The following is a 54339-nucleotide window of genomic DNA, read 5'->3' as shown; positions in this document are numbered from 1 at the left end:
GCTGCAGCTGTTCTTGCCCAGATCGATCCCGAGAACCGATACGTCCATGACCTTGGCTCCTTCCTCAAACGACCCGCTGTCGTGCGATAACAACGGTTCGGTTTAGGGGCGGGCCATCCATAAAGGGGGGCGTTTCCACGCCAGCACTGACGGCAGCGACGCCCTTGCCATGCGTCTCACGGAATGATGGGGATGCGGCTGTCACCAGCGTACGATACTCTATAAAGCGGAAAGCGCGAAACGCTCATTAACCGACCTCAAACTATGGCCCTCGCCCGCCTATGATGGCGGCGCCACGCGCAAAAAAAGGCCCCGGTTTTCGCCGGGGCCTCGATCCGATCGCGAGGGAAGAGCGATCGAAAGTTTAGAAGGTGCCGCGCAGACCGATCAGGAACTGACGGCCGGGCTTGTACTGGTTGAACGTCGCGTTCTCGAACTGGAAGTAGGAGCGCAGCGTCGCATTGGTGAAGTTGGCGACGTTGACGGTCAGCTGCGGCGCACCGGCAATCCCGAAGATCTTGTCGAGGTCGAAGGCCGACGAGAAGTCGTAGGTGGTATAGTCGGTGCCGAACAGCGCCGCGTTGGGGATGCCGTTCTGCGCCGCACCGCTGTTCTGAGCACCCTGACGCGAGGTCGTGGCGACGCGCAGCATGACGCCGTTCTTCTCGTAATAGCCGGTGATGTTGTAGGTGAAGGGCGCCACGCCGAACGCAACGGCGGGGCCGTCGCTGCGCTGGTCGACGATCGTTGCGTTGGCGTTGAAGCCGAAGCCGGTGATGCCGATCGCGCGGGTCAGGAAGTCGAGCGGCTGAACCCACTGGAATTCCAGGCCGTTGATGGTCAGCTTGTTGGGTACGTTGACCTGTGACGTGACCTGCACCTGGGCCGCACCAGGCCCACCGCGCGCGTTGATCGCGATCTGCTGCGTCGGGTTCAGCGTATCATAGGTGATGCCATACTGCGCCAGGTTCGAGAAGGGCACCGTGCTGATCGCGGTGGTGGTGAATCCTTCCAGCGACTTGCGGAACGCGTTGAAGCTGATCACGCCCTCACGGCCGGTATAATATTCGAAGCCCAGGTCGAGATTGGTCGACAGATAGGGCGCCAGCGCCGGGTTGCCGATCGAGGCCTGGTCGGCCGAGGGCGCGCCGAAGTTGATGCCCGGCAGCTGTGCCGAGGGATCGGGCCGGGTCATGGTGCGCGAACCCGCGACGCGGACCACGGCATGCTCGCCGATATCATAGGCGAAGGTCGCGGCGGGCAGCCATTCGGAATAGACGTTGCGCGTCTCGGCGATGTTGATGATGCTCGGGTAACGGCTGCCATCGGGCAACGATGCGCCGGAAGCGGTGGTGTTGCGGGGATCGGGCAGCGAGACGCGGCCCGAGATCGTCTGGATCGTGTTGACGTAGCGCAGGCCGACATTGAAGCGCAGCGTGTTGCCGCCCAGTTCCTGCGCGCCGTTGACGGTCGCGAAGGCCGACTTCACGACCTCGCGGATGAAACCTGCGCTGGCGCCGGTGTTCGCGCCGCCATTCTCGGGCGCGTTGTCGTGGAAGAACTGGTAGTTGCTGGCCTTGGCAAAGGCGGGCCAATTGACCGTCACGAAACCGGCGGGTCCCGGCGACAGATAGCTGGGGGCCGCGCTGTTGGGGATCAGCGAGCCACCATAGCTGACCGGGCCGCTCATGCCCGAGCTGAAGCCCGTGCCATACCCCGGATAGGTCGGATAGCCCGCAGGGGCTGCGCCCGGCGCGTTCAGGCCTTCGCAGGGCGGCTGCGAGTTGGGCGAGGGGACGGCGACGTTCGGGTTGTTGCCGCACACGGCGTTCTGCCAGAACTGGCTGTTGTCGAAGCCCCGGATGCGGCGCGACGTGTCGTCATAAGCGCCGCCGACCTTCAGGTTCAGCGCGGTGTCGCCCCAGGTCAGGTCGCCGCGAAGGCCCTTGTTGATGTTCAGGCGACGCTCGTCCTGCAGGTTGACGCGGCTGCCCGCATACCAGCCGAAATTCTTAGGATCGTTCAGGTCCAGCGCGCTGGTGATCGTCGGGATGCCGCCATTGTTCGAGAAGGTGACGGTGTTGCCGACGCCCAGCGGCGTCGTCATGCCGACGGTCGGACTTTCGCGGTGGAAGGTCGACCGGGCGTAATTGCCCTGGAAGTTCAGCTTCAGCTTGTCGTTGATCTGCCACTCGGCACCCGGATTGACGCTCCAGAGGCGCGTCGTCTCGGTATAGGGGCGGAATTCGTTGAAGAACTGGGCATTGGCAAAGGTGCCGCCCGTGACGGTGCAGCCCGCGCTCCAATCCGACTTGTCGAAGGTGAGGTTGGTCGGGATGATCGCGCCGTTGCGGACGATCCAGGCCATGTTCTCACGGGTCAGCTCGTTCTTCTTGAAGCCGTACAGGCCGTCGACATAGAAATGCAGCTCGTCGGTCGGGCGATATTCGGCGCTCAGGATCGCATTGATGCGGTCACGCGGACCGCGAATGCTGGTCACGCGGCCCAGGCGCGGCAGCAGGCCGTTGTCGATCTGCTGGATGGTCGCGCCCGGATTGTTGGCGAGCAGGAAGTTGCGGTCGATCACCGTGCCGGGGATCAGGCCCGCGCCCGCGCCGTTGGGAACGGTGGACGGGATCGTCCAGTTGCCGCCACCGGTGCCGGTGTTGCAAACGGTCGTCGTACCGCATTGTGCGGCGGTCAACTGCGGGTTGGTATAGCCGATCGTCTCGAAACCGCGCGTGTCGGTGAACAGGCGCTGCGCCGAGACGCCCGCCAGCACGCCGAACGTTTCGTTGCGCCAGCTACCGATCAGCGAGCCACGCGCACCGATCCGGTCTTCCGGCGTCTGCTTCGACCCCTGGATGTTATAGGCGAGGAAGGGGCCGCTGCGATCGAACGGGCGGGCAGAGCGCAGGTCGATATTACCCGCCGCGCCGCCTTCCAGCAGGTCGGCGGTGTAGCTCTTGTTCACGGTCAGCTTGGTGAACAGGTCGGTCGGGAAGAAGCTGAGGTCGACGGAGCGGTCGGTGCCCTGCGCGTCGGTCGAACCCGACGAGGCGACCGCGATCGGTGCGCCGTTCAGCGTGACGTTGGTGAAGTTCGATCCCAGGCCGCGAATGGCGACGTTGGTGCCTTCGCCGGTCACGTCGCGGGTGATGGTGACGCCCGGAATGCGATTGAAGGATTCCGCGATGTTGGTGTCTGGAAACTTGCCGATATCCTCGGCAAAGATCGAGTCGGTGAAGCCGGTCGCCGCGCGCTTGGCATTGGTCGACTTGGCAAGGCTCGAGCGATAGCCGGTGACGACGATGTCTTCGGACGGCGTGCCCGGGGTCTGATCGGTTCGCGGTGCGGGCGGCACGGAGGGGCCGTTATCCTGGCCGTCATTAAGTATCTGCCCTTGCGGGGCGGGAACCGCCTGCGCCCAGGCCGTCGAAGCGCTCATCGCGCCAACGGCCGTGGCGCAAAGCAGGGCGATGCGGCTGAGGCGGATGGTGGGCACGGATTTCATGTCAGGTCCTCTCTTGCGGCCCGCTGTCGTTCGTTGCGACATGCGGATTGATTTCGTTGGATCGGGTCGGTGTCGGATCAGGGTGCCGGTGGCGCGCGATGATGGCTGGGAACACGCGTCTCGCGGTCTGCCGATGCGTCGGCCATGACGATGCCGTTAACCATGCTATCCCCTCCAACCGTCTGATGCGGCGTATGCTGATAGCGCTATCGTTCTGCCCTATTGGTCCACAAGTCAATGAAAATTGGTTAGGCCGCAACGGGTTCGTGACGAACTATGGCTGTTCTGCCACAGCCGGGCCGTATCAAGATGAAACGAGAGCGCTAAGTCCAGGCGCCGGCCGAAAGTCGTTTATCTTGCTACAATCGATTTACAGATCGGCAAGCAGACCGGCACCGGCCCGACCAAAGCTTATAATTCTGGTTTTGCCGGTGAGGAATAGCGGTCGGTCGCGGCCATGACAGGCCACGACCATTAACCGTCTTATGAAGTGTGCCCCGGCGCGTAGGGAAAGCGCTGCGCCTTGTACCAGGCCAGATCATGGTCGGGCGCCCGCACCCCGGCGGGCAGCGGGCGATGATTGACCGACATCCAATAGGCCAGGCTCGCATCGCGCCACCACCGGGCCTCGCGTTCCTGAACGGCGAGATAGGTTGCCGTCTTCTGCCACCGCTCGGCATCGATCTTCGGGCGCAGACTTTCCCATTGGCGCTGCATCTGCACGACATAGGCGACGCCGCGATCATAATGGGCGACGAGATCCTCCCAGAGGGTGCGGCCATCCTTCATCCGGCGGTCCCACGGCAGGTGATGGAACCAGAGGAGCATGGATTCAGGCGTCGTCTCCGGCTTGGCAAAGGCCTTGGCCACCGGCCCCGCATATTGGCCGACCGCGTTGCTGCCCGAGGCGGTGCGGTCGAAGCCGATCCCGTTGGCATCGGCGCGGTGATAATAGGTCGGGTTCCATTCCGGCCGGGCCAGTTCGGATACCCATGGTCCCGGCCCGTAATGATGACCCGTCGCCATCAGATGCGCGAGGCCCAGCGCGCCGGTATAATCGACCACCGCTTCCCGGCTTCCCATCATCATCGCGGTGACGGTATCGATGACCTGGGCGTCGGTGCTGAAGGTCTGCGCGGCCCAGGCGCGCGCAATATCCTCCGCCGAGAGATCGGGGTCCCAGGCCAGACGCCCAAAGGCGTACCAGTTCGCCTGATTGAAGGTCGATCCGCTCCAGTCGCGATCGCGCCCGATGTTGGCGACGCCCGCCATGCCGGACAGCGTGTGATGTTCGGCCTGACCGTCGACGACATCGGCCACCGTCTCACCCGGCCTGCGTCCTGTCTTGGAATCCAGCACCTCGGTGAACAGCGGGCCGAGATAGGCGAGGTGGGTCGCAAAGCCCAGATATTCCTTGGTGATCTGGAACTCGATCATCAGCGGCGTGCGTGGCATCGCGCCGAACAACGGGTGGAACGGCTCGCGCGGCTGGAAGTCGATCGCGCCGTTCTTCACCTGTACCAGCACGTTGTCGGCAAACTTGCCGTCGAGCGGCTTGAACTCGGTATAGGCCTGTTTCGCGCGGTCTTCGGGGTCGGTTTCGGCATAGACGAAGGCGCGCCACATCACGATGCCGCCATGGGGCTTGACCGCAGCGGCCAGCATGTTCGCGCCGTCCGCATGAGACGCGCCATAGTCGCGCGGGCCGGGCTGGCCCTCGCTGTTGGCCTTGACCAGGAAGCCACCGAAATCGGGGATGGTGCGATAGATTTCATCGGCCTTTGCTTTCCACCACGCCGCCACCGCCGGATCGCGCGGATCGGCGGTCTTCAGGCCGCCCAGCTCGATCGGCGCGGAAAATTTGACCGACAGATAGACCTTGATGCCCCAGGGGCGGAACACGTCTGCCAGCGCCGCCGCCTTGGCGATATAGGGCGCGGTCAGGCTGTCGGCCTTCGCGTTCACGTTGTTCAGGACGGTGCCGTTGATCCCGATCGAGGCATTGGCGCGGGCATAGTCAGTATAGCGCGGGTCCTTGAAGTCAGGCAGCGTCCACCAGTCCCATAGCGACTGCCCCGCATAGCCGCGCTCGACGGTTTCATCGAGATTGTCCCAATGGTTGAGCACGCGCAGCTTGACCTTGGGCGCCGAACGCAGCGCGACGCCGTTCGCCTTGCCGCCGGTAGCGAGGTGGCGGATCAGCGCGAACGCACCATAGAATGCGCCGCGATCGCTGTTGCCCGCGACCAGCAGGACGTTCTGCCCGTCCAGCGTGACGCTACGGACGAGATAGCCTTCGTCACCCAACCCCTCGAACGGCAGACGCAGCGAACGGAGGGCGGGGTCGGCCGCCGTCGCGACCATGACGGGCGGCGTGCCGGAAGGCAGCGCGCGGCGCAGCTCGGAGGCAGCCAGATCGAGCGTCGCTGACACCCCCGACACCCTGACATTTACCTGTCCGACCGATGGCGCGACGCTGCGCAGCCATAGCGCATAACCGTCCTCTGCCGCCGCCGGACATGGCAGTGCGACCAAGGACAGGGACAGCGCGGTGGTCCATGCGCGAATCCGTTTCATGCCATACTCTCCCGATATGTCGACGATTGACAAGCCGACGCTTGGCCCGCACGTTACCGCTATCAGACCAATTGGCAAGTCGGGTTGGACCGGCTGCCTGACAGGAGGGGCCTGAATGACCCGGTGGCAAGACCCGATCCGCCATGCCGCATCGTGCGGCCATCCTTCTGTCGCGTTCGTGTTCGCCTGAAGGACGTTTCCATGCCCAAGATCGTTTCCGCCCGCCTGATCGTTACCTCACCGGGGCGCAACTTCGTCACGCTGAAGATCGAGTGCGACGACGGCACCACCGGCCTTGGCGATGCCACGCTCAACGGACGCGAGATGGCCGTCGCCAGCTATCTGCAGGACCATGTTATCCCCTGCCTGATCGGACGCGAGGCGCACCGGATAGAGGATATCTGGCAGTATCTCTACAAGGGCGCATACTGGCGACGGGGGCCGGTGACGATGACCGCGATCGCGGCGGTCGACATGGCGCTGTGGGACATCAAGGGCAAGGTCGCCGGACTGCCTGTCTATCAGCTGCTGGGGGGGGCCGCGCGTGAAGGCTGCATGGTCTACTGCCATGCCAATGGCACGACGATCGAGGACACGATCGCCACCGCGATCCGGCACCGCGACGAGGGCTATCGCGCGATCCGCCTGCAATGCGGCGTGCCGGGCCTCGCCTCCACCTATGGCGTCGCCAAGGCGGGGCAGCGCTACGAACCCGCCGATGCCGACCTGCCGACCGAAAGCGTCTGGTCGACCGAGAAATATCTGCGCGTTGTTCCCGAACTTTTCGCCGCCGCGCGTGAGGCGCTGGGCTGGGACGTCCATCTGCTCCACGATGTCCATCACCGCCTGACCCCGATCGAGGCGGCGCGGCTGGGCAAGGATCTGGAGCCGTATCGCCCCTTCTGGATCGAGGATGCGACCCCCGCCGAGGATCAGGATGCCTTCCGCCTGATCCGCCAGCATACGACGACACCGCTGGCGGTGGGCGAGATCTTCAATTCAATCTGGGATGCCAAGCATCTGATCGAGAACCGACTGATCGACTATATCCGCGCCACCGTCGTCCATGCGGGCGGGCTGACCCATTTGCGGCAGATCGCGTCGCTGGCGGACCTGTATCAGGTGCGCACCGGCTGCCACGGCGCGACCGACCTGTCACCCGTCACCATGGCGGCGGCGCTGCATTTCGGGCTGTCGATCCCCAATTTCGGCATTCAGGAGCATATGCCGCACACCGATGAGACGGATGCGGTCTTCCCGCATCAATACCGTTTGGAGGACGGCATGATGCACCCCGGCGACGCGCCCGGCCTGGGCGTCGAGATCGACGAGGCGCTGGCCGAGACGTATCCGTACAGGCGTGCCTATCTGCCGGTGAACCGTCTGGAGGACGGGACGCTGTGGAGTTGGTAAAGAGGGTGGATTCGGTGAGATGAGCGATCTGACCCAAGCCGCCGCCACCGCGCCAGACACCGTGGCCCAGGCCGTGCCGCCCCCGCGCGGGCGGGTGCGCTGGGTCATCTGCGGTCTGCTCTTCGCCGCCGTGGTGCTGAGTTACATCGACCGGCTGGTGCTGGGCGTGCTCAAGCCGCAGCTGACCGCACTCTATGGCTGGACCAACAGCGGTTACGGCGACATCACCGGTTATTTCCAGGTGGCCTATGGCCTGGGTTTCCTGCTGTTCGGCTGGCTGATCGACCGGATCGGACCGCGTGCGGGTTATATGCTGGCAATGGGCGCGTGGACGGTCGGGCATTTCGCGCAGACACTCGTCACCTCGACGACCGGTTTCGCGCTCGCCCGCATCCCGCTGGCGCTGGGGGAGGCGGGCACCTTCCCATCGGCACTGGCGGCCGCTTCGCAATGGTTTCCCAAAAAGGAACGCGCGATGGCGATCGGCATCTTCAATGCCGGGGCCAATGTCGGCGCGGTGGTGACGCCGCTGCTGATCGGGTTCCTGATCGCCGATCTGGTGCTCGATTGGCGCTGGGCCTTCATCGTCACCGGGCTGTTCAACCTCGTCTGGCTGACCGCGTGGTGGCGGCTCTATCACCCGCCGCACAGCCATCCGCGCATCACATCCGAGGAGCGTGCCTGGATCGAGGCAGAACCGGTCGAGACGACGGGGCGCGCTGGCTTCCTGACCGTTTTGCGGCACCGCGAATCCTGGTCCTACATGACCGGGCGCTTCCTGATCGATCCGGTCTGGTGGACCTTTTTGTTCTGGCTGCCGGATTTCTTCCACAGCCGTTACGGCTATGATCTGAAGAATTTCGGGCCGCCACTGGTCGCCATCTATATCATGGCCGACGTCGGTGCGATCGTCGGCGGCTGGTATTCGTCACGGCTGTTGAAGCGTGGTGTCGAGACGGGCCGCGCGCGCAAGCGGGCGATGCTCGCCTGCGCGCTGTTCGCCCTGCCGGTAATGTTCGCCGCGCAGGCGAGCAGCATCTGGATCGCAGTGGCGATGATCGGACTGGCCTGCGCCGCGCATCAGGGCTTTTCGACCAACCTCTTCGCGCTGCCCGGCGATCAGTTCCCCCGCTATGCGCAAGGGACATTGATCGGCCTGGGCGGTTTTGCCGGGGCGGCGGGCGGCTTCATCGCGTCCAAGGCGCTGGGGGCATTGCTCGACCGGGTGGGGAGCTATCAGCCCTTCTTCATCGCGTGCGGCGTCGCCTATCTCGTCGCGCTGCTGGTCTTCCATATTCTCAACCCGCGTTACCGCGATGTGCGGATCGGGGGCGTGTAACATTTCATGTCCCGGTCCCGGCGGCGGATATACGGCCGGATCGGGTGGTTTCTCGCTCACGCAGCCGGGAGCCAGCATGAACAGGATCGCCTTCGCCCATCTTCTCCTCGCCTCGACCATAGTCGCAGGCGGGGCCTCTGCCCAGTCGACATCGCAGGTCGTCGGCCTGCCACCACAGCCCGAGCCCTATGAAACGGAGTCGGTGGTCAACCATCCCAAGACCATCGGTTGGCCGGAAGGGCGCAAGCCCGTCGCACCGCGCGGCTATGAGGTGGTGAAGTTCGCCGGCGGTCTCGATTATCCACGCCAGGCGCTGTTGCTGCCCAATGGAGATGTGATCGTCGCGGAGGCGCGGACCAAGCCCAAGCTCGACGCCGATCCCGAGGTTCAGCGCGGACAGGCGCTCTCCAAGACCACCGGCTTCAGTGCCAACCGCCTGACCCTGCTCCGTGATGCGGATCGGGACGGAGTGGCGGAACAACGCTTCGTGCTGCGCGAGGGGCTGAACCAACCGTTCGGGATGCAATATGTCGGTGGGCGGCTCTATGTCGCGAACACCGACGGCGTGGTGAGCTTTCCGTTCCAGCCCGGCCAGACGACGATCACCGCTATGCCAAAGCCGCTGATCGCGCTGCCTGCCGGAGGTTATAACAACCACTGGACCCGCAACCTGCTGCTCAGCCCGGATGGCCGCACGCTCTATGTCTCGGTCGGCTCGGCCTCCAATGTCGGCGAGTTTGGTATGGACGAGGAAAAGCGCCGCGCCGCGATTCTCGCGGTCGATCTGGCGAGCGGGCTGGAGCGGCTCTACGCCTCGGGCCTGCGCAATCCGGTCGGCATGGCCTGGGCACCCGGCGGGGTGTTGTGGACGGCGGTAAACGAACGGGACGAGATTGGCGACGACATCTCGCCCGACTATCTGGTCGGGGTGAAGGAGGGCGGCTTCTATGGCTGGCCGTACAGCTATTATGGCAAGCAGGACCCCCGCCATGCGAATGAACGCCGTGACCTGCTGGCGACGACGTTGATGCCCGATGTGGCGGTCGGTGCCCATGCCGCCGCGCTGGGTCTCGCGTTCGACAAGGGGAATGCGGGGCAAACCGCCTATGTCGCGCGACATGGTTCGTGGAACCGGTCCAGCTTCAGCGGCTATGACGTGCTGGCCGTGCCATTTGCAGGCGGCCGCCCGACCGCCGCGCCGCAGCCCTTCCTGACCGGCTTCGTCGCCGATGCCAAGAAGGGCGAAGTCTATGGTCGTCCGGTCAGTATCCAGACCCGCGCGGACGGGGCGATCTTTGTACTCGACGATGCGGGCGATACGGTCTGGCTGGTCCGTCGGAGTTCGTGAGGCGCGATCAGGGTGCGGTGATGGCGGCGATCGCGTTCGCCATCGCCGGGGCCGCCGGTCCCGCCCGGGGCCAGTCGATCCCGTTCGCCGATACCGAGGATGCCACCCTGTCGGAGATCGATGTGAAGGATGGGGGCAGGGACTGGCATCCGGTCGTAACGCTCGACATCCGCAACGGCGATTATGCGCGCGGTGCGCTGGACGATGACGATGCCGCGCTTGACCGGGTTCCGGTGCATATGGCCTTTGGCGGCGCATTGGTGCTTCGGCGCAGAGGAGACGGTAACGGCGATCTGTTCGTCATCGGACAAAGCTCCAACGGTTTTCACGCCCCTCGTTCGGACGAGAGGGTCAAGCCGCGCGCCTGGTACGAGAGTAACAATCTGCTTGGGCTCGCCTGGCGTCCGGCGAAAGGGCTGACGACGGCTGCGACCTATACGCTCAAGACCAGCCCCAACAGGGTCGCCTCCACGACGCACGAAGCGAGCGTAAGCATCCTCTACACGGCGGATCGCGGGCTGGGGCGTTTGAAGCCGCGCGCCGCGATCACCCGCCGGACGCAGGGCGAGGGTGGTTTCTATACGATTGCCGGGATCAACCCGTCTTTCGAGTTCCTCAACCGGGAGAATGGGCCATCGCTCGGCGTGCCGGTAATGGTCGGCGTCGGTTGGAACGGCTTCTACGCGGAGGGCAGCGGCACGCGCCTCTACGGCAGCGGCGGGCTTACGCTGTCTCAGCCCATCAATCTTGGTGGGAGCACCGCGACCTTGCAGGCCGACATCGTCGCGCTGGTCCGGGACGAGCGGCTGCGTCGCCTCGACATGCCGGGCGGGACGACGGCGGCAGTGGTTCCGCATGCCACCATCTCACTGACCATGGCCTGGTGACGCCTTCCGACCGAAACGGGAGCCGACTTCATTTCGATGCGTTTACGACCTGATATATGGGAGTGACGAACGGTTATGCGGACGGGATCGGTATTGGCGCTGGGACTGCTGCTGTCGGCCTGTGGCGGTCAGGTCGCAACGGATCAGAATGCCACGTCTTCGACAAACGAGGAATCCGGCCCCGCTCAGTGGAGCGACCGCACGCGCGGACAGCTGCGTCAGGCGATCGACGGGCGGGCGGCGCATGGTCTGGACCATATGACGTTCGACGTGTCGGGCAGCGATGAGGCCAAGACCACCGAACAGGCTCTCCGCTTCGCCACGGCCCTGGCGCGGGGCGCGACCGATCCGACCAAGCTCTACGATGTCTATACCGTGCCGCGCCCGTCGCCCGATCTGAAGGCCGGGCTGGCGGCGGCGCTGCGGGGCGGAGATCTTACCAAATGGCTGAACAGCCTGGCGCCGCAGGACGGCAATTACAAGCGACTGTCCGACGCCTATCTGAAGCTTCGCCAGCAGCCGCAGGACGCCGACGTCAAGATCGCAGGCACCGGCGAGCCGATCAAGCCCGGCGCGGCCGATCCGCGCCTGCCCGTCATCCTGCGCGAGCTGGTCGTCCTCGATTATCTGGCGCCCAACGCGGCCCAAGAGACCAGCTATAGCCCGACCATCGTCGATGCGGTCCGCAGGATGCAGGCCGATTACGGCATGAAGCCCGATGGCATCATCGGCAGTGAGGCGCTGGCCATCCTCAACATGTCGAACGCCGACCGGGCGCGCGCCATCGCCGTTGCGATGGAACGGCTGCGCTGGCTGGAGCGGACACCGCCCGCCACGCGCATCGACGTCAACATCGCCGCCGCCCGCCTGACCTATTGGCGGGACGGCAAGATCGTCGACAGCCGCAAGGTCGTGGTCGGCGAGCCGGATACCGAGACGCCGCAATTGGGGTCGCCCATCTATCGCCTCGTGGCCAACCCGACCTGGACCGTACCGCGCTCGATCCAGCAGAAGGATCTGGCCAAGAAGGGGGCCGGTTATCTGAAGGCCAACAACATGGTCTGGAAGGATGGCTGGATCGTCCAGCAGCCCGGCCCCAAGAATTCGCTCGGGCTGGTCAAGTTCGACATGCTGAACGATCATGCCATCTATCTGCACGATACGCCTGCCAAGGCGTTGTTCGGCATGGTCCAGCGTCAGCGGAGCCATGGTTGCGTCCGCGTCGACGACGCGCTGGGTTTTGCCGAGATGCTGGCCAAGGACGAAGGCGTGTCCGACGAGTGGCACAAGGCACGTGAGACGGGCAAGGAGAGCTCCGTGAAGCTGCAGCGCCAGATTCCCGTCCGGCTGCTCTATCAGACAGTGTTGTTCGACGATGGCGGAGAGCCGATCGTGCGCAACGATCCCTATGGCTGGGACGACCGGGTCGGTGCGGCATTGGGCTTCAAGGCGGGTAAGGCGCTCCGGGTCATGACCGGCGCGGCGGATGTCGGGCCGTAACGGCCCGGCGGGCTAGCCCCTCAACATCCGGAGGTTGGACAGGAAGTTGGCGATTTCGCGGCGGCGCAACCGTTCCTCCGCGAACTCGCCATCGACCCCCAGTCGCCAGCGCAGTGCCCGGTCATCGGGTGCTTCGTAAAGCGCGTCGAGATCGTCGCTCCACGCTTTGACATCCTCTTCGCGATCGGCCAGCCCCGCCTCGACCAGATCACCGGCCTGAGCGGCAATGGCCAGCGCAATCTCGCGGAGCGCCAGCTCGGGATGATATTGCACGCCCCAGAAGACGCCGCGGTCGAAACGGATTTCCGCCGCCTGCACCCATGTCACGGCATTGCTGGCAAGCAGCGTCGCGCCGGGCGGCAGTTCCTCCACCTCGTCGCCATGGATGGCGGGCGCGTCCCAGCTGGATGGCCGACCTGCAAGCAGTGGATGGCTGCGCCCCGCATCGGTCGGCGTGATGCGGCGGGCGATACCTGCCTCCATCCGCTCGGGCATCTTGCGTACCTGTCCGCCCGCGGCCGCAACCGCGATCTGCAATCCGGCGCAGGAGCCGAAAGAGGGTATGCCTGCCGCGAATACACGGCGCATGAAGTCGATCTGACGCCGGACCTCCGGGCTGTCATCATAGACGTGCATCGGCGAGCCGGTGAGGAACACCCCATCGAACGCCGCCAATTTGTCGTTCGAAAAACCGGAGGCTGCATCGTCGGCCGGGGACACGATCGTCGTTTTGATGCCCGGCTGCATTTGTTCCAGCGTCGCGGCGTAGGTCTCGCCTGAGCTTTTGCCGGTACGGCGGCGGCGGGCTTCGCGTTCCTCAGGCAATTCGCTTTGCGCGATCAGATAATGCGGCATGTCATGCTTTCGATGATGAGCCGCGACAACGCGTGCCCGCGCCGGATGGTTCGCCTCTACATCACTGATATTACCGGAAAATGCTTCTGTCTGTCGCCAGTAAGATCGTCTGGTGGCCAGCGGCGAACGCATTTGCCGCCGCCTGACTAATGCGACCGCTTTGCAATTGCATGAATTTTGCCTATGAGCCCCTTACAACAAAGGGGGTGGCGGGCATGAATATGGGTTGCCGGCTTATGGCGATGACCTCAATCGCGCTTTATCCGGCGGCGGGTCTCGCCTCGGATATGCCGCAGGCGCAGGGGGCGGGCGATGCCTTGCCGCTGACCCCGTCCTTCTCCCCGACGCGCCAGTATCCTTCGGGCGCGGGCGGACCGTTACGCTTGGCTGGGATGTGAGGTTCTGACGATGAAATGGCTCGATCTGCTTCATCGCTGGACCGGCGGTGTCATCGGTCTGGTCCTGGGTCTGCTGGGGCTGACGGGATGTCTGCTCGTCTGGAAGATCGCGCTGATCTCGGTGCCGGGCAAGGCGCTACCGCTGGTCCGCGATCCGGCCGCGGTCGCGGCGGCGGTTCAGCGCATGCTGCCCCAGCCAAAAGGCGGCGAGAGCGTGGTATTCGCCGATAACGGGTTTGCGCTGCACCAGCTGCGGCTTGCCCATGGGGCAGGGGCCTATGCCGATCAGGGTGGTCGGATCGTCGAGCGCTGGAGCAGCCAGTGGGAGCGCTCCGAGCTGTGGCTGTTCGATTTTCACCACCACCTGTTCGCCAGCGATATCGGCGAGACGGTGATCGGCATTGCCGGGCTGTGTGGGCTGTTCTTCGTGGTGTCGGGCACGATCCTGTGGTGGCGGACCCGCCGGACCTTCAAATGGCGGATGCTTCCCAAGCGGTTAAGCCGCCCCGCGATCGTCATGCATCACCGCGATCTGGGCATCGTCGTCGCGCCGCTCCTGCTGCTTTCAAGCATCACGGGTGCCGCGATGGTTTTTCGTCCGGTGGCGATGATCGTCGTCGCTCCGTTTGGCTCACCCGCCAAGGCACTGGCGGCATTGCGGCCGGGCAAGGTGCATGGCGGACCGTTGGCGGCCAGCCCGCCCTGGCGGGCGATGCTGACGGCGGCGAGCCAGCGTTTCCCCGACGCCGTGCCCCGTATCCTGTCCATGCCGCGCAAGCCAGGTGACCCGATCACGCTGCGGATGCGCCGGGCGGACGAATGGTTGCCCAATGGGCGAACGACCCTGACCTTCGACGCGGCCACGGGCCGTCTGTTGACCAGTCGTGACGCGATGGCGATGCCGCAAGCCGCCCGCGTCTATAGCATGCTTTACCCGCTTCATGCCGGACGTGTCGGCGGGGTGGCGTGGAAGCTGCTGATGACCGTCAGCGGCCTGGCGCTGACCCTGCTGGGATCGCTGGCGGTGTGGACCTTCTGGTTCCGGCGACCACGCCGCCCTATCCGGCCGTCCCGCGTTTAGCCCCGGGCTATGGCTTTCGCAGGGCAGAGGCCAGGGCGATACCTGCCGCCAGTTGAAGCAGGCCATATGCCCGGCGGCGCAGTGGATTATTGGTGAAGGGGCGGACGAGCATATCGACCGCCGACACGTCCGATCGCCAGAGTTCGACATGCCGCTTCGGTTGCAACAGGCCGAGCAAGCCATCGCCGATCATGAAAACGGCAGCCATCTCGCCGCTGCGGCGCAAGCCGATCTGCAGGTTGGTCCGGTCGTTCATGGCCGCTCTCCCAAAGTTCCCCAACGCGCACGCGGGGGCTATGGTCGCATGGCGGTCAGCCTGCGGTCGAATTCAGGCGGCGGCGCGTTCTTCTTCGATGATGGCCCGTGCCAGGACCGCGCACTGGCCGCATTTGGGCTGGCGACCGAGCGCCTGATACATTTGGCACGGGGTCATGGAACCGGCGCGAGCCGCATCGCGGACCTGGGATTCCCGAATGGCATTGCAGACGCAGACGACCAAGGCGCTCTCCATCGATTACGCCCTTGCTCTAGCGCTAATGAGAGTGGATCGCAAGCATATTGCGAGGCGTTTGCAGAAAAATTATCCTCCCCGGCCGATCACGCCGCGACTTGCCAGCCGCCATATTCGCTCCAGCGGCCCGTACCGGAAACGGGCAAGCCAGGGCTTTGACCAGAATAGCATCAGGCCCCACATCAGGGGCGCAAGGACATAGAGTTCGGCCCTGCTCCAGCGGGCGAATTGCCCCAGGCCGTGGCCGTAAAAGACCGCCGTCATCAGTACGCTGGTCGCGATATAGTTGGTAAAGGCCATCCGTCCCGCCGCCGCAATCCGGACCGTCCACCAGCCGCCGGGGTGCATCAGCAACAGTATCAACGCTGCATATCCGATCGTGCCGATCAGCCGGAAGGGTACGTTCAGGAACAACTCGACCAGCGCAACGGCGCGAACGTCATAACCGCTTGCCATGACGCCCCATGCCATGGCGGCATAGGCGAGGATGGTCGGGCCAAGGCCCAACACGGCCCAGCGACGATAGGCGGCGCGCGGCCAGTCTCCCGACAGGAAGCCCGATTTGAAGGCGGCCATGCCCAGCAGCATGGCGCTGAGCGTGTCGGGACCGATCTGAACGAGGTCGATCAACGGATTGCCATTATTCTCCAGCCGAAAGGCTGTCGCCATGGCCCAGGACCCGCGCATCGCCGCGATCTCCGGGGCGAGGCTGACAGCAGGGGGCGTGCCGAACGCCCGTTGATAGCTGTCCCATAACGCCGCCATCTGTGGCGTGTCCCGAGCAGCCGAAGCGAACAACCCCAGGCAATCGAGGAAACCGAACGCCATGGACAGTCCCGCAAAGGCCAGAGCGGTCCAGCACAACGCTCTGGGCGTCAGGCCCACAAAGGCGAGTGCGACGATCCCGACCAGTGCGTAATGCGCCAGGATATCGCCGGTCCAGATAAATGTCAGGTGGATCAGGCCCAGGACGAACAGGACCGCCATCCGCCGGAGGTGGAACGACGCTCCGTTCCACCCTGCCGCATCCGCCCGCTGGATGACCAGAAGGGTCGATGCTCCGAACAGGAGCGAGAACAGCCCCCGCATCCGTCCGTTGACGAAGGTTTCGGTCAGGAACCACGTGCCGATATCGATCGGCCGCTGCCCGCCCCAGGCCATCGGGTTGGAATAGGCCGGGTCGGGCAATGCGAAGCCGGGCAGGTTGGCGAGCAGGATCGCCATCACCGCCACCCCGCGCAGCACGTCCAGAGACAATAGGCGCTCGCCCGGGGCGGGTAACGTCAGGGTGGGGGCAGGACCATCGGCCAAAGGGTAGCTCCGTCTATCCCGCCGGGGCTTAGCCTGACATGTCTGGGATGCAACCGTCCGGGGAAGCGAAGCATTGCGATGGCATGGGATTATCGCCTCGCCTGACCGGACGTGCCGCTGCGCGCGCGCATCACTCGCCCGCCGCGTCGGCGCTCCTGCGGAAGATCGAGCCGCTGTTCGCCGGGCGGGAGGTGACCGGCGGGCCGCTGTTGCTTGCGACGATCCTGGCGCTGGTGATGGCCAACAGCCCATGGGCGGGTGGCTTCGAGCGCTTCTGGGACACGCCCGTCACCATCGGCTTCGGAGGGCGCGAGGTGTCGCACGGCCTGGCCGAATGGATCGACCACGCGCTGCTGCCGCTGTTTTTCGTGATCGTCGGTGCCGACGTGAAGCGGGAAATCGCGGTGGGGCCATTGGCGCATTGGCGCAGCGCGGCGCTTCCCCTTTCGGGGGCCTTGGGCGGGATGCTGGTGCCGGTGGGACTTTACTTGGCGGTCGCCGGGGGAACACCGGCGCAGCCCGGTTGGGGTGCGGTCATTACCACCGACACGGCTTTCGGCCTCGCGCTGATCGCGGTCTTTGCGAACCGGCTGCCGGCAGGCTTGCGTGCGACGATGCTGGCGTTCGCGGCGGTGGACGATGTCGGCGGACTGCTGGTCATCGCCTTCGCCTATAGTGGCGCGATCGATCCATGGGGGCTGGTCGTCGCGGCCGCTGGGCTGGGGGGCATCATGGGGCTACGCCGGATCGGCTGGGTGTCGTCGGTGCCCTATGTGCTGCTTGCGCTGCTCGTGTGGGGCGGCGTGCTGGAGTCCGGCATCCATGCGACGATCGCCGGGGTTCTGATCGGCCTGACCGTCCCGGTCCAGCCCCGGCTGGAGCCGCACGACTTCGCGCAGCGCGTACAGCGGCGGGTCGACGAGTTTCGTAACGCGCACGACGCAGCCGAGGATGCCCATGACGACGAGGAAGAGGATCGGCACCGCGAGCGCGCCGAAGAACGGCTGGGCTATCTGCACGAGATGGCGTCGGCCACGCGCGAGGCGAGCAGCCGGTTGATCGAGGTGCTGACGCCGTGGGTCAACTATGTCGTCCTGCCGCTGTTCGCGCTGTCGAACGTGCGCATCCATATTTCGGGGGATTTGCTGTCGATGATCGGCGGCCCACTGGTCATGGGCGTGGTGCTGGGCCTGGTGGTCGGCAAGCCGCTGGGTTTCCTGGCATTCACTTGGGTGGCAAGTGCGACGGGTCTGGCGCAGCGGCCCGATCAGGTGACATGGCCGATGGTGGCAGGCGTTGGCGCTTTGGCCGGGATCGGCTTTACGATCTCCCTGTTCATCGCGGGGCTGGCATTCGGCGATGGCGCGATGCGCGATGCGGCGTCGCTGGGTGTGCTGTTGGCCTCGATGCTGGCGGCGGCGATCGGCTACGCGATCCTTCGCCACTGCGCGGAGCCCCGGCACGCGGCCGAGGCTCCGTCATAGGGTCAGGCGAGGGCGGCGTCCGCGCCCATCAGCGCGGGAAAAAAGCCCTCATGCGCGCGACGCAGGTCGTCGAGCGCCACCACGAAGTCGCCGTCCTCGCGCTCGAAGATCAGGCGCGTGCCCGCCGTGCGGCCGATCCGCTCGACCTCGACGCCCGCCTGATGCGCGTTCGCCAGGAAGTCCATCAGCGCGGTGTCCTCGACCGTGGCGATGTACAGGCCCTGATCCTCGGCGAAGAGCTGGCGGCAGGCCTCGCCCTGCTCGGGGAACTGGATCAGTGCGCCGATATTGCCGGCCAGCGCCATCTCGGCGACCGTCACCGCGATGCCGCCGTCCGAAACGTCATGCACGGCGGTCAGATGCCCGGCGGTGATCGCGTCGCGCACCAGGTCGCCGGTGCGACGCTCTGCATCCAGATCGATCGATGGGGGCGGGCCAGCCTCGCGGCCTTCGATCCCATGCACTTCGCGCAGCCACAGCGACTGGCCGATTTCGCCCTTCGGCGTGCCGATCAGGACGATGACGTCACCAGTGCCCTTGAACGCGATGGTCGCCGACTTGGACCAGTCCGCCATCAGGCCGACGCCGCCAATCGCCGGGGTCGGCAGGATCGCCGACCCGCCGCCGGTCGCCTTCGACTCGTTGTAGAGCGAGACGTTGCCCGACACGATCGGATAGTCGAGCGCGCGGCACGCCTGGCTCATGCCCTCCAGACAGCCGACGATCTGGCCCATGATCTCGGGGCGCTGAGGGTTGGCGAAGTTGAGGCAGTTGGTGATGGCGAGCGGCTTGGCGCCCACCGCCGTGATGTTACGCCACGTCTCGACCACCGCCTGCATGCCGCCGGTGACGGGATCGGCATAGCAATAGCGCGGCGTGCAGTCGGTGCTCATCGCGAGCCCCTTTTGCGTGCCATGGACGCGGACCACGGCGGCGTCGCCACCGGGGCGCTGCACCGTGTCGCCGCCGACCATATGGTCATATTGTTCCCAGATCCATCGGCGCGAGGCGATGTCGGGCGAGGCCATCAGCTTGAGCAGGTCCGCCGCCGGATCCTGACAGCCGGGCGAGGCGATCGCCGCGGGCGCTTCGGTCGGCACGTGCGGACGGTCATAGAGCGGCGCGTCATCGGCCAGCGGCGCAAGCGGAATGTCGCACACCACCTCGCCCTTGTGGCGCAGGACCATGCGGCCGGTCTCGGTCACATGGCCGATAACTGCGAAGTCCAGTTCCCACTTGCGGAAGATCGCCTCGGCGAAATCCTCGCGGCCGGGCTTGAGCACCATGAGCATCCGCTCCTGGCTTTCGGACAGCATCATCTCATAGGCCGTCATGCCTTCTTCGCGCTGGGGCACGTCGTCCATGATCAGCTCGATGCCGACGCCGCCCTTGGATGCCATCTCGACCGACGAGGAGGTGAGGCCCGCCGCGCCCATGTCCTGGATCGCGACGATCGCGTCCGACGCCATGAGTTCGAGGCATGCCTCGATCAGCAGTTTTTCGGTGAAGGGGTCGCCGACCTGTACGGTCGGGCGCTTGGCCTCCGCATCCTCACCGAAATCGGCCGAGGCCATCGTCGCGCCGTGGATGCCGTCGCGGCCGGTCTTCGAGCCGACATAGACGATCGGATTGCCGACGCCGCTGGCGGCCGAATAGAAGATCTTGTCCTGATCGGCGACACCGACGGTCATCGCATTGACCAGAATGTTGCCGTCATAGGCCGGGTGGAAATTCACCTCGCCGCCCACGGTCGGCACGCCGACGCAATTGCCGTAACCGCCGATGCCATGCACGACGCCCGAAATCAGGTGGCGCATCTTGGGGTGATCCGGCCGCCCAAAGCGCAGAGCGTTCAGGTTGGCGACCGGCCGCGCGCCCATGGTGAACACGTCGCGCAGGATGCCGCCGACGCCCGTCGCCGCACCCTGATAGGGTTCGATATAGGACGGGTGGTTGTGGCTCTCCATCTTGAAGATGGCGGCCTGGCCGTCGCCGATGTCGATGACGCCCGCATTCTCGCCGGGGCCGCAAATGACCTGTGGCCCTTCGGTGGGTAGCTTCTTCAGGTGGATGCGGCTCGACTTGTAGCTGCAATGCTCGGACCACATGACCGAGAAGATGCCAAGCTCCACGAGGTTCGGCTCGCGGCCCAGCGCGGTGAGGACGCGCTGATATTCTTCTTCGGACAGGCCGTGGTCGGCGACGATCTGGGGCGTGATCTCGGTCATGGCCCGCGCCTTTAACGTGGTGTCGCGGGTTCGTCACTATGGGGATGCGAAGATGTTATCCGAAGTGCATGGCCGCCGCGATGGCAAGGCCGGAAAAGGCCAGTGCGGCGGCGATCCAGCCCGCGCCGGTCCGGATCGCCGCCTCGATGCCGCCGGTGGAAAGGCCAGCCTGCTCGCCCTCCAGCTTGCGCGTCGTGGCGCGGATCAACCGGGGCAGGTCGTCGCCCAGCCGGTCCAGTTCGAGCGCCAGCGCGGCTGCGCGCTTGGTCCAGCGTTCCGGCGAGAGGCGCGTTTCGACGATCCGCGCGCTGGCCCGGCGAAGGGCGGCCGACAGGTCGAAGTCCGGCTGGATGCCGCTCAATACGCCGTCGATGGTGATGAGCGACTTGAACAACAGCAGCATATCGGGCTGAAGGACGATGCGTTCTTCGCGCAGCACCGGAAAGATGTCACCCAGGATCGCCGCCAGCCGAAACGCGCCGCCGCCATGCCGGGCCACGAGGCGGTCGGCGACCGCCTGAAAGCGTTCCGGCGCGATATCAGCGGTTTGCGACCATTGTTTCAGCGTTTCCGCCAGCAGTGCGGGGTCGCTGTTGGCGATCGACTGCGTAAAGGCGATCACCTCTTCGCGGCGGCGCGGGGACACATGGCCGACCAGGCCCAGGTCGAGCATGGCGATCCGGTTGCCCGGCAGGCAGAGCAGATTGCCCGGATGCGGGTCGCCGTGGAAGCGCCCGTTGATGAGCGTCATATCCAGCACGATATCCGCCCCGGCCGAGGCGATGGCCGACGGATCGATCCCTGCCTGATGCAACATCTCGGCGTTGCGCGGGGGCACGCCTTCGATGAAGTCGATCACCAGCAACGTCTCGGAGGTTTGCGTCCAGTGGATGGTCGGAACGAGGACGCGCGCGTCGCCCGTAAAATCCTCGCGCAGGCGGTCGGCATTGCGGCCTTCGTTGGTGAAGTCGAGTTCTTCGAGGATGTCGCGGCCAAGCTCGCGCACCATCCGAACTGCACCGTAGCGCCTAGCTTCGGTATTGGTCGCCTCGACCATTACGGCCAGCTGGGTCAGCAGGCGGAGGTCGGCCTCCATCACCGCACGGATGCCGGGGCGGCGAATCTTGAGGACGACTTCCGTACCATCCGCCAGCGCCGCGCGGTGGACCTGCGCGATCGAGGCGGCAGCCAGCGGTTCGGAATCGAACCGAGCGAAGGCGCTCTCGGGCGATTCGCCCAGCGCGGCTTCCACCTGTTCTCGCAGGTCGGCGAAGGGCAGGCGCGGAGCGGCACTATGGAGCTGTTCGAGCTCGGCGATCCATTCGGGCGCCAGCAGATCGGCTCGCGTGGCCAGGATCTGGCCAAGCTTGACCCAGACCGGGCCGAGGGCCTCCATCGCCTGGCGGGTGCGGGCGGGCAAGTCGAAGGGCAGGGCATCCGGATCCCGCCGCGCCGGATCTAGCCCCAGCCGCGCCAACAGCACGTCCAGCCCGAAGCGCGAGGCCGTGGCGATCACCTCGGCCAGTCGGGCGCGGTCACGTGCCGCAACCCGGATCGTGCCCAGCATCATGGCTTTAGATATAAGGCGGCTGGGTATAGCCCGCCGGGCTGAGGGTGAAGATTTCGCAGCCTTCTTCAGTGATGCCGATCGAATGCTCGAACTGCGCCGACAGCGAGCGGTCGCGCGTCACCGCCGTCCAGCCATCGTCGAGCAGCTTTACGTCAGGGCGACCGATATTGATCATCGGCTCGATGGTGAAGATCATGCCGGGCTTCAACTCGGGGCCGGTGCCGGGGCGGCCGACATGCACCACCTCGGGGGCGTCGTGGAACAACAGGCCCAGGCCATGGCCGCAAAAATCGCGGACCACGCCGTAACGATGCTTTTCGGCGTGCTGCTGAATGGCATGGGCGACGTCGCCCATGTGGTTGCCGGGCCGGGCCTGCTCGATGCCCAGCATCAGGCACTCATAGGTGACTTCGACCAGCTTGCGCGCCTTGAGCGGCACATCGCCGATCAGATACATGCGGCTCGTATCGCCATGCCAGCCATCGACGATCGGGGTCACGTCGACATTGACGATATCACCAGCCTTCAACGTCTTTTCGGACGGAATGCCATGGCAGACGACATGGTTGATCGAGATGCAGGTCGAATGGGTGTACCCGCGATAGCCCAGCGTCGCGGGTACACCACCGCGCTCGAGGATGAACTGGTGGATCAGGCGGTCGATCTCGCCGGTGCTGACGCCCGGCACCATATGCGGGACCAGCATGTCCAGCGTCTCGGCGGCCAGACGGCCCGCCTTGTGCATCCCGTCGAACGCCTCGCGGCCCCAGAGCTTGATTGCGCCGGTCCGCCCCTGGGGCGCGTCGGCGGAAACGGTCACATAATCGGTCATGACGGCGATATAGCGTGGCGCGACCGTTTTTGCGAGGCTATGTCGGGCGCATGGAAACCGCGACCCAACCCGAGCGTATCTGGACCGCCGCGCTGATCGTCATCGGCGATGAAATACTCTCGGGCCGGACGCAGGACCGTAATATCGCGCAATTGGCCACCTGGTTGAACGTACAGGGGATAAGGCTGGCCGAGGTACGGGTGGTGGCCGACCGGGCCGAGGCGATTGCCGAGGCGGTGAACACGCTTCGCGTACGCAATGACTATCTGTTCACGACCGGCGGCATCGGGCCGACGCATGACGACATCACCGTGGACGCGATCGCCGCGGCGCTCGGCCTGCCGGTGATCGAGCATCCCGAAGCCCGCGCCATCCTGGAGGATTATTATGCGGAGCGCGGCGGGGTGACTGCCGCACGCGCGCGGATGGCGCGGACGCCGGATGGTGCATCGCTGATCCCCAATCGCGTGTCCGGCGCGCCGGGCATCCGTATCGGCAACATCTTCATCATGGCCGGGGTGCCGCACATTACAGCAGGCATGCTCGACGCGCTGACCGGCACGCTGGAGGGGGGCCGCCCGGTCGTATCCGGAACGATCGGCTGCTGGGTCGGCGAGAGCGAGGTCGCCGAATTGCTTCGCCAGGCCGAAAAGACGCATGAAGGGGTGGCGATCGGCAGCTATCCCTTTTTCCGCGAGGGCCGCACGGGCGCGAACTTCGTCGTGCGAAGCCCCGATGCGGCACAGGTCGACGACTGTCTGCGGGACCTGAGCATGGCGCTGGAAGCCGATGGCCGGGACGTCGTCGCGGGCGGCATCTGAACCCCCGATTCTTTTGCATTTTTGTATTTTTTCAAGATTGACGCCGTAAAGGCGGGTCGTCCGGGCGCATGTGCCCGTCGTGAATGGTCGATGATTTGGAGTGGCTCCGGATGCGGATTGCGGTGACTGGAACGGGGCGGATTGTTCGCCCCGGCGCGATTCTGGGACGTTAAGCCCATGGCTGCATCCATCCTCGTCACCGGCGCGGCAGGCTTTATCGGTCACGCCACCGCTCATCGCCTTCTTGCGCGCGGCGAGACGGTCATCGGGATCGACAATCTCAACGACTATTACGAACCGGCACTGAAGCGGGCGCGGCTCGCCAGTTTGCAGGATATCCCCGGATTTTCCTTCCAGGCTATGGACGTCGCGGATGCCGGAGCCGTCGCCACCCTGTTGCGCGAGAACGGCGTGGACCGCGTCGTCCACCTTGCGGCCCAGGCGGGCGTACGCCACAGCATCGACCACCCGTTCGCCTATGAGCATTCCAATATCGGCGGGCATCTCGCGGTGCTGGAGGCCTGTCGCCACCAGTCGGGCTTCGTCCACCTCGTCTATGCCTCGTCCAGTTCGGTCTATGGCGACAAGCCGATGGGAGGGCAGGGGTTTAGCGAGGACGAGCCTTCGATTTCACCCGTGTCGCTCTATGCCGCGACCAAACGCGCCTGCGAATTGATGAGCCAGTCCTATGCGACACTCTATCGCTTTCCGCAGACCGGCCTGCGCTTCTTTACGGTCTATGGCCCCTGGGGACGGCCGGACATGGCCTATTTCTCGTTCACCCGCAAAATCCTGAACGGCGAACCGATCGAGATTTTTGGCGAAGGCCGGATGGCGCGCGATTTCACTTATATCGATGATATCGTCGACGGCATCGTCGGCGCGCTGGACCATCCGCCCGAGCGAGGCGACCACCGCATCCTGAACATCGGCGATAGTCAACCGGTCGGTCTGATGACCATGATCTCCACGCTGGAACGGACCCTGGGCCGCGATGCGATCAAGATCATGAAGCCGATGCAGCCGGGCGATGTGACCGCCACCTATGCCGATGTGTCGAAATTGAACGCGCTGACCGGCTATGCACCAAAGGTCGCATTGGCCGAAGGGTTGGAGCGTTTCGTCGTGTGGTATCGGGATCATTACCGCTTGTGAGAAGGTGCGGTGATCATCGCAACTCAAAATTGATAATACATATTATGTTAAAACGTTAAGGCGTAGCGTTCAGTACCAGCGACCCTTGCTCTACCCGCCATGAACGCAACCGTCGCAGCACGTTCATGCCGATGATATCCAGATCGCCAAAGCTCGACGACACATCGGCGCCGACACCCTGCAGATGGATTGCGCCGATGGAAAGTTCGGCAATGGTGACATGGGATGCCGTTACGCGGCCGTTGGCGGTTTCGATCAGGCTGCCGAACGGGCTTTCGTTGACATTTAATCCTGCCGCGCGAGCGGTTGCTTCGGACAAAGCGGTCGTTGTCGCACCGCTGTCGATGAGCATCCGGCGCTCGACCCCGTTGATGCGGACCTCTGCATAAAAATGCCCGTCGTCCGCTACCGGGATGCGAACCAAGCCATTCGGCATAGCCTGACGAGGCCAAAGGCCTGTCAGGCGGTCGCGCTGCGCGATGACGAGGAAAGCGGCGCTGAATATCCCGATCCAGATCAGCCCCATCCGCATCGCCTGGCTGATTGGAATACGCCGAGCTGCCAGTGCGCTAAGCGGTAACAGAAGGATCAGGCCATAATAGACGATGTCCATGGCCCGATCGCCACTCAAGGGATCAACTCCATGCCGTCATAGGCAGGCTCGACATTTGTGGGCAGTTCGCGGCACAGGGTCGCGTAATCCATCGACTGGTCCATATGGATCAACGCGCTACGACGCGGTTTCAGCGTCTCGATCCAGTGCAAGACTGACGGCAGGTCGGCATGAGCGGGATGCGGATGTCGGCGGAGCGCATCGACGACCCACAGGTCCAGGCCGGAATAAAGCACCGCCATCTCCGGCGTTAATTCATGGAAGTCCGTGGCATAGCCAATGCTCTTGCCATTGCATTCAAAGCGCAGACCCGCCGACAGGATACGGCCGTGCGGCTGGTCTACGGTCCTGACGCGGATTGGGCCGATCATCAATTCATCGTCGACCAGCGTCATGGTCGCGGTTGGCGGGTATCCCGTCTTTCCCCGAAACACATAGCCGAAACGCCCTTCCAGCGACGCTGCGGTCGTCGGCCGCGCATAACCCGATACGGGTTCGCCCAGGGCGTGAAAGATCTGACGCAGGTCGTCGATACCGTGGCAGTGATCGGCATGATCGTGGGTCCAGATGACGGCATCGACCGTACCGATCCCGGCCGCCAGCAACTGCTCGCGCATGTCGGGGCCGGTATCGATCAGGATGCGGGTATCGCCATGCTCGATCAGGGCCGAGCAGCGCATTCGTCGGTTGCGTGGCTCGGTCGGATCGCAAGCTCCCCAATCATTGCCGATCCGCGGCACGCCTGAAGACGTGCCGCACCCGAGAATGCGTATTTTCACGCGCGGGTCTTCGCGAACAGCCGATGGAAATTCATGGCGGTCGCCTGGGTCAGTTGCTCCACGGATTCGCCGCGAAGACCGGCGAGAAAGTGGGCCGTGTCAGCAACAAAGGAAGGCTCCCCCGTCTTGCCCCGATGCGGCACAGGCGCCAGGAACGGCGCGTCGGTCTCGACCAGCAACCGGTCAAGCGGCAGACGTGCAGCCGTTTCCTGCAAATCCTTTGCGCTCTTGAACGTCACAATCCCCGAAATTGATATATAAAAGCCTAATGCCAGTGCCTTATCGGCAAAATCTCCACTGGCCGTGAAGCAATGGATGACGCCGGGATAGGCCCCCTTCCCCATCTCTTCGGACAGTATCGCGGCGGTATCCTCCTCGGCATCGCGCGTATGCACGACAAGCGGCAGGCCGGTTTCGCGGCAGGCGGCGATGTGCGCACGGAAGCTGGCCTGCTGGCGTGCGCGGTCGCTATGATCGTAATAATAATCGAGGCCGCTCTCGCCGATACCGACGACGCGAGGATGGCGCGCCCGCTCGACCAGCTTGGCGGTGTCGATATGCGGGTGCGCATCGGCCTCATGCGGGTGGATACCGACCGTCGCCCAGACATCGGGCTCACGCTCTGCGGTGGCGATCACCGCATCCCACTCGCTTTCCCGCGTCGAAATGTTGAGCATCGCAGTGACGCCCCGATCCCGTGCGCGGGTCAGGATCGCTGCCTGATCCTCGACCAGACCCTTATAATTCAGGTGACAATGGCTGTCGGCCAGCATCAGGCGTCGGCCTCTGCCGGGATTTCGAGACGCGGGAAAGCCGGGGTCGGCGCGGCCAGCGGTACGCCGTTTCCGGCGCGGCGGGCATACCAGCCGTCATCGTCGATCGCGGCGTGATCGCGCTCATCGGCCCCCAGCGTGTCGAGCACCAGCCCGGCACCACGCGGCGTCACTGGCAGGATCGCTATCGCCAGCATACGGATCGCGCGGACAAGCGTACCGAGAACGGCGTGCATCCGCTCAGGATCGGTCTTGCGCAGCGACCAGGGTGCCTGCACGTCGATATACTGATTGCAGGCATAAACGCCGCGCATCCACGCCTCGATCCCCTGGCTCAGCGCCATATCATCAAATGCCGCCTTCAGCGCGGCACAGGCGACGACCACTTCCTCCAGGAGCACCGCGTCGGCCGGATCGCTCCGCCCCGCCTCGGGCAGTTCGCCGCCCAGATTCTTGGCAATGAACGACAGGGTGCGTTGGGCCAGATTGCCGAAGCTGTTGGCCAGCTCGGCATTGACGCGGGTGACGATGGCTTCGGCCGAGTAGGAGCCGTCCTGTCCGAAGCTCACCTCGCGCAGGAAGAAATACCGCAGCGCATCGACGCCGAAGGCATCGGCCAGGCCCATCGGATCGACGACATTGCCGACCGACTTGGACATCTTCTCGCCCCGGTGGAGCAGGAAGCCATGACCGAAAACCGACTGCGGCAACGGCAGGTCGGCCGACATCAGGAAAGCGGGCCAGTAGACCGTGTGGAACCGCACGATGTCCTTGCCGATCAGATGCAGATTGGCGGGCCAGAAACGCGCCAGGTCACTGTCCGTGTTCGGATAGCCGGTGCCGGTCAGATAATTGGTCAGCGCGTCGACCCAGACATACATGACATGGCCGGGGCTGTCGGGCACGGGCACGCCCCAGTCGAAGCTGGTCCGCGACACCGACAAGTCGGACAGGCCGCCCTCGACAAAGCGCATCACCTCGTTGCGGCGGCTTTCCGGGCGGATGAAATCGGGATTGTCACGGTACAGGTCGAGCAAGGGCTGCTGATATCTGGACAGGCGGAAGAACCAGGTTTCCTCTGCGGTCCATTCGACCGGCGTGCCCTGCGGCGACAGCTTGGTGCCGTCCTCAGCGAGCGTCAGTTCGCTCTCGTCGTAGAAAGCCTCGTCGCGGACCGAATACCAGCCCTCATACCGGTCGAGATACAGGTCGCCCTTGTCCTGCATCGCCTTCCAGATCGCCTGGCTGGCGGCATAGTGGTCGGTGTCGACGGTGCGGATGAAACGATCGTAGGAGATATCAAGACGGTCGGCCATCACGTGGAAATGGCTGGACATTTCGTCCGCAAACGCACGCGTCGAGATACCCCGCGCACGCGCCGCCTGGGCCATTTTCAGCCCATGCTCGTCGGTGCCGGTCTGGAACAGAACATCGCGGCCCGCCTGACGCTGGAACCGGGCGATGACGTCGGCCGCCACCATCTCATAGGCATGGCCGATATGCGGGCGGCCATTGGGATAGTGGATGGCGGTGGTGATATAGAATGGATCGGCCATGGCCAGTCCCTAGAACATCCCCAGTCGCAGGTGAAGCCCGCCGTGCAGCCTTAGCCGCGAAGCGACCAGGCCAGCCAGAGCCATCCGCCGATCAGCAGCGTCCCCCCGATCGGCGTGATGGCCCCGAACCAGCGCGGGGCACCAAAGGCCATGGCGTAGAGCGTGGCCGCGAAGATCGCCGCGCCGATGACGAAGGTCCATGCGACCCCCCTCGCCTCCATACGCAACGCGACAAGCGCCGCGACCGCGTGGATCAGCTGATACTGTCCGCCGGTGCGCAGCCATTCCACGGCCACCCCCTCGGCACGGTGCGCGCCGAAGGCTCCGGCCGCGATCGCAATCGCTCCCGAGAGCGCCGCGAGGATTGCCACCAGTCCCATGGGTCAGCCGTTCCTTTCGTCCTGTGTGATGATCCGGTCGCTGGCGGCACGCAGGTCGCCCGCAGCGGCCTGCGCCGCCAGCCGTTCCTTGTCGCGGGCACGATACATGGTTTCCACCCGGTCGATCTCGGCATGGTCGATCTTCAAGCTCCCCAGCGCCAGGCGGGCCATCTTGACCGCCGATTCCAGCACTTCGCGCACGACATAGGATGCGGGGCCGCCCTTGAGCCGGAGGACTGCGCGACGGTCATAGGCGCGGACGAAGATCGAGGCATCGGGGAAAGCGGCATGAACGCTTTCCAGCAGCTCCAGCGTGATCTGATCCTCATCCAGACAGAACAGGATCAGCTCCGCCTCCGCCGCACCGGCCTGTCGCAACAGGTCCAGCCGGGTGCCGTCGCCATAATAGACCTTGGCACCGAAAGATGCGGCGATGTCGATCATCTCGATATCGCGGTCGATGAGCGTCACGGGAACATCACTGGCGATCAGCATCTGCGCGACCGTCTGGCCGAAGCGACCATAGCCGACGATCAGGGCATTGGCCCCATCGGTCATCGGCCCCTCACGCTGACCGGCACGCGTGATGACCGGCTCTTCGCGGATGCGGCGAGTCGCGCCCATCAGGAACGGCGTCGTCGCCATCGACAGGGTGATGATCGCCCCGAACAGGCTCGCCGCCTCTGGCGCGATCAGATAGCCCTGCTGGGCCTGGGCGAACAGCACGAAGCCGAACTCTCCGCCCTGGCTCATGAGCAGACCGAGCGCGAGGGCGGAGCGCCACTTCATCTTGAACGCCAGCCCGATCAGCGTGATGACCAGCGTCTTGGTGGCGATCAGCGCCATCGCCATGATCGCGACGAAGGCCGGCCGCTCGGCGATGGCAGGGAGGTCCAGCATCATGCCGACCGCCAGGAAGAACAGGCCTAGCAGGATAGAGCGGAACGGTTCGACATCCGCTTCCAGCTCATGCCGGTACGGGCTGTCGGCCAGCATCACGCCGGCGATGAACGCGCCCAGCGCCGTCGACAGGCCGAGCAATTCCATCACCGCCGCGCTGGCGACCACGGTAAACAGCCCGGCGAAGACGAACATCTCGCGCTCACCCATATTGCCGATCAGGCGGAACAGGGGCCGCAGCAGGAAACGCCCTGCCAGGATCAGGCCGATGACCGCGCCGATCGTCTCCAGCGCCAGGATCCAGCCCGGCGGACCGGTGTGGTCGGCCGGGTTGCGCGACATGGCCGCAACGATGGTGATGAGCGGGACGATCGACAGGTCCTGGAACAGCAGGATCGAAAAGGCCCGCTCGCCGAAGGGCGTGCGCATCCGCCCCGACGACTGAAGCATCGGCAACACCTGCGCGGTCGAGGATAGCGCGAGCGGCAAACCGAGCGCCAGTGCCGCCTCCGGTGAAAAATGCGCGAGGATGACGATGCCGGTGATCGCCAGCCCGCAGATCGCGACCTGAAGAAGCCCCAGCCCGAAAATCTCATGCTTCATCCGCCATAGCCGGGCGGGGTTCAGTTCCAAGCCAACGATGAAGAGCAGGAGCGTGATGCCGATCTCGGCGATGCCCAGCTTGGACTCGGCATCGCCGACCAGCCCCAGGACGTGAGGGCCGACGACCGCGCCAGCGACCAGATATCCCAGCGTCGCGCCAAGCCCCAAACGCCGAAAGATCAGGACGAAGGCGAGGCCAGATCCAAACAGGATCGCGCCGTCGCGCAGCAGCGATATCTCGCCGTGCATCAGCTCTTGGCTCCGGCCGCCGCATCTTCGGCCGCCTGCGCCGCCGCCTCGAACGCCAATCGTATCGAAGGATGGCGGGCGGTATAGGACAGCGCCGGGGTGAAGATGTCGATGCCCGGCCAGGCGGGGGCATCCCCCTGCCCCGCCGCCAGCCAGGTGGTGAGTTCGTCCCGCGCGGCGGCCAATTCGGTCACGCTGCGCCCGACGACATGCGCCGACAACAGGGCCGCCGACGCCTGCCCCAGGGCACAGGCGCGGACCAGCATGCCGACTTCGGTCACCCGGCCCGCTTCGTCGAGGTTGAGGTCCACGGTCACCCGGCTGCCGCAAATGGGCGAGCGGCGCTCGACACTGGCCATGGGATCGGTCAGTCGCCGATCATGTGGGATCGCCGTGGTCAGGCGCAAAATCTCTGCGTTATAGAGGGGCGCGTTCATCACGGGGTCTCGCTGCTATTGGTCAGGCCGGAACCGGCAGAGGATGTAGGCGCGCCGAAGACCGGCAGGCCGCGGCGACGGCGATCGACAAAATCGGCGATCCCGGCGCTGGTTGCATTCAACAGCTTGTAGGTGCGGCTCTTGACCATCCATTCGGGCCGCCGCGCAGGGCCGCCGCTTATCGTATCGACCATCAGCGCGACGACCAGAAACACGAGGCTGGCGAGGATCAGGCCCTTGAGCGCGCCGAAGCCGAAGCCCAGGGCGCGGTCGACCGGACCCAGAACAGAGCTGCGCGTCCGCGAACCGATGGCCCGCGCGATCAGGCGCCCCCCCAGATAGGTCACGCCGACGATCAGTGCGAAGGCCAGAACCGCCGCTCCCGAGACGGTCCCGACCACCCCGGTCAGGGCCTGCGCCAAGGCGATGTGGAACATCTTCAACGCTGCGACGATCGCGACCCAGGCGAACAGCGCCAGAACCTCGGTGACGAAGCCCCGCATGAACCCCTGTATCGCCGCGCCGAACACCGCGATCAGGACAAGAATATCTAGGGCCGTCAACGCCTGCTATCCCATATCTCAGCCAGCCCATGAACCACGACCGAGGCGGATCGGCAGTTCCGCCAGCGGCAAGGAGCGGAAACGCTACCCCCTGGCCCTTTCGCTACCCGCGCCCCAGCATATGGTCAACGAACTCCGCCAGGGTCCGGAAGCCGGTCATGCGCAGGCCGCCCTCGTCACTGGCCATCGCGCGCGGCACGATCGCTTTTTCAAAACCGAGCTTGCCCGCCTCCTTCAATCGCAACGGACCATGCGCGACGGAGCGGATTTCGCCCGACAGCGCGATTTCGCCGAAGACGATGGCGTCGGTCGGCACTGGCCGTTCGGACAGGGCCGAGATCAACGCCGCCGCTACCGCCAGATCGGCGGCAGGATCCTGTATCCGGTAGCCGCCCGCGATGTTGAGATAGACCTCGGCCGACGAGAAGCTCAGCCCGCACCGCGCCTCCAGCACCGCGAGTATCATCGCCAGGCGTCCGGTGTCCCAGCCGACGACCGCGCGACGTGGCGTCGCACCGGAGGCGAGGCGGACGGTCAGCGCCTGAATCTCGACCAGCACCGGCCGCGTGCCCTCCAGCGCCGGGAAGACGGTCGCGCCGGTCACGCCTTCCTCGCGACTGGTCAGGAACAGTGACGACGGATTGCCGACTTCGGTCAGCCCCTCGGTCTGCATGGCGAAGACGCCGATCTCGTCGGTGCCGCCGAAGCGGTTCTTGATCGCGCGCAGGATGCGATACTGGTGGCTGCGCTCGCCCTCGAAGGCGAGGACGGTGTCGACCATATGCTCCAGCACGCGTGGCCCGGCGATCGATCCGTCCTTGGTGACATGGCCCACCAGCACGACGGCCGTGCCGCGTTCCTTGGCGAAGCGGATCAGTTCCTGTCCCGATGCGCGCACCTGGCTGACGGTGCCCGGTGCGCCTTCGATCAGGTCCGAGTGCATGGTCTGGATCGAGTCAATGATGAGGAGCGCAGGCGGCGTCCCGATCGACAGGGTGGTCAGAATGTCACGAACCGAGGTCGCCGCTGCCAGCCGGACGGGCGCCTGCCCCAGCCCCAGTCGGCGGGCACGCAGACGGACCTGGTCTGCCGCTTCCTCGCCCGAGACATAGGCGACCGGCTTGCCCGCCATGGCCAGCTTGGCCGCCGCCTGAAGCAGCAGCGTGGACTTGCCGATCCCCGGATCGCCGCCGATCAGCGTGGCCGATCCCTCGACAAAGCCACCACCCAGCGCCCGATCAAGTTCGGCGATGCCGGTTGCCATCCGGTCGGGCAGCGGAATATCGGCGTCCAGCCCGACCAGCTGGATCGCACGGCCGCCACCCTGAAGATTATGCTTGGCCGCGAACGGCGTCAGTTGGACCGGCGCTTCCTCCAGCATCGTGTTCCATTCGGAGCAATCGGGGCATTGCCCCTGCCAGCGGGAGGACACCGAACCGCAGGATTGGCAGACATAGCGCTTCTGGATCTTGGCCATGGCGATGCTCTAGCCGGAGCGGAACGAAAATGGAACGGATTTGATCGGGCGGCGGGAGTGGTCTTTGGGGTCCTGCCCGGCTATGGGGCGAACTCCATGATCCCAGAACAATTTCGTGTCGCGCTGTTCAGCGGCAACTACAATTACACGCGCGACGGCGCGAACCAGAGCCTTAACCTGCTGGTCGGCCATCTGCTGGCGCGGGGTGTGGCCGTGCGGGTCTATTCGCCGACCTCCTCGACGCCTGCCTTTCCGCCGGTCGGCGATCTGGTCGATGTGCCTGCCATTCCGCTGCCGTTTCGCGCCGATTATAGGCTGGCGCGCGGGCTTCCGGCCGAGGTTCGGGCCGATCTGGAGGCGTTTGCACCCAATATCGTCCATGTCTCGGCACCCGAATTTCTGGGGCACGCGGCCGTGCGCTGGGCACGGAAGAACGGCGTTGCGTCGATCGCCTCGGTCCATACCCGGTTCGAGACCTATCCGGCCTATTACCATCTGGGTTTCCTGGAACCGGCGATCATCAGGCTGCTGACCCGCTTCTACAACAAGTTCGACCGGATCGTCGCGCCCAGCCCCAGCATGATCGACCTGCTGCGCGGATGGGGCGTGACGCCGCCGATGGGCATCTGGTCGCGCGGGATCGATCATGACCGTTTCCGCTCCTCGCGCCGCAGTCTGGAATGGCGTCGCTCGCTGGGCATTGCGGACGGCGATGTGGCGATCGGTTTCTTGGGCCGGCTGGTCAAGGAAAAGGGCCTCGATGTGTTCGCAGAAGCATTGGCCGAACTCCGGCGGCGCGGCGTGGCGCACAAGGTGCTGGTCGTCGGCAAAGGCCCGGCGCAGGACTGGTTCGCAAAGGCTACACCCGATGCGATCTTCGCGGGCTATCAGACCGGTGACGATCTGGGCCGTGCGGTCGCATCGATGGACATCTTTTTCAATCCCAGCGTGACCGAGACCTTCGGCAACGTCACGACCGAAGCGATGGCGGCGGGCGTGCCCGTGGTGGCGGCCAACGCAACCGGTGCGATGGACCTCGTGGCGAATGGTGAAACCGGCTATCTGGTCGGCGCGCGCGATATCACCGGCTATGCCGACGCGCTCGAGCGGATCGCCATCGACCAGGCCCTGCGCCGCCGGTTCAGCGAAGCGGGGCAAGCCCGCGTCGCCGATTACCGGTGGGACAAGGTCAACGACGCGGTGCTCGACGCCTATCGCGCCCTGTTTGCTTAACCTTCGCGCCAGTCGAAGGTCAGCGGCGCTTCGCGAAAGGCGAAGCGGTCGAGATGGCTGGCCACGACCTCCCGCATCCGGGCGACGTCACCGTCTTCGGGCACGGTCAGAACGATATCCAGCGTCTCGCTGGCGGCGCGCATCTCCAGCTTTGACCCGTTGGGGAACAGGATCGTGCCTTCCTCTTCGGTGAAGGACACCTCCATCTTGTGGCTCCAATGCTTGGCGAGCTGCTGGAGATAGCGGCTGGCCGACTGGGTCGGCACGCGGGCAATAGACATGCTCATTTCAGGCGCTCCACCTTCTGTGCGAGTTCGTCGATCATCGCGGCGACCTGATGCACCATCTCCTGCGGCGCATCGCCGTCGCCAAAGCGTTCCATCACCGCCATCTTCAGCCCGCCCATGGCGCGCCGGATCGGGGCTGCATCGACTCGCTGGCGATGTTCGCCCAGTGCCCGCAGCCGGGCCAGCAACGCCTCGACCTGTTCGGCATTCTCGGTCAGGTGCGTGCGACCGGCATCGGTCGCGGCGAAGCGCTTCTTGGCCCCCTCGGACCGCTGTTCCTCGATAAAGCCCATCTCGTCGAGCAGGGTGATCGTCGGATAGATGACGCCCGGGCTGGGCGCATAGGCACCGCCGGTCATCGCCTCGACCTCACGGATCAGGTCATAGCCGTGGCGTGGTTCGTCGGCGATCAGCTTCAGCAGCACGAGCCGCAGCTCGCTGCCGTCGAACATCCGACCCCGGCGGCCGCCGCCCGGTCCTCGCCGTCCGCCCCGTGGGTCTTCGAAATCCCATTGAACGTCCAACGGCCCGAAACTCCACCGGCCGCGCCGCTGGTGATGGTCATGGTCGAGTCCATGAAAATGTCGCATCGTGATACTCCGACTGGGTTTTGATACGGTCAAGATATATCACGGCAATCCTATTTCAAGATGCCTCAAGATATATCATTGTCCTGAGAGGTGACGGGGGGCTTCGACGCTCCTACATGATGCTCATGGCCGATCTCTTCGCGGGTATGGACCCCGCCCCCGTCCAGCCCTCCCTCACGGCCGATGCGCCGCTGGCCGACCGCCTGCGCCCGATGAAACTGGCCGAGGTTGTCGGGCAAGGTCACCTGACCGGGTCCGAAGGCGCCATCGGGCGAATGGTCGCAGCCGGGCGTCTGTCGTCGATGATCCTCTGGGGGCCGCCGGGCACCGGCAAGACGACGATCGCCCGGCTGCTCGCCGCCGAAGTGGGGTTGCGCTATGCGGCGATCTCGGCGGTCTTTTCCGGTGTGGCGGACCTGAAGAAGGTCTTCGCCGAAGCGCGCGACCATGCTCGGCTAGGCCAGCGTACCCTTTTGTTCGTGGACGAGATTCATCGCTTCAACCGGGCGCAGCAAGACGGTTTCCTGCCTTTCGTCGAGGATGGCACGGTCACGCTGGTCGGCGCGACGACGGAGAACCCCTCCTTCGAACTCAACGCCGCGCTTCTGAGCCGGGCGCAGGTACTTATCCTCCATCGGCTCGGGCAGCCCGCGCTGGAGCAGTTGCTGGAGCGGGCGGAGGCGTTGATGGAGCGCCCCCTGCCCCTGCAATCCGCCGCCCGCGATGCGCTGCTCGCGAGCGCCGATGGAGATGGCCGCTTCCTGCTCAACCAGGCCGAGACGCTGTTTGCGGTGGACCTGCCCGAACCGCTCGACGCCGCCGGGCTGTCGGCATTCCTGCAACGCCGGGTCGCGGTTTATGACAAGGATCGCGAGGGGCATTACAACCTGATCTCGGCCCTGCATAAGTCGATCCGGGGATCCGACCCGCAAGCCGCCCTCTACTATCTCGCGCGGATGCTGACCGCAGGCGAGGAGCCGCTCTATCTGCTGCGTCGTCTGACCCGCACGGCCATTGAGGATATCGGTCTCGCCGATCCGCAGGCTCTGACCCAGTGTCTCGCGGCCAAGGACGCCTATGAGTTTCTCGGCTCGCCCGAGGGGGAACTGGCGATCGTGCAGGCGTGTCTGTACCTCGCCACCGCGCCGAAATCGAATGCGGCCTATAAGGCGCAGAAGCAGGCATGGCGGACCGCGAAGGAGACCGGATCGCTGATGCCCCCCGCCAATATCCTGAACGCGCCGACCAAGCTGATGAAGCAGATCGGCTATGGCGCAGGCTATCAGTACGACCATGACGCGGATGGCGGTTTTTCGGGCGCGAACTACTGGCCGGACGAATTGCCGCCGCAGAGCTTCTACGAACCGTCGGGGCGCGGTCTGGAGAAACGCATCGCCGAGCGCATGGCCTGGTGGGACGAGCGCCGCCGCGCCTTGCAGGATGGCGGCGATGACCGTCGCGGCTGACCGTTTCGGCGGCTTCGTGGCAATCGACTGGTCCGGTGCGCATGGCACTGCGCATCCGGGGATCCAGGTCGCACTCTGTCATTCCGGAAACGCAGCGCCTCGCATCGTGACGCCGCCGGGACGGGCCTGGTCACGCAAAGGCGTGGCCGAATGGCTTCTCGCCCGCGCAGACGCGCCGCTGCTGATCGGATTTGACTTCAGCTTTTCGGCCCCGTTCGTCACCCGCGGGGCGCATCTGCCGGGAGACAGGCCGACAGCGGACGCACGGGCTCTCTGGGCCTATGTCGATGACAGCTGCGACGATCCCGATCTGGGCGCGCGGAGTTTCCTGGAGGCACGGCGCGGGCGGCATTTCTATTTCGGAGCGGCGGACGGGCGAAAGGCGGACTTCCTCCATTGGCGGGCCTGCGAGATCGCGACCGATGGCGCACGCAAGCCCTCGACCATCTATGACGCCATCGGCGCGTCGCAGGTGGCCAAGGCGAGCTTTGCCGGAATGCGGCTGCTCCGGCGGCTGGACGGGCACGTCGCGATCTGGCCGTTCGATCCGGTGCCGCCCGCAGGTGCGCTGGTCGTCGAAATCTATACCTCCATCGCCGCCCGTGACGCCGGTCGTCCGCGCGGACGGAGCAAGATGCGCAGTGCCGAGGCGCTGGACGACGCGCTGATCGCCTTGGGCAGCGAACCGCATGACCCGCTGCATCGGTACGACGATCACAGCACCGACGCGATCCTGACCGCCGCCTGGCTGCGCACCATGGCGATGCGCGACGATCTCTGGCATCCGGCGGGCCTCACCCATCAGGTTGCGCAAACGGAGGGCTGGACCTTCGGCGTGTCTTGACGCTAGGGGGATCGGCGACGCCGGATTAGCACAGCGGTAGTGCAGCGGTTTTGTAAACCGAAGGTCGGGGGTTCGATCCCCTCATCCGGCACCATTTTCCATGTATCAGGAGTTGGCACCAAAATCCCGTCGCTGCGTTACAGTGGCGGAATGATCAAGGTCGCCAGCTACAATATCCGGAAAGGGATCGGCGCCGACCGGCGGCGCAATCCCGATCGCATCCTGGACGTCCTGCGTGAAGTCGATGCCGATGTGATCGCCCTGCAGGAGGCGGATCGCCGCTTCGGCGAACGCGAAGGGGTGATCCCGCTTCATCTGCTCGACGAGCATAGTGACTGGAAGCCCATCGTCTATGGCATGAAAGCCCGCTCGATGGGTTGGCATGGCAATACCATTCTAGTGCGCAAGAACACGCAGGTCCTGGATTTCGAGGCGATCCACCTGCCCTCGCTCGAACCGCGCGGCGCGGTCATGGCCGATGTGCGGACCAGGGCCGGGGTGATCCGGGTGGTGGGCATGCACCTCGACCTGTCGGGTCTCTGGCGGCGTCGGCAGGCGGCGGCGATCCTGGCGCATCTGACGAGTTGCGTACATCGGCATCCGACCGTCATGATGGGCGACCTGAACGAATGGACCCGCGCGGCGGGGTGCCTGAAGGACTTCACCCGCGATTTCGCCGTCGCGGAGACAGGGCCGAGCTTTCATGCAAGGCGGCCGATCGGGCGTCTCGACCGGATCATGGTGTCGCCCGAGCTGAGGATCGGCGCATGTGGAGTCCATGCGACCCCAATGTCGCGACGCGCCTCCGACCATCTGCCCATCTGGGCCATGATCGGTCCCCGCTGATGCGCGAAAAGGAGCTGCGGCTGGCGCTGGTCTGTTATGGCGGGATCAGCCTGGCCGTCTACATGCACGGCATCACCAAGGAAATCTGGCGGGTCGTGCGTGCCAGCCGCGCCTCGCATGAGGGCGATCCACCGGCGTCGGCGGTCGATGCGGTCTATCACGACCTGCTCGACGAGATGGCGGAGCGTGGCGGCGTACGTGTCCGCATCCTGGCCGACATCATCGCAGGCGCCAGCGCGGGTGGAATCAACGGCATATTCCTCGGCCATGCCATATCGACCGGCCAGTCCCTTGATCCGCTGACCGACCTTTGGCTGGAGGCGGCCGATATCGAGGCGCTGATCGCCCCGGAAGCGGCACCGACCTCGCGCTTTTCCAAAATGTGGGCCCTGCCCATCGCCTGGATGGCGGCGGGGCGCAGTGGCGAGAAGGTCGCCGCACTGGACGAGGACACGCGCGAGGAGGTGCGCTCCAAGCTCGGCCATCTGATCCGCTCGCGCTGGTTCGAGCCGCCCTTTGCCGCCGACGCCTTTACCGGACGGCTCCTCGAGGCATTCGACCGTATGGCCAACGGTCCGGTGGGCAAACGACTGATACCGCCGGGCCAGCCGCTCGACCTTTTCGTCACCGTCACGGACTTTACCGGCCAGCCGCAGCGGTTGCGGCTTCATTCGCCGGGCGAGGTGGTCGAGACCGAGCATCGCATGGTTGTCGACTTTACCGACACCGGCGGCGGCAAGCTGGCTGCGATCCCGGAGCTGGTCTTCGCAGCCAGGGCCACATCCAGTTTCCCCGGTGCCTTTCCCCCCTTCACGGTGGTCGAGTTGGACCGGGTTCTCGCGGCGCGTGAGCAGGAATGGCCCGAGCGCGATGAATTTCTACGCCGCGTGCTGCCGCGCCATCATGCGGCGGGAGCGGCGGACAAGGCGGTGCTGATCGACGGATCGGTGCTGGTCAACGCCCCCTTCCGCCCCGCTATCGATGCCCTTGGCCGCCGACCCGCCCGGCGACAGGTCGACCGTCGCTTCGTCTATATCGACCCGTTTCCCGGGATGCATTTCCGCCTGCCCGGCGGCGGCGGCCATCCGGGGTTTTTCCAGACGATCATCGGTGCGATCAGCGAACTGCCCCGGCAGCAGCCGATCCGCGACAATCTGGAGGCGATCGCCGCTCGCTCCGGCCGGATCGACCGTATGCAGGCCATCCTGGCCGCCATTCGCGAGGAGGTTGAGCAGGAGATCGAGCAGCTGTTCGGCGGCACCTTCTTCCTCGACCGTCCGACTGCCGCGCGACTGGCGTCCTGGCGGGTACGCGCCCAGGCAGCGGCTGCCGCGAAGGCGGGGTTCAGCTATGCCGCCTATGGCCATCTGAAGCTCGCCAATGTCATCGATGCTATGGCGGCGATCCTGACGGAAGCCATGGGCGACGATGGTCAGCCGAACCGCCACCGCCTTCGCGCGATGATCGAGCGAACCGTGGCGGCCCGCCATGTCGGTGGCGAGGCGATCAACTTCACCGGCGGATCGAGCAACGGCGCGCGGACGTTCCTCCGCGCCTTCGACCTCGGTTATCGTATCCGTCGCCTTCGGTTGCTCGCCCGGCGGCTGACCGAACTGGAAGCGGATCATAGCGAGGCGGAACTCGCACCCGTCCGCGACGCCATCTACGAATTGCTGGCGGAGTTTCTGGAACGTCAGAGCGGCATTGGTCTCGCGGACTGGGCGGATGATATCCGCACCGTTCGCGACGATGGCGGCCCGATGCTCGATCGACTGGAGGCCAGGCTCGACCTGATCCGACTGGACGGCGAAACCGACGCCCGGCTGGCCGCTGCCTTTTCGGGGCTGCCCCGTACGGCGCGGCGCACCTTGCTGCTGACCTATCTGGGCTTTCCCTATTTCGACGTGGCGACACTGCCGCTGCTCCAGGGCGAGGGGCTGGACGAGTTCGACCCGATCAAGGTCGACCGCATCTCACCCGACGATGCTACCGCCATCCGGGCCGGGGGCGCGGAAGCGACGTTGAAGGGTATCCAGTTCCTGACCTTCGGCGCGTTTTTCAGCCGCAGCTACCGGGAGAACGACTATCTTTGGGGGCGGCTGCACGGCGCTGAACGGATGATCGACATTGCCGTCTCCACCCTGCCCTCGACGATCCGGCTGAAACCCGGCGCGGTGGCAGCCTTCAAGCGGCGGGCTTTCCTCGCCATACTCGACGAGGAAGAGGAGCGGCTGACCGCCATCGCGCCCCTCATCGCCTCGCTTCGCCGGGAGATCGGCTGAAGGCTGGTCATGCAGGGTCAACGCGGCTAGACCGCATCGCCAAGCGAGGTTTCGCCGTCTCGTCAGGTCGGCGGCGAACCCGGTGATGCGGAGAAACCCATGCAGTTCCTGAAAATGCTCTTCTGGTGCCTGCTGGCCTTTCTGGCCGCAGCCTTCACGCTGGGGAACTGGACGACCGTGCCGATCCGGCTGGTCGGCGGACTGGTCGCGGACGTGAACCTGCCGCTGCTGCTGTTCCTGACCTTTCTGCTGGGGCTGGTGCCGACACTGATCTGGCAGCATGCCGCACGCTGGAGGCTGCGCCAGCGATTGAGCGCCGCCGAGCGTTCGCTGGCCGCCGTATCGGCCGAGACCAGCGTCTACGTCGCCCCGATTCCTCCTGTTACCTCCAACACCCAGCCGACGGTCTGATCCCTTCATGAGCAATCGCATCTACGTCGCCATCGACACCCCCGATCTCGCTCGCGCGCAGGCGCTGGCGCAGAAGGTTCGCCATCATGTCGGCGGGCTGAAGCTGGGACTGGAATTCTTCTGCGCGCACGGCGCGACCGGGGTGCGCGAGATGGCGCATATCGGCCTGCCCATCTTCCTGGACCTCAAGCTGCACGACATCCCGAACACCGTGGCCAAGGCCGTCCAGTCGCTCGGCCCGCTCGCCCCCGCCATCCTGACCGTCCATGCCAGCGGCGGCCGCGCCATGCTGGAGGATGCCAAGGCGGCGGCACCGACCGGCACGAAGGTCATCGCCGTCACCATGCTGACCAGCTTGGACGCGAGCGACCTGTCCGAAACCGGCGTCGTCGGCTCTCCGGCGGATCATGTCCGCCGTCTGGCCGACCTGGCGGCCGAGGCGGGCGTGGACGGCATCGTGTGTTCGGGCGAAGAGGTCGCGGCGGTCAAGAAGGCATGGCCCAAAGGCTTTTTCGTCGTACCGGGCGTGCGTCCGGCCGACGGTGTGATCGGCGACCAGAAGCGTGTCGTCACCCCGCGCGCGGCGATCGATGCAGGTGCCTCGATCCTGGTCATCGGCCGTCCGATCACCCAGGCGGAGGATCCTGACGCCGCTGCCCGCGCGATCGCCGCCACGCTATAAGACGTTTTTCGAGCCCTCCCATTCGGGAAACGATCATGACCACCACTGCCAAGATCTGCGGACTGACGTCGCCCGCCACGCTCGACGCCGCGCTGGGCGGCGGGGCGAGCCATGTCGGCTTCGTCTTCTTTCCCGCCTCGCCCCGGCATCTGACCTTCGACGTCGCGGCGGGACTGGCGGGACGGGTGCCCGATCATGTCCAGCGGGTCGGCGTCTTCGTCGATCCCGATGACCAGTTGCTCGAGGCGGCAGTCCGTGCCGGAATGCTCGACGCGATCCAGCTTCATCGCACCGCACCTGCGCGCGTGGCCGCGATCCGATCGAAATTCGACCGGGAAGTCTGGGCGGCGGTCGCGATCAAGCTGCGCGGCGATGTTGAGAAAGCGCGCGACTATGCGGGTGCCGCCAGCCTGATCCTGTACGATGCCAAGACCCCGGACGACGCATCGCTGCCCGGCGGCATGGGGCTGCGCTTCGACTGGAGCCTGCTGGACGGCGTTCGTCATCCACTGCGCTGGGCTCTGTCCGGCGGGCTGGATGCAGGGAACGTCGCCGAGGCAATCCGCCGCACCGGCGCCCCCTTGGTCGATGTGTCCTCTGGCGTCGAGAGTGCGCCGGGTGTCAAGGATATGGACAAGATCGCAGGCTTCCTTAAAGCCGTTGCGACAAATCAGTGACAGGATCGTTTGCAGGGTTCGCTCCGCAAACGCCCAAGGGAAACGAGATGAACGCCCCCAATTCCTTCCGTGCCCAGCCCGACGAGCGCGGCCATTTTGGCGATTTCGGCGGGCGCTACGTCGCCGAAACGCTGATGCCGCTGATTCTCGATCTGGAGCGTGAGTATCGCGCCGCGCAAGTCGATCCGGCTTTCAAGGCCGAATTCGACGATCTGATGACCCATTATGTCGGCCGCCCCAGCCCGATGTACTATGCCGAGCGCATGACCGAGACGCTTCGTGCGAGCGCGCCCGAGGGCAAGGGGCCGAAGGTCTATTTCAAGCGCGAAGAGCTGAACCACACCGGCGCGCACAAGATCAACAACTGCATCGGCCAGATCCTGCTCGCCAAGCGGATGGGCAAGACGCGGATCATTGCCGAGACGGGCGCGGGTCAGCATGGCGTGGCGACCGCCACCGTCGCGGCGCGCTTCGGCCTGCCCTGCACTATCTTCATGGGCGCGCGCGATATCGAGCGTCAGGCGCCAAATGTATTCCGCATGAAGCTGCTCGGTGCGGAAGTGCGCCCGGTCACGTCGGGTGCGCAGACCCTGAAGGATGCGATGAACGAGGCGCTGCGCGACTGGGTCGCCAATGTCCACGACACCTTCTACATCATCGGCACCGCGGCAGGCCCGCACCCTTATCCCGAGATGGTCCGCGACTTCCAGTCGGTGATCGGCACCGAGTCGAAGGCGCAGATCCTGGAAGCCGAGGGGCGCCTGCCCGACCTGCTGATCGCGTCGGTCGGCGGCGGGTCGAACGCCATCGGGCTCTTCCACCCGTTCCTGGACGATGCCGAGGTAGCGATGCTGGGCATCGAGGCGGCCGGACACGGCCTCAACACCACCCAGCACGCCGCCAGCCTGACCGGCGGCAAGCCCGGCATCCTTCATGGCAACAAGACCTATCTGTTGCAGGACGAGGACGGGCAGATTGCCGAGGCGCATTCGATCTCGGCCGGGCTCGACTATCCGGGGATCGGGCCTGAGCATAGCTGGCTGAACGATACCGGTCGCGTCGTCTATGAAGGCGTGACCGATACCGAGGCGCTCGACGCGTTTCAGCTGTGCTGCAAGGTAGAGGGGATCATCCCGGCGCTGGAATGCAGCCACGCGCTGGTCGGGCTGATCCGGCGTGCGCCGCTGATGGACCGGGACCAGATCGTGCTCGTCAATATTTCGGGTCGTGGCGACAAGGACATCTTCACCGTCGCCGACGCGCTGGGAGCCAAGATGTGAGCCGGATCGCCGATACTTTTGCGGCCTGCGCCGATGCGGGCCGCTCCGCGCTCGTCACCTTCGTGACCGCAGGCGACCCGACGCCGGGCGACACCGCTGCGATCCTCGACGCGCTGGTCGAGGGGGGTGCGGACCTCGTCGAACTGGGTATGCCCTTCACCGATCCGATGGCCGATGGCCCCGCGATCCAGAAGGCCAATATCCGCAGTCTGGGTGCTGGGACCCGCACTGCTGACGTGCTGGCGATCGCCACGGCCTTTCGCGCGCGCCATCCCCATGTCCCGCTGGTCCTGATGGGCTATGCCAACCCGATGACGGTGCGCGGGCCTGAATGGTTCGCCGATGCGGCGGCGCAAGCGGGGGTCGACGGCGTGATCTGTGTCGATGTGCCCGCCGAGGAGGACGATGCACTGGGCGTCGCGCTGCGCGGCAAGGGCATCGCCTCGATCCGGCTGGCGACCCCGACCAGCGATGCCGTGCGGCTGCCGACGATTTTGACGGGCGCCGACGGTTTCCTCTATTACGTCTCCGTCGCGGGCATCACCGGCCAGCAGCAGGCGGCGCAAGCCTCGATCGAGGATGCGGTCGCGCGGCTGAAGACGGCGACCCATTTGCCGGTCGCGGTCGGCTTCGGCGTCCGTACGCCGGAACAAGCTGCGGCGATCGGTCGCGTGGCGGACGGCGTCGTCGTCGGCTCGGCGATCGTCGACCTGGTGGGTGAGCATGGGGCGAACGCCCCCGCCCCGGTCCGCGCCTATATTGAAACCCTGTCGTCGGCACTGGCCGATGCACGCAAGGAACTCGCATGAGCTGGCTCAACAGCGTCCGCAACGTCATCCCCTTCGTCGTCAAGAAGGAGACGCCCGATCATCTCTGGCACAAGTGCAAGGGGTGCGGGCAGATGGTCTTCACCAAGGAGCTGGAAGACAATCTGAACGTCTGCCCGAAATGCGACCATCACGACCGCATCGGGCCGAAGGCGCGTTTCCGTCATCTGCTGGACGAAGGCAGCTGCAACGAACTGCCCGCGCCCAAGGTGCCCGAGGATCCGCTGAAGTTCCGCGACTCCAAGCGCTATGCCGATCGCCTGAAGGCGGCGCGGACCAGTGCCGCCGAAACCGACGCGCTGGTCAATGCGCGCGGCACCATCCTCGGCCATAAGGTCGTGGTCGGCGTGCAGGACTTCGCCTTCATGGGCGGATCGATGGGCCTGGCGGTCGGCGAGGCGTTCGTACGCGGTGTCGAGGCTTCGATCGCGGATCATTGCCCCTATGTGATCTTCACCGCCTCGGGCGGCGCACGCATGCAGGAAGGCATTCTCAGCCTGATGCAGATGCCGCGTACCACGGTGGCGATCCAGATGCTGCATGATGCGGGTCTGCCCTATATCGTCGTGCTGACCGATCCGACCTCGGGCGGCGTGATGGCGGCCTATGCGATGCTGGGCGACGTCCAGATCGCCGAGCCCAAGGCGATGCTCGCCTTTGCCGGCCGCCGCGTGATCGAGAGTACGATCCGCGAAAAGCTGCCCGACGATTTCCAGACGTCGGAATATTATCTGGATCACGGGATGCTCGACATGGTCGTCCATCGCCGCGACCTGCGTGAGCGTCTGGCAACCGTGATTGGCTATCTGACTGGATCGCGTCAGGCCGCCTGAGCCGTCGCCTTTTCCCATCGATCGCATTAGAGGGGCGGGCCGAGAGGTCCGCCTCTTTTCATATCCGCTTTCCAAGAGACCGGCCGATGCCCGACCATGCCCGTTCCGACCATCCGGCCGTCCAGGCGCAGCTCGACCGGCTATGGGGTCTGTCGCCCGGTGCGGATATATTGGGGCTGGAGCGGATCACGACCCTGCTCGGACGGTTGGGCGATCCGCAGCATCATCTGCCGCCGGTCTTCCACGTCGCGGGAACGAACGGCAAGGGCTCGACCTGCGCCTTTCTGCGCGCGGCGGTCGAAGCGTCGGGACAAAATGTGCATGTCTATTCCAGCCCGCACCTCGTCCGCTTCAACGAGCGTATCCGCCTGAACGGCCGCTTGATCGAGGATGATGCGCTGGCGGCGGTGCTCGACGAGGTCCTGGGTCATGCCGAGGGGATCGGCGCCAGCTTCTTCGAGGTGACGACGGCAGCCGCTTTTCTATCCTTCGCGCGCAATCCTGCCGCCGCGACGATCGTTGAGGTGGGCCTGGGCGGCCGGTTGGACGCGACCAATATCCTGCCGCCGCCCGCCGTCTGTGGCATCGCGGCACTGGGCATCGATCATGAGGCGTTTCTAGGCCGCAAGCTGACCGGCATCGCGCGCGAAAAGGCGGGAATCGCCAAGCGCGGCACACCGCTCGTGACCATGGATTATGCCCGCCCCCTGCGAGATGCGATCGCCGACGTTGCGACGGCCGCCGGGGCACCTGTCTTCGCGCGGGGACAGGCCTGGTCGAGCACGTCGACGCGTAGCGGCGTGTCCTATCGGGACGAGCAAGGCGAACTTACCCTTCCCCGGCCGGGCCTGACAGGGGGACACCAGTCCCGCAACCTGGCGCTGGCGGTGGCGATGCTACGGCATCAGCAGGCCCTGACCGTCTCGGATGAGGCTCTCAAGCAGGCGGCGACCGGCGCCCGATGGCCCGCCCGGATGCAACGTCTGGGGCGTGGGCCGCTGACGCAGGTGCTCCCCGTTGAAACCCAATGCTGGTTGGACGGCGCGCATAATCCTTCCGCTGCAACACCGGTGGCGCGGACCATGGCGGCCTGGCGTTCCGAGGGGCCAAGCGCACTCGTTCTTGGGATGCTGGCGAACAAGGAGGCCGGGCCGGTCCTGGAAAAGCTGGGCAGCATGGTCGACCTGATCGTCACCGTGCCCGTACCCGATCACGTGTGTCACGCACCCGACAGCCTGGCGGAACAGGCTCGCGCCCTGGGACTGAAGGCAATTTCGGCCGGTGATCCTTCCCAAGCGCTCGCCCTTATCGCCGAACGGCTCGACACCCCGGCGCATGTCCTGATCGCTGGTTCACTATACCTGGCCGGACAGGTCCTCGCCGAGAATGACGAGACGCCGCAATGATGCGACGAGGCGACTGCACCACCTTCCTTATTTGCGATTGACTATCAATAGCGACCGTATAGCATGGGGACCGTAATCACGGAGTCCCTCGCCGATGGCCGAAACCACCACCCTTGCCGCAGCTCTGCCTCACATGCTGCCGGCCTGCCCCCACGCCCGGATTGCCCTGTTCGCGATACGTCGGATGGGCGCACATGGGCTGGCGGATGCCCGCGCGTCGCACACGCTGTTCACCATGTTCGGGCAGGACTTCCGGCGCCCGCTGATCCTGATGCGGACGCTGATGGCCGATCTGGCCGCCCATGCCTCGGGCCAGATCGCCATCGCGCCGTGCTGCTGCGCGCGGATGACGGCGGCAGAGGCGGCGCTGATGACCATCCTGTCCCAGATGGAAACGGCACCGCAAAAGGCGCATTTCCTGATGACCGATCTGCTCGGCGTTCGGCGGGTCGACAGCGTCCTGGCGAGCGCCGCCGCCGTCGCGGCAGCCTTCGCGGACGAGGGGCGGCCGATCAGTTACTGACTGGTGCCTCATGACGGGCGTCGCCCTCTCCGGCGACGCCTGCGCTGCCGATCGAGCGATCGACCAGGCCCGACCGCGCCATCCACCAGAACAGCAGGACACCCGGCACCGCGACGACCGTGGTCAGCAGGTAGAAGTCGACATAACCGAACTGCTCGACCAGCGCCCCGGCCGTCGTACCGCTCAGGATACGCCCGACCACGCTCGCCGCCGCCGAGATCAGCGCATATTGCGCGGCGGTGAAGCGCAGGTCGGTCAGCGCGGAGAAATAGGCGACGACGGTAACCCCGCCGATCCCGCTCGAGAAGTTCTCGAACCCGATCGCGCCCGCCATGCCCCAGTTGGAATGGCCCAGTGCGGCCAGGCCCGCAAAGGACAGGTTGGAGACGGCCATCAGGATCAGGCTGATGAGCACCGATCGCTTCATGCCCAGCCGTGCGTAGAGGACGCCGCCGACGAAGACGCCGATCAGCAATGCCCAGAAGCCGACACCGACGTCGTACAGCGCGATCTCGTCCTTGCTGAACCCCAGATCGTTGAACAGCAGGCGGAAGGTCAGGTTGGCGAGCGTATCGCCGATCTTGTGGACCAGGATGAAGGCCAGAATGACAAATGCGCCCTGACGACGGAAAAACTCGGCAAAGGGGCCGACGACCGCGCGGACGATCCCCTCGGCCGGACGCTTGGCGGTGATTTCGTTATGGCGCTTCGGCTCGCCCATGAAGAGCGCGGTCAGCACGGCGGGCAGCGCAAAGGCGCAACTGACCATATAGGCCACGCTCCACCCCGCACGGGTTGCGATGACCAGCGAAAGCGAGGCGACCAGCGCCGAGCCGATCCGCCAGCCATATTGGCCCATGCCCGCCCCCACGCCCAGTTGGCGCGGCTCCAGCAATTCGATGCGATAGGCGTCGATCACGATGTCGAAGGTTGCCCCCGCAACCCCCAGCGCCAGGGCCGCCATCGCCGTCTGCGCCAGCGACACGCGTGGATCGGCCAGGCCCAGACCGATCGCCGCCGCGCAGACCAGGCCTGCCACGACCAGCAGCCACGAGACACGCTGGCCCAGCCGGTGGAGAACGGGGATCTTCACCCCCTCGACAATCCAGGCCCAGAGCCATTTCAGATTATAGGCCAGGATGACGAGCGCAAAGGCGGTGACGCTCTTCTTCTCGATCCCCGCTTCCGCCAAGCGGCTGGCCAGCGTGGCGTTGATCATGGTCAGCGGAAAGGCCGACGATATGCCGAGCGCAAGCGAGGCCAGCGGTGCGGGCTCGACATAGGGCCGCACTCCATCCAACCAACGCGCACTCGCCATAGACCCGCTCACCCTATCGGAAAGCGGGGACCCTATAAGGCTTGGCCATCAGGGGCAACGGGGCCGGACGATCCGGTTCGGGCGAAAAGACGAAAGCCCGATGGCAGGCGGCCCGGCGCCTTGCCTGCACGGCGCTCCTCGATCGCATCGATCGCACCCAGCAGCTCGCGTGAGCCATAGGGCTTCATCAACAGACCTTCGGCGAGTTGCTCGACGCCATCGGGCGGCGTGCCGGTGATGAACAGGACGGGAATGTCGCGGGCATGGGCCGCCCGTGCAACATCGACGCCGCTGCCGTCCGCCAGCCGCACATCCGCCAGGACCAGATCGATCCCGGCACCGCCATCGATCAGGGTGACGGCCTTGCTGACCCGGTCGACGGTGGCGACCACCTCGTACCCGGCATCGGTCAGGACGTGTTCGGTATCGAACGCGACCAGCGGCTCGTCCTCGACGACGAGCAGTTTGACCAGCTGTCGTTTCTTGCGCCCGAACAATCTCATCCCTCTACCGGCCTGTCCTGCTGTCCCGCTCGCTCGCGTAACGCTTTGTCCGCCGGAAACGACGCAATTAATTTCCTTTGGTCGACACCCTCTGTATCAGCGTGGATCATGACATCAGATCAACGTATAGCAAAGCTGCTCGCGCGGGCAGGAGTCGCGTCGCGCCGCGAGGTCGAGCGGATGATCGCCGAGGGCCGGATCGCCCTGAACGGCGTGACCATCGACACCCCTGCGACGCTTCTGTCCACGCTCGACGGGGTGACCGTGGATGGCGAACCCGTCGCGGCGCCCGAGCCGACACGCCTGTTCCTGTACCACAAGCCAACCGGGCTGCTTGTCACCGAGCATGATCCCGCCGGGCGGCCGACCATCTATGACCGCCTGCCCGAGGGATTGCCGCGTCTGGTGCCGGTCGGACGGCTCGATCTCAACACCGAGGGGCTGTTGCTGCTGACCACCGATGGCGGGTTCAAGCGCCAGCTGGAACTGCCCGCGACCGGCGTCGAGCGCACCTATCGCGCCCGCGCCTACGGCGACATCACCCAGGCCCAGCTGGAAGAGCTGATCCACGGGATCGAGATCGACGGCATCCGCTACGGCCAGATCGATGCCAATCTCGAGCGGCGGACCGGTGCGAACGTCTGGATCGAGATGACGCTGCGCGAGGGCAAGAACCGCGAAGTTCGCCGTGTGCTCGAGCATCTGGGGTTGCAGGTCAGCCGGTTGATCCGTCTGCGCTACGGTCCCTTCGTTCTGGACGAACTGCCGGTGGGTGACATCGGTGAGGTACGAGGTGCCGATATCGTCGAGTTCCGGCGATCGCTGGAAGGCGGCATCCCCGCCGACGCGATCAAGCCTGCGAAGATCAAGCCCGGCTTTCGCACGCCGCCGACGCGCGCTGCGAGTGAACGCCCGGCCCGCGCCGGATCGGGCGAGGCCCGTGGTGGAGCAAGCGACCGCCCACGGGCGCAGGAGCGGATGGGGGCCGGTGAGCGGAGCCGCCGTGACGAAGGACGTCCGTCATCGGCCTATGGCAGGGGCGATCGTCCGGCCCGTGAAGGCGTCCGAACCGACCGACCGCGCGAAGGCGTGAAGCCCTATGGCAAGGCGCCGACGAACGAACGACCCGGCTTTGGTGGGCAGCGCTCATTCCGCTTCGACGATCGTGCCGAACGTCCTGCGCGTGACGGTGTTCGCTCCGATCGGCCGCGATCGGGTTCCAAACCCTTTGCGAAATCCCCGACGGGCGAACGGCCGGGCACCAGCGGCCAGCGGCCGGCACGTTTTGATGACCGGGCCGAGCGGCCCGCCCGTGAGGGTGCGCGTTCCGATCGATCGCGTCGCGATGCCAGGCCTTACGGCAACGGTGCCCCCGGCGAACGCTACGGATCGGGTGGACAGCGGCCATCGCGCTCGGAAGACCGGGGCGACCGTCCGCCACGGGACGGCGCGCGCTTTGACCGTTCGCGCGGCGACTCCAAACCCTTTGCCAAGCCAGCCAGCGGAGAACGCTCGGGTCCCGGGGGGCAGCGCCAGCCGCGCTTCGACGATCGCGGTGATCGCACCGCCCGTCCGTCGCGCGGCCCACAGGGCTCGTCCGGTCGTTCCGGTGGCTCGTCGCGGCCGGACTCGCGTGGCGGAGGACGCCCGAACGGTGGCGGCTCGCGTCCCGGTCGGCCAGGAGGGCACCGCTGATGCGCGTGATCGCCGGACAATGGCGCGGACGCCCGCTTGTCGCGCCCAAGGGTGACGTGACCCGCCCCACCGCCGACCGGACGCGCGAGGCCTTGTTCTCGATGCTGACGGCCCGGCTGGGCGATTTCGAGGGGCTGGCGGTCGGCGATTTCTTTGCCGGATCGGGTGCGCTGGGGATCGAGGCGCTGTCGCGCGGGGCGGCGTCCTGTCTGTTCGTCGAGCAAGACCGCGCCGCACTCGACGCACTGCGGGCCAATCTCGCCAGGCTGGAGGCCAAGGGCGATGTCCGCGCCTCGTCGGTAATGGCACTGGGGCCTGCGCGCGCGCCGCTCGACCTGATCCTGATGGATCCGCCCTATGCGACGGGTGCGGGCAGCGTCGCGCTCGACAAGCTGGCCCGGCTCGGCTGGGTGGGTGCCGGCACCTGGGTCAGCATCGAGACGGCCAAGCAGGAAGACGTCGAGATTGCGGGCTTCACCGTCGACGCCTCGCGCGTTCACGGCAAGGCGCGGCTGACCCTGCTCCGTCAGGCCTGATAGGCACCGCGCCCGCGCATCAGGGCGAGCCCGGCGAGGCTGAGCAGACCGGCGGCGACCAGATAGCCGCCGACGAAGTTCAGCCCGCCGCGCTCGGTCAACGCCTGCGCCGCGATCGGGGCGATGGCGCCGCCGATGATCCCGCCCAGGTTGAACGTCATCGACACGCCGGTATAGCGCACCCCGGCCGGAAACAGCGCAGGTAGCCAGCCGCCGAGCGGGCCGTATGCAAAGCCCATGACGAACAGCGCCGCCGCCAGCCATACGAAGACGATCGCGAGCGACCCCGATCCCAGCATCGGCCCCATCGCGATCCCGACCAAGACGCAGCCCGCAAAGCCCAGCCGCAGCATGAAGGGCGCACCATGCCGGTCGGCCATTACGCTGGCGACGACGACGCCGAGCGCCAGGAACAGAATCGCAACCAGCTGGATGCCCAAAAACGCCTCGCGCGGGTAACCGAGCACTGTCGTTCCATGCCCGAGCGCAAAGGCGGTTGCGAGGTAGAAGATCGCGAAACAGGCCACCACCCCGCCCGTCCCGGCCAGCAGCGCGCGGCCATGCCCCTGGAGCAGCGTCGCGATCGGCACGCGTGGCAACGCCTCGGCCTTCTTGGCTTCGGCAAAATCGGGCGTCTCGGTCAGGCGCAGGCGGACCCACAGGCCCAGCAGCACCAATACCGCGCTCGCCAGGAACGGCAGGCGCCAGCCCCAGGCGCGGAATTGTTCGTCGGTCAGGATCAGGCCAAGGATCAGGAAAAAGCCGTTGGCCAGAATGAAGCCGACCGGCGCGCCGAGCGGCGGGAACATGCCCCAGGTGTTGCGCTTGCCCGGCGGGGCATTTTCCACGGCGAGCAAAGCGGCTCCGCCCCATTCGCCGCCAAGCCCAAGCCCCTGCCCCAGTCGCGCGATGCACAGCAGCAGCGGCGCGATCCATCCGGCCTGCGCATAGGTCGGCAGGAAGGCGATGGCGACGGTCGATCCGCCCATCAGCATCAGGCTGACCACCAGGGTCGATTTCCGCCCCACCCGGTCGCCGAAATGGCCGAAGGCGATGGCGCCCACCGGGCGCGCGACAAAGGCGAGGCCGAAGCTGGCATAAGACAGCAGCAACTGCGCCGTCGCCGAGGAAGCCGGAAAGAATAGCGGCCCGAACACCAAAGCCGCCGCCGTGGCATAGATATAGAAATCGTAGAACTCTACAGCCGTGCCGGTCAGGCTGGCCAGCAGGATATGGCGGTGCGACGGAGGCGAGGCATGGGTCATGCCTCGCTCGTGCAGAAGCGGACGCCCGGCGTAAAGCCTTATCCGCCTACCCCGCCAGCGTGCGGGCCAGTTGCAGCAGCAGCCAATACAGGGTGCCCGACAGCAGCATCGCGGCCGGCAGCGTCAGGACCCAGGCGAGCAGCATGTTGCGGATCGTCCGGAACTGAAGTCCCGCCCCATTGGCAACGGACGCCCCGGCAACGCCGGAGGTCAGGATATGGGTGGTCGACACCGGACGGCCGATATATTCCGCACCGAAGATCGTGGCGGCCGTCATCAGCTCGGCCGCGGCACCCATGCCATAGGTCAGGTGCGTCTTGCCGATGCGCTCGCCGACCGTCACGACGATGCGTCGCCAGCCGACCATGGTGCCCAGGCCCAGCGCCAGGGCGACCGTGACCTTCACCCATAGCGGGATATAGCGGGTGCCCCGCTCCAGCGACCCGGCATAGCTGTTCAGCGACTCGATCTCGGCGGCGGTGAAGCGCTGCTTGGCCGTCTCGCTCTTCGTCACCAGGCGGGTGGTGTCGAGGACCAGATACATGTCGTTGCGAAGATTGGGCACGACGGCGGCGGGAACGCGGCTGAACGTGCCATAATTGCCGATCCGCTCGCCGATGTCGCGGGACAGTTCGGACAGGCCCGCATAGACCTTGGGCGTATCGATCGCCTTTTTCCGGACGCCGTCGACGACGTCTGCACGCGCCTGATCGACCGAGATGGTGCCTTGTTCGCCGTGCACGGCATAGGCGGTCGCGGCGACCTGGGCGCTGCGCACGAAGGCGGGCATCGCGCTCTCCGGTAGCGTCCGGTTCAGTGCATAGGCGGTCGGCGCGCAACCGATCAGGATCAGCATGATCAGTCCCATGCCCTTCTGCCCGTCATTGCCGCCATGCGCGAAGCTGACCGCCGTGCAGGTAAAGATCAGGAGCGCACGGATGCCGCGTGGCGGCGGCGTGTCGCCCTCCGGCTCGCGGTAAAGTCGCTTGTCGCGCAGGAAGCGCTTCATGACGAGCAGCAGCATCAGCGCACCGGCAAACCCGATCAGCGGGCTGAACAGCAGCGCGGACAGGACCTTCCAAACCTGCGCCATATCGACCCCGGACGTGCCGGGAATGCTGGACAGCAGCTGATTGGCGAGCCCCACGCCCAGGATCGAGCCGATCAATGCATGGCTCGACGAATTGGGCAGTCCGACGGCCCAGGTCGCCAGGTTCCAGAGGACAGCAGCCAGCAGCAGCGCGAAGATCATCGCGAACCCGCCGGCCGAGCCGACATGCAGCATCAGGTCGATGGGCAACAGCGTGATGATCGAATAGGCGACGGCCCCGGTGGAGCTTAGAACGCCTAGAAAATTGAAGAAACCGGACCAGACAACGGCCAGCGGTGCAGGCATCGAATGGGTGTAGATGACGGTCGCGACAGCATTCGCGGTATCGTGGAAGCCGTTCACGAACTCGAAGCCCAGCGCGATCAGCAGCGCCAGCCCCAGAAAAGCGAACACGCCCATCGCCATAGGCTCACCAACGCGGGCGGTGTCGACCGCAATGCTATAGCCGGCATAGGCAAGGCCACCGATCAGCAGGGCGGTAAACACCCAGCGGCCCATCGGATGGAGCCCGGCATCGAGGCGCGGCCCGCGAACGCGGGATTCGGATTGGCCACCGGCGAGCGCATAGGA

General features: G+C 65.6%; 49 protein-coding genes and 1 tRNA gene (1 of these 50 cut by a window edge). 26 read left to right on the top strand and 24 right to left on the bottom strand.

Annotated features, from left to right (window positions below):
• Positions 1-364 precede the first annotated feature (364 nt).
• Complete coding sequence (locus BSZ14_RS06100; protein ID WP_076710241.1) at positions 365-3514, bottom strand: TonB-dependent receptor; 3150 nt, start codon at positions 3512-3514, stop codon at positions 365-367.
• A 483-nt stretch (positions 3515-3997) separates the two neighbouring features.
• Entirely contained in the window at positions 3998-6091 is a 2094-nt protein-coding gene (locus BSZ14_RS06095) for an alpha-glucuronidase family glycosyl hydrolase (protein ID WP_076710240.1), read from the bottom strand.
• A 201-nt stretch (positions 6092-6292) separates the two neighbouring features.
• On the opposite strand from BSZ14_RS06095, the gene manD reads away from it, so the two are divergent.
• The 5 genes from manD (at position 6293) to BSZ14_RS06070 (ending at position 12578) form a co-directional block, all read left to right on the top strand.
• Positions 6293-7504, top strand: coding sequence for a D-mannonate dehydratase ManD (gene manD, locus BSZ14_RS06090; protein WP_076710239.1), 1212 nt, complete (start codon positions 6293-6295; stop codon positions 7502-7504).
• Positions 7505-7523: 19 nt separating this feature from the next.
• Positions 7524-8843, top strand: a complete 1320-nt coding sequence (locus BSZ14_RS06085; protein WP_083748140.1) for an MFS transporter — start codon at positions 7524-7526, stop codon at positions 8841-8843.
• A gap of 76 nt (positions 8844-8919) precedes the next feature.
• A complete protein-coding gene (locus BSZ14_RS06080) occupies positions 8920-10191 on the top strand; it encodes a PQQ-dependent sugar dehydrogenase (protein ID WP_076710238.1) in 1272 nt (423 codons plus the stop codon).
• Entirely contained in the window at positions 10188-11078 is an 891-nt protein-coding gene (locus BSZ14_RS06075) for a hypothetical protein (protein WP_158069184.1), read from the top strand. The genes BSZ14_RS06080 and BSZ14_RS06075 overlap by 4 nt, the downstream gene beginning before the upstream one ends.
• Positions 11079-11153: 75 nt before the next feature.
• Positions 11154-12578 carry a L,D-transpeptidase family protein gene (locus BSZ14_RS06070; protein WP_076710236.1) on the top strand — a complete coding sequence of 475 codons (1425 nt, stop codon included), beginning with the start codon at positions 11154-11156 and terminating at the stop codon, positions 12576-12578.
• A 12-nt stretch (positions 12579-12590) separates the two neighbouring features.
• Here BSZ14_RS06070 and BSZ14_RS06065 read toward each other — a convergent pair whose 3' ends face one another.
• Positions 12591-13565 (bottom strand): type 1 glutamine amidotransferase, encoded by a 975-nt coding sequence (locus BSZ14_RS06065; RefSeq protein WP_241823658.1) that lies wholly within the window; start codon positions 13563-13565, stop codon positions 12591-12593.
• A 104-nt stretch (positions 13566-13669) separates the two neighbouring features.
• Here BSZ14_RS06065 and BSZ14_RS19610 point away from each other — a divergent pair, with 104 nt between their 5' ends.
• Positions 13670-13831, top strand: coding sequence for a hypothetical protein (locus BSZ14_RS19610; RefSeq protein WP_158069183.1), 162 nt, complete (start codon positions 13670-13672; stop codon positions 13829-13831).
• Positions 13832-13841: 10 nt separating this feature from the next.
• Entirely contained in the window at positions 13842-14912 is a 1071-nt protein-coding gene (locus BSZ14_RS06055) for a PepSY-associated TM helix domain-containing protein (RefSeq protein ID WP_076710234.1), read from the top strand.
• A 7-nt stretch (positions 14913-14919) separates the two neighbouring features.
• Here the strand turns inward: BSZ14_RS06055 and BSZ14_RS06050 are convergent, their stop codons facing one another.
• From BSZ14_RS06050 to BSZ14_RS06040, 3 genes are all read right to left on the bottom strand, one after another.
• Positions 14920-15168 carry a hypothetical protein gene (locus BSZ14_RS06050; RefSeq protein ID WP_076710233.1) on the bottom strand — a complete coding sequence of 83 codons (249 nt, stop codon included), beginning with the start codon at positions 15166-15168 and terminating at the stop codon, positions 14920-14922.
• 72 nt (positions 15169-15240) lie between these two features.
• On the bottom strand, positions 15241-15411 hold the full coding sequence (locus BSZ14_RS06045; RefSeq protein ID WP_042489390.1) for a (2Fe-2S)-binding protein: 171 nt from the start codon (positions 15409-15411) through the stop codon (positions 15241-15243).
• Between the two features lie 81 nt (positions 15412-15492).
• Positions 15493-16734 carry a DUF418 domain-containing protein gene (locus BSZ14_RS06040; RefSeq protein ID WP_241823657.1) on the bottom strand — a complete coding sequence of 414 codons (1242 nt, stop codon included), beginning with the start codon at positions 16732-16734 and terminating at the stop codon, positions 15493-15495.
• 83 nt (positions 16735-16817) lie between these two features.
• Between BSZ14_RS06040 and nhaA the strand changes: the two genes are divergently transcribed.
• Positions 16818-18218 (top strand): Na+/H+ antiporter NhaA, encoded by a 1401-nt coding sequence (gene nhaA / locus BSZ14_RS06035; RefSeq protein ID WP_076710232.1) that lies wholly within the window; start codon positions 16818-16820, stop codon positions 18216-18218.
• A 2-nt stretch (positions 18219-18220) separates the two neighbouring features.
• Here the strand turns inward: nhaA and purL are convergent, their stop codons facing one another.
• From purL to map, 3 genes are read right to left on the bottom strand one after another with little or no spacing between them, the layout of a single operon-like run.
• Positions 18221-20446 (bottom strand): phosphoribosylformylglycinamidine synthase subunit PurL, encoded by a 2226-nt coding sequence (gene purL / locus BSZ14_RS06030; RefSeq protein WP_076710231.1) that lies wholly within the window; start codon positions 20444-20446, stop codon positions 18221-18223.
• Positions 20447-20501: 55 nt separating this feature from the next.
• Complete coding sequence (locus BSZ14_RS06025; RefSeq protein ID WP_076710249.1) at positions 20502-22013, bottom strand: ABC1 kinase family protein; 1512 nt, start codon at positions 22011-22013, stop codon at positions 20502-20504.
• 7 nt (positions 22014-22020) lie between these two features.
• On the bottom strand, positions 22021-22848 hold the full coding sequence (map, locus tag BSZ14_RS06020; protein WP_042489161.1) for a type I methionyl aminopeptidase: 828 nt from the start codon (positions 22846-22848) through the stop codon (positions 22021-22023).
• A gap of 50 nt (positions 22849-22898) precedes the next feature.
• Here map and BSZ14_RS06015 point away from each other — a divergent pair, with 50 nt between their 5' ends.
• Complete coding sequence (locus BSZ14_RS06015) at positions 22899-23669, top strand: competence/damage-inducible protein A (protein ID WP_076710230.1); 771 nt, start codon at positions 22899-22901, stop codon at positions 23667-23669.
• A gap of 177 nt (positions 23670-23846) precedes the next feature.
• Positions 23847-24824 carry an NAD-dependent epimerase/dehydratase family protein gene (locus tag BSZ14_RS06010; RefSeq protein WP_076710229.1) on the top strand — a complete coding sequence of 326 codons (978 nt, stop codon included), beginning with the start codon at positions 23847-23849 and terminating at the stop codon, positions 24822-24824.
• Positions 24825-24879: 55 nt separating this feature from the next.
• Here BSZ14_RS06010 and BSZ14_RS06005 read toward each other — a convergent pair whose 3' ends face one another.
• From BSZ14_RS06005 to radA, 9 genes are all read right to left on the bottom strand, one after another.
• Positions 24880-25437 carry a retropepsin-like aspartic protease family protein gene (locus tag BSZ14_RS06005; RefSeq protein ID WP_076710228.1) on the bottom strand — a complete coding sequence of 186 codons (558 nt, stop codon included), beginning with the start codon at positions 25435-25437 and terminating at the stop codon, positions 24880-24882.
• 14 nt (positions 25438-25451) lie between these two features.
• Positions 25452-26216 carry an MBL fold metallo-hydrolase gene (locus BSZ14_RS06000; RefSeq protein ID WP_076710227.1) on the bottom strand — a complete coding sequence of 255 codons (765 nt, stop codon included), beginning with the start codon at positions 26214-26216 and terminating at the stop codon, positions 25452-25454.
• Positions 26213-26989, bottom strand: a complete 777-nt coding sequence (locus tag BSZ14_RS05995) for a TatD family hydrolase (protein WP_076710226.1) — start codon at positions 26987-26989, stop codon at positions 26213-26215. Before BSZ14_RS05995 ends, BSZ14_RS06000 begins: the two co-directional genes overlap by 4 nt.
• The gene (metG, locus tag BSZ14_RS05990; protein WP_076710225.1) at positions 26989-28545 is read right to left on the bottom strand and encodes a methionine--tRNA ligase; all 1557 of its coding nucleotides are present in this window, start codon (positions 28543-28545) and stop codon (positions 26989-26991) included. The genes BSZ14_RS05995 and metG overlap by 1 nt, the downstream gene beginning before the upstream one ends.
• A 50-nt stretch (positions 28546-28595) precedes the next feature.
• Entirely contained in the window at positions 28596-28925 is a 330-nt protein-coding gene (locus BSZ14_RS05985) for a DUF423 domain-containing protein (protein WP_076710224.1), read from the bottom strand.
• A gap of 3 nt (positions 28926-28928) precedes the next feature.
• A complete protein-coding gene (locus BSZ14_RS05980) occupies positions 28929-30677 on the bottom strand; it encodes a cation:proton antiporter domain-containing protein (RefSeq protein WP_042489243.1) in 1749 nt (582 codons plus the stop codon).
• On the bottom strand, positions 30677-31114 hold the full coding sequence (locus tag BSZ14_RS05975; RefSeq protein ID WP_076710223.1) for an iron-sulfur cluster assembly scaffold protein: 438 nt from the start codon (positions 31112-31114) through the stop codon (positions 30677-30679). The genes BSZ14_RS05980 and BSZ14_RS05975 overlap by 1 nt, the downstream gene beginning before the upstream one ends.
• Positions 31114-31677 carry a CvpA family protein gene (locus BSZ14_RS05970; RefSeq protein ID WP_076710222.1) on the bottom strand — a complete coding sequence of 188 codons (564 nt, stop codon included), beginning with the start codon at positions 31675-31677 and terminating at the stop codon, positions 31114-31116. The genes BSZ14_RS05975 and BSZ14_RS05970 overlap by 1 nt, the downstream gene beginning before the upstream one ends.
• A gap of 103 nt (positions 31678-31780) precedes the next feature.
• The gene (gene radA, locus BSZ14_RS05965) at positions 31781-33154 is read right to left on the bottom strand and encodes a DNA repair protein RadA (protein ID WP_042489254.1); all 1374 of its coding nucleotides are present in this window, start codon (positions 33152-33154) and stop codon (positions 31781-31783) included.
• Between the two features lie 96 nt (positions 33155-33250).
• Between radA and BSZ14_RS05960 the strand changes: the two genes are divergently transcribed.
• Positions 33251-34387, top strand: coding sequence for a glycosyltransferase family 4 protein (locus BSZ14_RS05960; protein WP_042489257.1), 1137 nt, complete (start codon positions 33251-33253; stop codon positions 34385-34387).
• Here the strand turns inward: BSZ14_RS05960 and BSZ14_RS05955 are convergent.
• The gene (locus BSZ14_RS05955) at positions 34384-34674 is read right to left on the bottom strand and encodes a DUF2218 domain-containing protein (protein ID WP_076710221.1); all 291 of its coding nucleotides are present in this window, start codon (positions 34672-34674) and stop codon (positions 34384-34386) included. The genes BSZ14_RS05960 and BSZ14_RS05955 overlap by 4 nt on opposite strands.
• On the bottom strand, positions 34671-35264 hold the full coding sequence (locus BSZ14_RS05950; RefSeq protein ID WP_083748139.1) for a PadR family transcriptional regulator: 594 nt from the start codon (positions 35262-35264) through the stop codon (positions 34671-34673). Before BSZ14_RS05950 ends, BSZ14_RS05955 begins: the two co-directional genes overlap by 4 nt.
• Before the next feature lie 125 nt (positions 35265-35389).
• Between BSZ14_RS05950 and BSZ14_RS05945 the strand changes: the two genes are divergently transcribed.
• From BSZ14_RS05945 to BSZ14_RS05885, 13 genes are all read left to right on the top strand, one after another.
• Positions 35390-36730, top strand: a complete 1341-nt coding sequence (locus tag BSZ14_RS05945) for a replication-associated recombination protein A (protein WP_076710248.1) — start codon at positions 35390-35392, stop codon at positions 36728-36730.
• Positions 36714-37574, top strand: coding sequence for a hypothetical protein (locus BSZ14_RS05940; protein ID WP_089413592.1), 861 nt, complete (start codon positions 36714-36716; stop codon positions 37572-37574). Before BSZ14_RS05945 ends, BSZ14_RS05940 begins: the two co-directional genes overlap by 17 nt.
• A gap of 19 nt (positions 37575-37593) precedes the next feature.
• Positions 37594-37668 (top strand) — tRNA-Thr (locus BSZ14_RS05935).
• A gap of 56 nt (positions 37669-37724) precedes the next feature.
• The gene (locus tag BSZ14_RS05930; RefSeq protein WP_076710219.1) at positions 37725-38420 is read left to right on the top strand and encodes an endonuclease/exonuclease/phosphatase family protein; all 696 of its coding nucleotides are present in this window, start codon (positions 37725-37727) and stop codon (positions 38418-38420) included.
• Positions 38420-40702 carry a patatin-like protein gene (locus BSZ14_RS05925; RefSeq protein ID WP_076710218.1) on the top strand — a complete coding sequence of 761 codons (2283 nt, stop codon included), beginning with the start codon at positions 38420-38422 and terminating at the stop codon, positions 40700-40702. Before BSZ14_RS05930 ends, BSZ14_RS05925 begins: the two co-directional genes overlap by 1 nt.
• A 99-nt stretch (positions 40703-40801) precedes the next feature.
• Complete coding sequence (locus BSZ14_RS05920) at positions 40802-41113, top strand: lipopolysaccharide assembly protein LapA domain-containing protein (RefSeq protein WP_076710217.1); 312 nt, start codon at positions 40802-40804, stop codon at positions 41111-41113.
• A 7-nt stretch (positions 41114-41120) separates the two neighbouring features.
• On the top strand, positions 41121-41795 hold the full coding sequence (gene pyrF / locus BSZ14_RS05915; protein WP_076710216.1) for an orotidine-5'-phosphate decarboxylase: 675 nt from the start codon (positions 41121-41123) through the stop codon (positions 41793-41795).
• A gap of 35 nt (positions 41796-41830) precedes the next feature.
• The gene (locus BSZ14_RS05910) at positions 41831-42472 is read left to right on the top strand and encodes a phosphoribosylanthranilate isomerase (RefSeq protein WP_042488876.1); all 642 of its coding nucleotides are present in this window, start codon (positions 41831-41833) and stop codon (positions 42470-42472) included.
• Between the two features lie 47 nt (positions 42473-42519).
• Complete coding sequence (trpB, locus tag BSZ14_RS05905) at positions 42520-43752, top strand: tryptophan synthase subunit beta (RefSeq protein WP_042488874.1); 1233 nt, start codon at positions 42520-42522, stop codon at positions 43750-43752.
• A complete protein-coding gene (gene trpA, locus BSZ14_RS05900) occupies positions 43749-44561 on the top strand; it encodes a tryptophan synthase subunit alpha (protein WP_076710215.1) in 813 nt (270 codons plus the stop codon). The genes trpB and trpA overlap by 4 nt, the downstream gene beginning before the upstream one ends.
• Entirely contained in the window at positions 44558-45412 is an 855-nt protein-coding gene (accD, locus tag BSZ14_RS05895) for an acetyl-CoA carboxylase, carboxyltransferase subunit beta (protein ID WP_076710214.1), read from the top strand. Before trpA ends, accD begins: the two co-directional genes overlap by 4 nt.
• A gap of 86 nt (positions 45413-45498) precedes the next feature.
• Positions 45499-46818 (top strand): bifunctional folylpolyglutamate synthase/dihydrofolate synthase, encoded by a 1320-nt coding sequence (locus BSZ14_RS05890; RefSeq protein ID WP_076710213.1) that lies wholly within the window; start codon positions 45499-45501, stop codon positions 46816-46818.
• A 94-nt stretch (positions 46819-46912) separates the two neighbouring features.
• The gene (locus BSZ14_RS05885) at positions 46913-47341 is read left to right on the top strand and encodes a DUF6628 family protein (protein ID WP_042488866.1); all 429 of its coding nucleotides are present in this window, start codon (positions 46913-46915) and stop codon (positions 47339-47341) included.
• On the opposite strand, the gene BSZ14_RS05880 is transcribed toward BSZ14_RS05885, so the two are convergent.
• On the bottom strand, positions 47331-48659 hold the full coding sequence (locus BSZ14_RS05880; protein ID WP_076710212.1) for an AmpG family muropeptide MFS transporter: 1329 nt from the start codon (positions 48657-48659) through the stop codon (positions 47331-47333). The genes BSZ14_RS05885 and BSZ14_RS05880 overlap by 11 nt on opposite strands.
• Positions 48660-48691: 32 nt before the next feature.
• Complete coding sequence (locus BSZ14_RS05875; protein ID WP_076710211.1) at positions 48692-49162, bottom strand: response regulator; 471 nt, start codon at positions 49160-49162, stop codon at positions 48692-48694.
• 108 nt (positions 49163-49270) lie between these two features.
• On the opposite strand from BSZ14_RS05875, the gene BSZ14_RS20010 reads away from it, so the two are divergent.
• Entirely contained in the window at positions 49271-50857 is a 1587-nt protein-coding gene (locus BSZ14_RS20010) for a pseudouridine synthase (protein WP_083748138.1), read from the top strand.
• A complete protein-coding gene (gene rsmD / locus BSZ14_RS05865; RefSeq protein ID WP_042488861.1) occupies positions 50857-51393 on the top strand; it encodes a 16S rRNA (guanine(966)-N(2))-methyltransferase RsmD in 537 nt (178 codons plus the stop codon). The genes BSZ14_RS20010 and rsmD overlap by 1 nt, the downstream gene beginning before the upstream one ends.
• Here the strand turns inward: rsmD and BSZ14_RS05860 are convergent.
• Positions 51384-52658, bottom strand: a complete 1275-nt coding sequence (locus tag BSZ14_RS05860; RefSeq protein ID WP_076710210.1) for an MFS transporter — start codon at positions 52656-52658, stop codon at positions 51384-51386. The genes rsmD and BSZ14_RS05860 overlap by 10 nt on opposite strands.
• 46 nt (positions 52659-52704) lie before the next feature.
• Positions 52705-54339, bottom strand: the 3' portion of a protein-coding gene (locus BSZ14_RS05855; RefSeq protein WP_076710209.1) for an inorganic phosphate transporter. 6 nt of this gene lie beyond the right edge of the window; only the last 1635 of its 1641 coding nucleotides appear in the window; its start codon lies off the right edge, out of view; its stop codon occupies positions 52705-52707.

The organism is Sphingomonas sp. Sph1(2015) (genome assembly GCF_001970915.1).
Taxonomy (GTDB): domain Bacteria; phylum Pseudomonadota; class Alphaproteobacteria; order Sphingomonadales; family Sphingomonadaceae; genus Sphingomonas; species Sphingomonas parapaucimobilis.
This window is presented reverse-complemented; position numbering and strand designations above follow the sequence as displayed.

Bases quoted from the DNA above. Each gene is read 5' to 3' on its own strand.
- accD (WP_076710214.1), top strand. From the start codon at position 44,558: ATGAGCTGGCTCAACAGCGTCCGCAACGTCATCCCCTTCGTCGTCAAG.
- metG (WP_076710225.1), bottom strand. From the start codon at position 28,545: ATGGCCGATCCATTCTATATCACCACCGCCATCCACTATCCCAATGGC.
- BSZ14_RS05880 (WP_076710212.1), bottom strand. From the start codon at position 48,659: ATGGCGAGTGCGCGTTGGTTGGATGGAGTGCGGCCCTATGTCGAGCCC.
- BSZ14_RS06100 (WP_076710241.1), bottom strand. From the start codon at position 3,514: ATGAAATCCGTGCCCACCATCCGCCTCAGCCGCATCGCCCTGCTTTGC.
- BSZ14_RS05950 (WP_083748139.1), bottom strand. From the start codon at position 35,264: ATGCGACATTTTCATGGACTCGACCATGACCATCACCAGCGGCGCGGC.
- map (WP_042489161.1), bottom strand. From the start codon at position 22,848: ATGACCGATTATGTGACCGTTTCCGCCGACGCGCCCCAGGGGCGGACC.
- purL (WP_076710231.1), bottom strand. From the start codon at position 20,446: ATGACCGAGATCACGCCCCAGATCGTCGCCGACCACGGCCTGTCCGAA.
- BSZ14_RS05960 (WP_042489257.1), top strand. From the start codon at position 33,251: ATGATCCCAGAACAATTTCGTGTCGCGCTGTTCAGCGGCAACTACAAT.
- BSZ14_RS05925 (WP_076710218.1), top strand. From the start codon at position 38,420: ATGCGCGAAAAGGAGCTGCGGCTGGCGCTGGTCTGTTATGGCGGGATC.
- BSZ14_RS05860 (WP_076710210.1), bottom strand. From the start codon at position 52,658: ATGACCCATGCCTCGCCTCCGTCGCACCGCCATATCCTGCTGGCCAGC.
- rsmD (WP_042488861.1), top strand. From the start codon at position 50,857: ATGCGCGTGATCGCCGGACAATGGCGCGGACGCCCGCTTGTCGCGCCC.
- BSZ14_RS05930 (WP_076710219.1), top strand. From the start codon at position 37,725: ATGATCAAGGTCGCCAGCTACAATATCCGGAAAGGGATCGGCGCCGAC.
- BSZ14_RS05875 (WP_076710211.1), bottom strand. From the start codon at position 49,162: ATGAGATTGTTCGGGCGCAAGAAACGACAGCTGGTCAAACTGCTCGTC.
- BSZ14_RS05945 (WP_076710248.1), top strand. From the start codon at position 35,390: ATGGCCGATCTCTTCGCGGGTATGGACCCCGCCCCCGTCCAGCCCTCC.
- BSZ14_RS05980 (WP_042489243.1), bottom strand. From the start codon at position 30,677: ATGCACGGCGAGATATCGCTGCTGCGCGACGGCGCGATCCTGTTTGGA.
- BSZ14_RS20010 (WP_083748138.1), top strand. From the start codon at position 49,271: ATGACATCAGATCAACGTATAGCAAAGCTGCTCGCGCGGGCAGGAGTC.
- BSZ14_RS19610 (WP_158069183.1), top strand. From the start codon at position 13,670: ATGGCGATGACCTCAATCGCGCTTTATCCGGCGGCGGGTCTCGCCTCG.
- BSZ14_RS05975 (WP_076710223.1), bottom strand. From the start codon at position 31,114: ATGAACGCGCCCCTCTATAACGCAGAGATTTTGCGCCTGACCACGGCG.
- radA (WP_042489254.1), bottom strand. From the start codon at position 33,154: ATGGCCAAGATCCAGAAGCGCTATGTCTGCCAATCCTGCGGTTCGGTG.
- BSZ14_RS06095 (WP_076710240.1), bottom strand. From the start codon at position 6,091: ATGAAACGGATTCGCGCATGGACCACCGCGCTGTCCCTGTCCTTGGTC.
- BSZ14_RS05955 (WP_076710221.1), bottom strand. From the start codon at position 34,674: ATGAGCATGTCTATTGCCCGCGTGCCGACCCAGTCGGCCAGCCGCTAT.
- BSZ14_RS05920 (WP_076710217.1), top strand. From the start codon at position 40,802: ATGCAGTTCCTGAAAATGCTCTTCTGGTGCCTGCTGGCCTTTCTGGCC.
- BSZ14_RS05885 (WP_042488866.1), top strand. From the start codon at position 46,913: ATGGCCGAAACCACCACCCTTGCCGCAGCTCTGCCTCACATGCTGCCG.
- BSZ14_RS05910 (WP_042488876.1), top strand. From the start codon at position 41,831: ATGACCACCACTGCCAAGATCTGCGGACTGACGTCGCCCGCCACGCTC.
- BSZ14_RS06065 (WP_241823658.1), bottom strand. From the start codon at position 13,565: ATGCGTTCGCCGCTGGCCACCAGACGATCTTACTGGCGACAGACAGAA.
- BSZ14_RS06055 (WP_076710234.1), top strand. From the start codon at position 13,842: ATGAAATGGCTCGATCTGCTTCATCGCTGGACCGGCGGTGTCATCGGT.
- BSZ14_RS06050 (WP_076710233.1), bottom strand. From the start codon at position 15,168: ATGAACGACCGGACCAACCTGCAGATCGGCTTGCGCCGCAGCGGCGAG.
- BSZ14_RS06005 (WP_076710228.1), bottom strand. From the start codon at position 25,437: ATGGACATCGTCTATTATGGCCTGATCCTTCTGTTACCGCTTAGCGCA.
- BSZ14_RS06010 (WP_076710229.1), top strand. From the start codon at position 23,847: ATGGCTGCATCCATCCTCGTCACCGGCGCGGCAGGCTTTATCGGTCAC.
- BSZ14_RS05985 (WP_076710224.1), bottom strand. From the start codon at position 28,925: ATGGGACTGGTGGCAATCCTCGCGGCGCTCTCGGGAGCGATTGCGATC.
- BSZ14_RS06025 (WP_076710249.1), bottom strand. From the start codon at position 22,013: ATGCTGGGCACGATCCGGGTTGCGGCACGTGACCGCGCCCGACTGGCC.
- BSZ14_RS05995 (WP_076710226.1), bottom strand. From the start codon at position 26,989: ATGCTGGCCGACAGCCATTGTCACCTGAATTATAAGGGTCTGGTCGAG.
- BSZ14_RS06070 (WP_076710236.1), top strand. From the start codon at position 11,154: ATGCGGACGGGATCGGTATTGGCGCTGGGACTGCTGCTGTCGGCCTGT.
- BSZ14_RS06085 (WP_083748140.1), top strand. From the start codon at position 7,524: ATGAGCGATCTGACCCAAGCCGCCGCCACCGCGCCAGACACCGTGGCC.
- trpB (WP_042488874.1), top strand. From the start codon at position 42,520: ATGAACGCCCCCAATTCCTTCCGTGCCCAGCCCGACGAGCGCGGCCAT.
- BSZ14_RS06080 (WP_076710238.1), top strand. From the start codon at position 8,920: ATGAACAGGATCGCCTTCGCCCATCTTCTCCTCGCCTCGACCATAGTC.
- BSZ14_RS05890 (WP_076710213.1), top strand. From the start codon at position 45,499: ATGCCCGACCATGCCCGTTCCGACCATCCGGCCGTCCAGGCGCAGCTC.
- nhaA (WP_076710232.1), top strand. From the start codon at position 16,818: ATGGGATTATCGCCTCGCCTGACCGGACGTGCCGCTGCGCGCGCGCAT.
- pyrF (WP_076710216.1), top strand. From the start codon at position 41,121: ATGAGCAATCGCATCTACGTCGCCATCGACACCCCCGATCTCGCTCGC.
- BSZ14_RS05940 (WP_089413592.1), top strand. From the start codon at position 36,714: ATGACCGTCGCGGCTGACCGTTTCGGCGGCTTCGTGGCAATCGACTGG.
- BSZ14_RS06015 (WP_076710230.1), top strand. From the start codon at position 22,899: ATGGAAACCGCGACCCAACCCGAGCGTATCTGGACCGCCGCGCTGATC.
- manD (WP_076710239.1), top strand. From the start codon at position 6,293: ATGCCCAAGATCGTTTCCGCCCGCCTGATCGTTACCTCACCGGGGCGC.